60 protein-coding genes (2 of these 60 running past the window's edge) are annotated in these 56,439 nt (G+C 59.4%); 43 read left to right on the top strand and 17 right to left on the bottom strand.

The window, feature by feature from the left end; all coding sequences use genetic code 11:
* From moaA to glmU, 4 genes are all read right to left on the bottom strand, one after another.
* Nucleotides 1-458, bottom strand: partial view of a GTP 3',8-cyclase MoaA gene (gene moaA, locus RD1_RS15195; protein ID WP_011569424.1) — the 5' end (the start) only. 550 nt of this gene lie to the left of the window's left edge; 458 of the gene's 1,008 nt are visible here — the first part of the coding sequence; it begins with the start codon at nt 456-458; its stop codon lies beyond the left edge, outside the window.
* A gap of 93 nt (nt 459-551) precedes the next feature.
* Nucleotides 552-1,106 (bottom strand): pyridoxamine 5'-phosphate oxidase family protein, encoded by a 555-nt coding sequence (locus RD1_RS15190; RefSeq protein ID WP_011569423.1) that lies wholly within the window; start codon nt 1,104-1,106, stop codon nt 552-554.
* Between the two features lie 227 nt (nt 1,107-1,333).
* Entirely contained in the window at nt 1,334-3,154 is a 1,821-nt protein-coding gene (gene glmS / locus RD1_RS15185; protein ID WP_011569422.1) for a glutamine--fructose-6-phosphate transaminase (isomerizing), read from the bottom strand.
* Nucleotides 3,155-3,156: 2 nt separating this feature from the next.
* The gene (gene glmU, locus RD1_RS15180) at nt 3,157-4,509 is read right to left on the bottom strand and encodes a bifunctional UDP-N-acetylglucosamine diphosphorylase/glucosamine-1-phosphate N-acetyltransferase GlmU (RefSeq protein WP_011569421.1); all 1,353 of its coding nucleotides are present in this window, start codon (nt 4,507-4,509) and stop codon (nt 3,157-3,159) included.
* 133 nt (nt 4,510-4,642) lie between these two features.
* On the opposite strand from glmU, the gene RD1_RS15175 reads away from it, so the two are divergent.
* The 3 genes from RD1_RS15175 to RD1_RS15165 all read left to right on the top strand — a co-directional run bounded on the left by RD1_RS15175 (nt 4,643) and on the right by RD1_RS15165 (nt 7,904).
* Complete coding sequence (locus RD1_RS15175) at nt 4,643-5,308, top strand: HAD-IA family hydrolase (protein ID WP_011569420.1); 666 nt, start codon at nt 4,643-4,645, stop codon at nt 5,306-5,308.
* A 47-nt stretch (nt 5,309-5,355) separates the two neighbouring features.
* Nucleotides 5,356-6,552, top strand: a complete 1,197-nt coding sequence (locus RD1_RS15170; protein WP_011569419.1) for a DegT/DnrJ/EryC1/StrS family aminotransferase — start codon at nt 5,356-5,358, stop codon at nt 6,550-6,552.
* Nucleotides 6,553-6,740: 188 nt separating this feature from the next.
* Nucleotides 6,741-7,904 (top strand): isovaleryl-CoA dehydrogenase, encoded by a 1,164-nt coding sequence (locus RD1_RS15165; protein ID WP_011569418.1) that lies wholly within the window; start codon nt 6,741-6,743, stop codon nt 7,902-7,904.
* 46 nt (nt 7,905-7,950) lie between these two features.
* Here RD1_RS15165 and RD1_RS15160 read toward each other — a convergent pair whose 3' ends face one another.
* On the bottom strand, nt 7,951-8,556 hold the full coding sequence (locus RD1_RS15160) for an OmpW/AlkL family protein (protein WP_011569417.1): 606 nt from the start codon (nt 8,554-8,556) through the stop codon (nt 7,951-7,953).
* Between the two features lie 122 nt (nt 8,557-8,678).
* Here RD1_RS15160 and RD1_RS15155 point away from each other — a divergent pair, with 122 nt between their 5' ends.
* The 6 genes from RD1_RS15155 (at nt 8,679) to RD1_RS15130 (ending at nt 15,020) form a co-directional block, all read left to right on the top strand.
* Nucleotides 8,679-8,999 (top strand): hypothetical protein, encoded by a 321-nt coding sequence (locus RD1_RS15155; protein WP_011569416.1) that lies wholly within the window; start codon nt 8,679-8,681, stop codon nt 8,997-8,999.
* Between the two features lie 46 nt (nt 9,000-9,045).
* A complete protein-coding gene (locus RD1_RS15150; protein ID WP_011569415.1) occupies nt 9,046-10,650 on the top strand; it encodes a carboxyl transferase domain-containing protein in 1,605 nt (534 codons plus the stop codon).
* A 77-nt stretch (nt 10,651-10,727) separates the two neighbouring features.
* Nucleotides 10,728-12,665, top strand: coding sequence for an acetyl/propionyl/methylcrotonyl-CoA carboxylase subunit alpha (locus tag RD1_RS15145; protein WP_011569414.1), 1,938 nt, complete (start codon nt 10,728-10,730; stop codon nt 12,663-12,665).
* On the top strand, nt 12,662-13,327 hold the full coding sequence (locus RD1_RS15140; RefSeq protein ID WP_011569413.1) for a glutathione S-transferase family protein: 666 nt from the start codon (nt 12,662-12,664) through the stop codon (nt 13,325-13,327). Before RD1_RS15145 ends, RD1_RS15140 begins: the two co-directional genes overlap by 4 nt.
* Nucleotides 13,328-13,355: 28 nt before the next feature.
* The gene (locus RD1_RS15135; RefSeq protein ID WP_011569412.1) at nt 13,356-14,228 is read left to right on the top strand and encodes a hydroxymethylglutaryl-CoA lyase; all 873 of its coding nucleotides are present in this window, start codon (nt 13,356-13,358) and stop codon (nt 14,226-14,228) included.
* 9 nt (nt 14,229-14,237) lie between these two features.
* The gene (locus RD1_RS15130) at nt 14,238-15,020 is read left to right on the top strand and encodes a crotonase/enoyl-CoA hydratase family protein (protein WP_011569411.1); all 783 of its coding nucleotides are present in this window, start codon (nt 14,238-14,240) and stop codon (nt 15,018-15,020) included.
* Between the two features lie 72 nt (nt 15,021-15,092).
* Here the strand turns inward: RD1_RS15130 and RD1_RS15125 are convergent, their stop codons facing one another.
* Complete coding sequence (locus RD1_RS15125; RefSeq protein WP_044033493.1) at nt 15,093-15,584, bottom strand: fasciclin domain-containing protein; 492 nt, start codon at nt 15,582-15,584, stop codon at nt 15,093-15,095.
* A gap of 268 nt (nt 15,585-15,852) precedes the next feature.
* Between RD1_RS15125 and RD1_RS15120 the strand changes: the two genes are divergently transcribed.
* The 26 genes from RD1_RS15120 to RD1_RS14990 all read left to right on the top strand — a co-directional run bounded on the left by RD1_RS15120 (nt 15,853) and on the right by RD1_RS14990 (nt 39,593).
* Nucleotides 15,853-16,218 carry an NADH-quinone oxidoreductase subunit A gene (locus RD1_RS15120; protein ID WP_011569409.1) on the top strand — a complete coding sequence of 122 codons (366 nt, stop codon included), beginning with the start codon at nt 15,853-15,855 and terminating at the stop codon, nt 16,216-16,218.
* Nucleotides 16,219-16,536: 318 nt separating this feature from the next.
* Complete coding sequence (locus tag RD1_RS15115; RefSeq protein WP_011569408.1) at nt 16,537-17,070, top strand: NuoB/complex I 20 kDa subunit family protein; 534 nt, start codon at nt 16,537-16,539, stop codon at nt 17,068-17,070.
* A gap of 39 nt (nt 17,071-17,109) precedes the next feature.
* Complete coding sequence (locus RD1_RS15110; protein WP_011569407.1) at nt 17,110-17,709, top strand: NADH-quinone oxidoreductase subunit C; 600 nt, start codon at nt 17,110-17,112, stop codon at nt 17,707-17,709.
* The gene (locus RD1_RS15105; protein WP_011569406.1) at nt 17,706-18,683 is read left to right on the top strand and encodes a sulfotransferase; all 978 of its coding nucleotides are present in this window, start codon (nt 17,706-17,708) and stop codon (nt 18,681-18,683) included. Before RD1_RS15110 ends, RD1_RS15105 begins: the two co-directional genes overlap by 4 nt.
* A 62-nt stretch (nt 18,684-18,745) precedes the next feature.
* Complete coding sequence (locus RD1_RS21175) at nt 18,746-18,919, top strand: hypothetical protein (RefSeq protein WP_044033182.1); 174 nt, start codon at nt 18,746-18,748, stop codon at nt 18,917-18,919.
* A 4-nt stretch (nt 18,920-18,923) separates the two neighbouring features.
* The gene (locus RD1_RS15095; protein ID WP_044033492.1) at nt 18,924-20,144 is read left to right on the top strand and encodes an NADH-quinone oxidoreductase subunit D; all 1,221 of its coding nucleotides are present in this window, start codon (nt 18,924-18,926) and stop codon (nt 20,142-20,144) included.
* 101 nt (nt 20,145-20,245) lie between these two features.
* A complete protein-coding gene (nuoE, locus tag RD1_RS15090; protein ID WP_011569402.1) occupies nt 20,246-21,325 on the top strand; it encodes an NADH-quinone oxidoreductase subunit NuoE in 1,080 nt (359 codons plus the stop codon).
* 29 nt (nt 21,326-21,354) lie between these two features.
* Nucleotides 21,355-22,053, top strand: a complete 699-nt coding sequence (locus tag RD1_RS15085) for a hypothetical protein (RefSeq protein WP_011569401.1) — start codon at nt 21,355-21,357, stop codon at nt 22,051-22,053.
* Between the two features lie 27 nt (nt 22,054-22,080).
* Nucleotides 22,081-22,329, top strand: a complete 249-nt coding sequence (locus RD1_RS15080) for a DUF5337 domain-containing protein (protein ID WP_011569400.1) — start codon at nt 22,081-22,083, stop codon at nt 22,327-22,329.
* 12 nt (nt 22,330-22,341) lie between these two features.
* Entirely contained in the window at nt 22,342-23,637 is a 1,296-nt protein-coding gene (gene nuoF, locus RD1_RS15075) for an NADH-quinone oxidoreductase subunit NuoF (RefSeq protein WP_011569399.1), read from the top strand.
* A 211-nt stretch (nt 23,638-23,848) separates the two neighbouring features.
* Nucleotides 23,849-24,349, top strand: a complete 501-nt coding sequence (locus RD1_RS15070) for a DUF3291 domain-containing protein (protein ID WP_011569398.1) — start codon at nt 23,849-23,851, stop codon at nt 24,347-24,349.
* A gap of 5 nt (nt 24,350-24,354) precedes the next feature.
* Nucleotides 24,355-24,684, top strand: a complete 330-nt coding sequence (locus RD1_RS15065; protein WP_044033181.1) for a hypothetical protein — start codon at nt 24,355-24,357, stop codon at nt 24,682-24,684.
* Nucleotides 24,685-24,805: 121 nt separating this feature from the next.
* The gene (locus RD1_RS15060; RefSeq protein WP_044033180.1) at nt 24,806-25,207 is read left to right on the top strand and encodes a DUF5333 domain-containing protein; all 402 of its coding nucleotides are present in this window, start codon (nt 24,806-24,808) and stop codon (nt 25,205-25,207) included.
* A gap of 41 nt (nt 25,208-25,248) precedes the next feature.
* Complete coding sequence (nuoG, locus tag RD1_RS15055; RefSeq protein ID WP_011569395.1) at nt 25,249-27,264, top strand: NADH-quinone oxidoreductase subunit NuoG; 2,016 nt, start codon at nt 25,249-25,251, stop codon at nt 27,262-27,264.
* Nucleotides 27,265-27,608: 344 nt separating this feature from the next.
* Nucleotides 27,609-28,646 (top strand): NADH-quinone oxidoreductase subunit NuoH, encoded by a 1,038-nt coding sequence (nuoH, locus tag RD1_RS15045; RefSeq protein WP_011569393.1) that lies wholly within the window; start codon nt 27,609-27,611, stop codon nt 28,644-28,646.
* A 1-nt stretch (nt 28,647) separates the two neighbouring features.
* Nucleotides 28,648-29,142, top strand: coding sequence for an NADH-quinone oxidoreductase subunit NuoI (nuoI, locus tag RD1_RS15040; protein WP_011569392.1), 495 nt, complete (start codon nt 28,648-28,650; stop codon nt 29,140-29,142).
* Complete coding sequence (locus RD1_RS15035; RefSeq protein ID WP_011569391.1) at nt 29,139-29,555, top strand: carboxymuconolactone decarboxylase family protein; 417 nt, start codon at nt 29,139-29,141, stop codon at nt 29,553-29,555. Before nuoI ends, RD1_RS15035 begins: the two co-directional genes overlap by 4 nt.
* Entirely contained in the window at nt 29,556-30,158 is a 603-nt protein-coding gene (locus RD1_RS15030) for an NADH-quinone oxidoreductase subunit J (protein ID WP_011569390.1), read from the top strand. It begins immediately after the preceding gene.
* Nucleotides 30,159-30,257: 99 nt separating this feature from the next.
* The gene (locus RD1_RS15025; protein ID WP_105880265.1) at nt 30,258-30,749 is read left to right on the top strand and encodes a hypothetical protein; all 492 of its coding nucleotides are present in this window, start codon (nt 30,258-30,260) and stop codon (nt 30,747-30,749) included.
* A 46-nt stretch (nt 30,750-30,795) separates the two neighbouring features.
* Complete coding sequence (nuoK, locus tag RD1_RS15020) at nt 30,796-31,101, top strand: NADH-quinone oxidoreductase subunit NuoK (RefSeq protein WP_011569388.1); 306 nt, start codon at nt 30,796-30,798, stop codon at nt 31,099-31,101.
* A 131-nt stretch (nt 31,102-31,232) separates the two neighbouring features.
* Entirely contained in the window at nt 31,233-33,338 is a 2,106-nt protein-coding gene (gene nuoL, locus RD1_RS15015; protein WP_011569387.1) for an NADH-quinone oxidoreductase subunit L, read from the top strand.
* Nucleotides 33,338-34,879 (top strand): NADH-quinone oxidoreductase subunit M, encoded by a 1,542-nt coding sequence (locus RD1_RS15010; RefSeq protein ID WP_011569386.1) that lies wholly within the window; start codon nt 33,338-33,340, stop codon nt 34,877-34,879. Before nuoL ends, RD1_RS15010 begins: the two co-directional genes overlap by 1 nt.
* 12 nt (nt 34,880-34,891) lie before the next feature.
* The gene (nuoN, locus tag RD1_RS15005; RefSeq protein ID WP_011569385.1) at nt 34,892-36,334 is read left to right on the top strand and encodes an NADH-quinone oxidoreductase subunit NuoN; all 1,443 of its coding nucleotides are present in this window, start codon (nt 34,892-34,894) and stop codon (nt 36,332-36,334) included.
* Between the two features lie 33 nt (nt 36,335-36,367).
* Nucleotides 36,368-37,129, top strand: a complete 762-nt coding sequence (locus tag RD1_RS15000) for a biotin--[acetyl-CoA-carboxylase] ligase (protein WP_011569384.1) — start codon at nt 36,368-36,370, stop codon at nt 37,127-37,129.
* A gap of 18 nt (nt 37,130-37,147) precedes the next feature.
* Nucleotides 37,148-37,921: a type III pantothenate kinase gene (locus RD1_RS14995; RefSeq protein ID WP_011569383.1), complete on the top strand. Its 774-nt coding sequence runs from the start codon at nt 37,148-37,150 to the stop codon at nt 37,919-37,921.
* Between the two features lie 4 nt (nt 37,922-37,925).
* Nucleotides 37,926-39,593: a ribonuclease J gene (locus RD1_RS14990; protein WP_011569382.1), complete on the top strand. Its 1,668-nt coding sequence runs from the start codon at nt 37,926-37,928 to the stop codon at nt 39,591-39,593.
* 162 nt (nt 39,594-39,755) lie between these two features.
* Here the strand turns inward: RD1_RS14990 and RD1_RS14985 are convergent, their stop codons facing one another.
* Entirely contained in the window at nt 39,756-41,213 is a 1,458-nt protein-coding gene (locus tag RD1_RS14985) for a DEAD/DEAH box helicase (protein ID WP_044033179.1), read from the bottom strand.
* Between the two features lie 240 nt (nt 41,214-41,453).
* Entirely contained in the window at nt 41,454-43,061 is a 1,608-nt protein-coding gene (locus RD1_RS14980; protein WP_011569379.1) for a peptide chain release factor 3, read from the bottom strand.
* A gap of 119 nt (nt 43,062-43,180) precedes the next feature.
* On the opposite strand from RD1_RS14980, the gene RD1_RS14975 reads away from it, so the two are divergent.
* The 4 genes from RD1_RS14975 (at nt 43,181) to RD1_RS14960 (ending at nt 45,899) form a co-directional block, all read left to right on the top strand.
* Complete coding sequence (locus RD1_RS14975; RefSeq protein WP_011569378.1) at nt 43,181-43,960, top strand: SDR family oxidoreductase; 780 nt, start codon at nt 43,181-43,183, stop codon at nt 43,958-43,960.
* Nucleotides 43,961-44,060: 100 nt separating this feature from the next.
* A complete protein-coding gene (locus tag RD1_RS14970; RefSeq protein WP_044033178.1) occupies nt 44,061-45,197 on the top strand; it encodes an ABC transporter ATP-binding protein in 1,137 nt (378 codons plus the stop codon).
* On the top strand, nt 45,197-45,547 hold the full coding sequence (locus RD1_RS14965) for a Lin0512 family protein (RefSeq protein WP_011569376.1): 351 nt from the start codon (nt 45,197-45,199) through the stop codon (nt 45,545-45,547). The genes RD1_RS14970 and RD1_RS14965 overlap by 1 nt, the downstream gene beginning before the upstream one ends.
* Nucleotides 45,540-45,899, top strand: a complete 360-nt coding sequence (locus RD1_RS14960) for a Lin0512 family protein (protein WP_011569375.1) — start codon at nt 45,540-45,542, stop codon at nt 45,897-45,899. The genes RD1_RS14965 and RD1_RS14960 overlap by 8 nt, the downstream gene beginning before the upstream one ends.
* A 53-nt stretch (nt 45,900-45,952) precedes the next feature.
* Here the strand turns inward: RD1_RS14960 and RD1_RS14955 are convergent, their stop codons facing one another.
* Complete coding sequence (locus RD1_RS14955) at nt 45,953-46,618, bottom strand: helix-turn-helix transcriptional regulator (RefSeq protein WP_011569374.1); 666 nt, start codon at nt 46,616-46,618, stop codon at nt 45,953-45,955.
* Nucleotides 46,605-46,934: a hypothetical protein gene (locus RD1_RS14950; RefSeq protein WP_011569373.1), complete on the bottom strand. Its 330-nt coding sequence runs from the start codon at nt 46,932-46,934 to the stop codon at nt 46,605-46,607. The genes RD1_RS14955 and RD1_RS14950 overlap by 14 nt, the downstream gene beginning before the upstream one ends.
* Before the next feature lie 218 nt (nt 46,935-47,152).
* Here RD1_RS14950 and tatA point away from each other — a divergent pair, with 218 nt between their 5' ends.
* From tatA to RD1_RS14930, 4 genes are read left to right on the top strand one after another with little or no spacing between them, the layout of a single operon-like run.
* Nucleotides 47,153-47,365 (top strand): twin-arginine translocase TatA/TatE family subunit, encoded by a 213-nt coding sequence (tatA, locus tag RD1_RS14945; protein WP_011569372.1) that lies wholly within the window; start codon nt 47,153-47,155, stop codon nt 47,363-47,365.
* Between the two features lie 3 nt (nt 47,366-47,368).
* Nucleotides 47,369-47,824 (top strand): Sec-independent protein translocase protein TatB, encoded by a 456-nt coding sequence (gene tatB / locus RD1_RS14940; RefSeq protein WP_011569371.1) that lies wholly within the window; start codon nt 47,369-47,371, stop codon nt 47,822-47,824.
* Nucleotides 47,821-48,669, top strand: coding sequence for a twin-arginine translocase subunit TatC (gene tatC, locus RD1_RS14935; protein WP_011569370.1), 849 nt, complete (start codon nt 47,821-47,823; stop codon nt 48,667-48,669). Before tatB ends, tatC begins: the two co-directional genes overlap by 4 nt.
* Nucleotides 48,666-49,511: an ATP-binding protein gene (locus RD1_RS14930; protein WP_011569369.1), complete on the top strand. Its 846-nt coding sequence runs from the start codon at nt 48,666-48,668 to the stop codon at nt 49,509-49,511. Before tatC ends, RD1_RS14930 begins: the two co-directional genes overlap by 4 nt.
* A 77-nt stretch (nt 49,512-49,588) precedes the next feature.
* On the opposite strand, the gene RD1_RS14925 is transcribed toward RD1_RS14930, so the two are convergent.
* From RD1_RS14925 to radA, 7 genes are all read right to left on the bottom strand, one after another.
* The gene (locus RD1_RS14925) at nt 49,589-50,791 is read right to left on the bottom strand and encodes a M23 family metallopeptidase (RefSeq protein WP_011569368.1); all 1,203 of its coding nucleotides are present in this window, start codon (nt 50,789-50,791) and stop codon (nt 49,589-49,591) included.
* A 73-nt stretch (nt 50,792-50,864) separates the two neighbouring features.
* Entirely contained in the window at nt 50,865-51,515 is a 651-nt protein-coding gene (locus RD1_RS14920) for a protein-L-isoaspartate(D-aspartate) O-methyltransferase (RefSeq protein ID WP_044033490.1), read from the bottom strand.
* Nucleotides 51,515-52,300, bottom strand: coding sequence for a 5'/3'-nucleotidase SurE (surE, locus tag RD1_RS14915; RefSeq protein WP_011569366.1), 786 nt, complete (start codon nt 52,298-52,300; stop codon nt 51,515-51,517). The genes RD1_RS14920 and surE overlap by 1 nt, the downstream gene beginning before the upstream one ends.
* An 88-nt stretch (nt 52,301-52,388) precedes the next feature.
* Nucleotides 52,389-53,024, bottom strand: coding sequence for an SDR family NAD(P)-dependent oxidoreductase (locus RD1_RS14910; RefSeq protein WP_011569365.1), 636 nt, complete (start codon nt 53,022-53,024; stop codon nt 52,389-52,391).
* Nucleotides 53,025-53,133: 109 nt separating this feature from the next.
* The gene (gene purF / locus RD1_RS14905; RefSeq protein ID WP_011569364.1) at nt 53,134-54,618 is read right to left on the bottom strand and encodes an amidophosphoribosyltransferase; all 1,485 of its coding nucleotides are present in this window, start codon (nt 54,616-54,618) and stop codon (nt 53,134-53,136) included.
* Between the two features lie 186 nt (nt 54,619-54,804).
* Nucleotides 54,805-55,359, bottom strand: a complete 555-nt coding sequence (locus tag RD1_RS14900) for a CvpA family protein (protein WP_011569363.1) — start codon at nt 55,357-55,359, stop codon at nt 54,805-54,807.
* 27 nt (nt 55,360-55,386) lie between these two features.
* Nucleotides 55,387-56,439, bottom strand: partial view of a DNA repair protein RadA gene (radA, locus tag RD1_RS14895; RefSeq protein ID WP_011569362.1) — the 3' portion only. 309 nt of this gene lie beyond the right edge of the window; the window shows 1,053 of its 1,362 coding nt (coding positions 310-1,362); its start codon lies beyond the right edge, outside the window; the stop codon is at nt 55,387-55,389.

Below are 56,439 nucleotides of genomic sequence, written 5' to 3'. Positions count from 1 at the left end.
AGAGCCGCATCAATGCCCCGCAGTACCTGAGGCAGGCGTCCCCAGCGCGTGATATCTGCAAATTTCTGTTCGTCCAACGTGTCAAGCGATACATTGACCCGCCGCACACCCGCCGCATAGAGGTCTGCGGCAAACCGTTCGAGTTGGCTGCCATTCGTGGTCAGCGTCAACTCTTTCAAGGTGCCCGCATCAAGGTGGCGCGACATGCTTTGGAAAAAAGTCATGATGCCTTTGCGCACCAAAGGTTCCCCGCCGGTGATCCGCAGCTTTTCCACGCCGAGGCCCACAAAGGTCGAACACATGCGGTCAAGCTCTTCGAGCGTCAGCAACTCTTTCTTGGGCAGGAACGTCATGTTTTCCGACATGCAATAGACGCAGCGAAAATCGCAACGATCGGTTACGGAAACACGCAGGTATGTGATCGCGCGGGCGAAGGGATCAATCAACGGAGCATTCATGCATTAACAAGTAATGGTCCGCGCGCGGGGCGGCAAGCATATAACGTCAAAAGTGGCGTGCGATCGTGTCACGCCCGCCGCGTTTGAAACGGCCTACCCTTTGACGGGGGAGAGAATGAAGGTGGGATCGTTGTCAATCGTGGTTTGATTGCGCGTTTCCCAGTATTCCGCGATGCCGTCCGGGCCCTTATCCTCTGCCCAATTGGCCAACACATCGCGCTCGCCTGCGTAGTCCATGAACGGCACCGCGTAGCCGCAACTGGTCTGTACCATGTCAATCGTGACATCGTAGATCTGGCGCGCGGCGATGGATGGTGGAAATTCGCTGTTCAATGCGTCAAAATCCCCATCGCGCGGGTGCAGCGTGCGCGCCGTTCCGTAAACCCTCAGGATCAAGGGTTTTTTCTCGAACCCGCACCACATCAGGGTCATGCGGTTGATCTGGGCAAGATGCCCTGCGGTCTCATTCCCCGACCCGGTGAGGTTGCGCCAGATGATACGGTCTGGTCCCAGAACACGCAGGCTGTCCATCCCTTTCGGGGACACATTCACCCGCCCACCGGGGCCTGCCGTGGCGCAGAAAAAGAGATGCTGAGCCGCGATGAATTTCGTCAGGGTGTCGTTGAGGTTTTCATATTGTGTGGCCACAGGGTTCTCCGTGTCATGATCAGAAAGTGCCGGCCCGGGGTTCGGGTTTGCGTCGATCGCCTGAGTTTCATCGCATGTGGCGCGGTTTTTTGCAAAACCCAAGTACTTGAGGCTGCGCCAGAATTGTTTTTTCAGGTCATCGCTGGGCTTTGCAGGCTGTTGCGGGGCCGCAGCGATTTGAAATCGCACCCTGCGCGGGGCGGCGACACGCCTGCGCGCCGGATTTGCTACTCGACCGTCACCGACTTTGCCAGGTTGCGTGGTTGATCCACATCCGTTCCTTTGGCCACAGCGGTGTGATAGGCCAGCAGTTGGGCGGGTATCGCGTATAGGATGGGTGTCAAAACCGATGAAATCTGCGGCATTTCAATCGTTGCGAAAGCCTCTTGTCCGAACTCTTCAATACCGGTGGCGTCAGATACAAGGATGACCCGCCCTTTGCGCGCCATCACCTCCTGCATGTTGCTGACGGTCTTTTCAAACAGCGCATCGCGGGGTGCCATCACGACCACGGGCACATGTTTGTCAATCAGCGCGATAGGGCCATGTTTGAGTTCACCTGCTGCATAGGCTTCGGCATGTATATAGCTGATTTCCTTTAATTTTAATGCCCCTTCCAATGCGAGCGGGTACATCAGTCCGCGCCCCAGAAACAGTACATCGCGGGCCTCGGACAGCTTGATCGCGGCCTGATGCATTTCGGCATTGGCCCCGAGTGCCGTGCTGACGATATTGGGCAGATCGCGCAGATCGGACAGATGCCGTGCGAGCGTTTTGGCATCCACCTCACCGCGGTCCTGCGCGGCACGCAGCGCCAGAAGCAACAAGACCGTCAGTTGGCATGTGAACGCTTTTGTGGAAGCGACGCCAACCTCGACACCCGCATGGATCGGCAGCACCAGATCGCTTTCCCGCGCGATGGAACTTTCGGGGACGTTGATCACGGACAGGATCGTATCGCTCTTGCCGGCGCAGTAGCGCAGGGCGGCCAGCGTATCGGCAGTTTCACCGGACTGGCTGACGAACAGCGCAGCCGAGCGCGCCGGGATCGGCGGCTCGCGGTAGCGAAATTCGGAGGCCACATCCACTTCGACCGGGATGCGCGCAATCTGCTCGAACCAGTATTTCGCCGTCAGGCAGGCGTAATAGGCCGTGCCACAGGCCACCATTGTCAACCGGTCGATGGCGGTAAAATCAATGTCGGGTTTGGGCAGGATGATTTGCCCGTCGCTGGAAATGTAATGCCCCAGAGCCTGCGCAATCACCCCGGGTTGCTCAGCGATTTCCTTGGCCATGAAGTGTTTGTGACCGGCCTTGTCGATGCGGGTGTTGTCGATCTGGATGGTCTTGACTGCGCGGGTTGCAGGGTTTCCCGCAGCGTCGGTGATCTGCAGGCTGGTGCGTGTGAGCACAGCGCGGTCGCCTTCTTCCAGATAGGTGATTTCGTTGGTCATCGGGGCCAGCGCAATCGCATCGGAGCCGATGAACATCTCACCCGCGCCATGTCCGATTGCCAGCGGTGAGCCCTTGCGCGCGGCGACGATCAGATCGTCCTCACCGTCAAAGAGAAAGGCAAGCGCAAAGGCCCCGCGCAGCTTGTCCAGCGCATGAAAGGCCGCATCGACAGGGCCGAGACCTTGGGCCATGAAGTGCTGCGTCAAAAGGGCGACCGTTTCCGTATCCGTTTCGGTCACGAATTGCATGCCGTTTTCGGCCAGTTCCGCGCGCAATTCGCGGAAATTCTCGATGATGCCGTTGTGCACAACCGCGACTGGTCCCGCCTGATGGGGGTGCGCGTTGCTCACACTCGGCGCGCCATGTGTGGCCCAGCGGGTATGGCCAATGCCTGATTTGCCGACCAGCGGTTCATGGACCAGCAGGTCCGACAGGTTCACCAGTTTGCCGACCGCGCGGCGGCGATCCAGCTTGCCTGCGTTGACGGTAGCGATACCTGCGCTGTCGTAGCCGCGATATTCCAGCCTCTTGAGCGCGTCAACGAGGATGGGGGCTGCTTCATGTTTGCTCAGAACGCCAACAATACCACACATGGTCAGCTGCCTCTCTGTTGCTTGGCCTTTTTGGCCCTCAGCAAGTTAATGATTTTTGTCGCCATGCCGGGTTTTTCGATTTGCGGGGCGCGCGAAAGGGCCAGCGCTTCGGGCTCGACATCGGAGGTGATCACCGACCCGCTGCCCGTCATGGCGTGATCACCGATCTGCACAGGGGCAACCAGCATGGTGTTTGACCCGATAAAGACATGGTTTCCGATCTCGGTATGGTGTTTCAAGACCCCGTCATAGTTACAGGTGATCGTGCCGGCGCCCACGTTTGTATATTCGCCCAAGGTCGCATCACCGATGTAGCTGAGGTGATTGATTTTCGTGCCGGTTCCGATGCGGGCGTTCTTGACCTCCACAAAGTTGCCCACGCGCACGTTCTCGCTCAGTTCCGCGCCGGGGCGCAGGCGCGCGTAAGGGCCAACGACACTGCCGCGCGCCACATGGCACCCTTCGAGGTGCGAGAAGGCGCGGATGGTTGCGCCGCTTTCAATGGTCACACCGGGGCCAAAAACGACGTTTGGTTCAATAAGCGTGTCGCGGCCAACGACCGTGTCGAAGGCGAAATGAACGGTTCCGGGCGCGGGCAGGGTGACGCCGTTTTCAAAGGCGTTTGTGCGGGCGCGCTCTTGAAACGCGGCCTCTGCCGCTGACAGCTCTGTGCGTGAATTGATCCCCAGCGTCTCGCTTTCGTCACACGTCACAACGGCCGCTGTCAGCCCCCGTGCCCGCGCCACGCCCACGATATCGGGCAGGTAGAATTCGCCCGCGGCATTGTCATTGTCCACCGCTTCGAGCAATTCAAACAGACGCGTTCCATTGCAGGCGACAACGCCACTGTTGCACAGGGTGATCGCGCGCTCTGCCTCTGTGGCGTCTTTATACTCCACGATGCGATCAAGCTGCGCGCCATCCATCACCAGTCGCCCATAGCGCGCGGGATCCGCGGCTTCAAACCCGAGAACCACGACGTCGGCCGAGCGTTGGGCGTCGCAAATGGCGGACAGGGTATCGGGGCTGACAAAAGGCGTGTCCCCAAAAAGCACAACCACAGTACCGTCAAACCCTTTGAGCGCGTCCTGCGCCTGTTTCGCGGCATGTCCGGTGCCGAGTTGTTCGGTTTGCTGAACGATGATGGCGGAGGCGTCATGCGACAGCGCCGCTTTTTGCACCAGTTCCGCGCCGTGACCAGCGACGATGACCGTTCGGCTTGGGCCAAGGCTGGCCCCCGATTGCATCGCATGAATAAGCAGGGGGGCACCCGCCAGCGGATGCAGCACCTTGGGCAGGTCGGAATTCATACGCGTGCCTTTGCCCGCCGCAAGGATGACCAATGCTGTTTTCATGCGAATTCTCTTTGTGTTCTGTCGCCGGTCTGTTTATCCGCTAAATCGCGCGGCGCAAGCCACGGTGGATCAAAGAAGGTTGCGGGTTGCAATAATCCTGCGCGCTTTCTCGCGACAAAAGGTAAAGGAATTGATGAAGACAGTCATTTTTGACCTCGATGGCACGCTTGCTGACACCAGTGGTGATCTGATTGCAGCGGCCAATACCTGTTTTCGCGACATGGGCGCGGGTGATTTGCTCAAACCGGATGTGGATCAGGGAACGGCGCTGCGCGGGGGCAGGGCGATGTTGCGCCTTGGCATGGCGCGTTTGGGTCGGCCCGAGGATGAGGCGACGATTGACCGCTATTATCCCGTACTGCTTGAGGCATATGGCGCGCAGATCGACCGGTTCACCACCGTTTATCCCGGGGCGATGGATGCCGTTGAGGTGCTCAAGGGGCGCGGGTACGGTGTTGGCATCTGTACCAACAAGCCGGAAGGGCTGGCGCAGCTATTGCTCCAAAACCTTGGGATTCGCGATGTCTTTGGCTCGCTCGTGGGGGCGGATACGCTGCCTGTGCGCAAACCTGACCCCGAACCGCTGTTTGAAGCGGCGCGGCGCGCCGGGGGCGATCCGCGCCGCTGTGTGCTGATTGGCGATTCCGACACCGACCGCAACACGGCGCGCGCGGCGGGCGTGCCTAGTGTCTTGGTCACATTTGGCCCTGCGGGAGAAGATATGGCCGCGCTGGAGCCTGAGGCGCTGCTGGAACATTACGAGGCGTTGCCCGATATGGTGGACAGGCTTCTGACTTGACGCGCGGGGGCGCAGGGGCCACTGTTTTTGCAAGGGAGACCAAGGCAATGAGCGAAAAATTCACCGGCAGCTTTACTCAGCAGGACCCCATTCCCGAAGCGGGTATCGAGGCCGCCCTGGCGGTGCTGCGGCATGGTCGATTGCACCGCTATAACACAGCCGAGGGCGAAATAAGCGAAACGGCCCTGCTGGAACAGGAATTTGCGGCATATGTCGGGGCGAAGTACTGTTTGGCCGTGGCATCAGGTGGGTATGCCATGGGCACGGCCCTGCGCGCCCTTGGGGTCAAGCCGGGTGACAAGGTACTGTCAAATGCCTTCACGCTGGCGCCCGTGCCCGGTGCGATTGCCTCGGTTGGCGCAGAGCCGGTATTTGTCGGTGTGACCGAGAGCCTGACCATCGACCTTGAGGATCTGCAGGCCAAGATCGGGCAGGCGGATGTTCTCCTGCTCAGCCATATGCGCGGGCATATCTGTGACATGGATCGGTTGATGGCGATCTGTGACCGGGCAGGCGTAAAAGTGATCGAGGATTGCGCCCACACGATGGGCGCGGCGTGGAAAGAGGTGCCATCGGGCCGGTTTGGGGCCGTGGGGTGCTATTCCTGTCAGACCTATAAACATGTGAATTCCGGTGAGGGCGGGTTTCTGGTGACGGATGATTCGGATATTGCGGCCCGCGCCGTGATGATGTCGGGGAGCTATATGCTCTATGAACGCCATCTGGCGGCGCCCCCCAGGGAAGCCTTTGAAACGATCCGCTATGAGACGCCGAATATATCGGGGCGCATGGATAACCTGCGTGCCGCGATCCTGCGCCCGCAGGTGGCCGATCTTGATGCCCAATGCCGACGCTGGAACGAACGGTATTACACGCTGGAAAAGGGCCTGCGCGACACGCCGGGTCTTCAGGTGATCGACCGCCCTGCACAGGAGACGATTGTCGGATCCTCCATCCAGTTCCTGTTGCGCAATTGGCCTGCCGATGCGGTGCGCGACGTGGTGGCGCGCTGCGCCGCGCGCGGGGTTGAGTTGAAGTGGTTTGGCGCACCCGAACCAGTCGCCTTTACCAGCCGCTATGACAGTTGGCGCTATGCGAAACCCGCGGCAATGCCTGCGACGGACCGGATCTTGGCCGGTGTTGTCGACATGCGGGTGCCGCTGACGTTTTCGCTGGAGGATTGTGCGCTTATTTCCGAGATCATTCGCGCTGAGGTCGGGTTGGTCTATCAAAAGGCTGCGTGATCCGGCGGCGCAGGCGGCTGCGCCGCCTGCATTCTTTTTTATTTGGTTTTGGGCGCGGGCCCAAAACGGCCAGACCCGAGGGCAGTGCTTCCATGAGATGCGTCGCTTGACCGAAAATCAGGCCAGGACTAGGCTGCGTCGGGACACTCAAAATTGCCGAGCAGTCGGTTTTTCAGAAGGTTTATGTGATGTTTAACGCAGCGATGCAGTTTGATCTGGGCGAGGATACAAATGCGCTGCGTGATATGGTGCACCGCTGGGCGCAGGAGCGCGTGGCCCCTTTGGCGGCTGAGATTGATGAAAAGAACGATTTTCCCGCTGATTTATGGCGCGAGATGGGTGAGCTGGGCCTTTTAGGGATCACGGTAGATGAGCGGTTCGGCGGCGCGGGAATGACCTATCTGGCGCATACGATTGTGATCGAGGAAATCGCGCGGGCCAGTGCGTCGGTGTCGCTCTCTTATGGCGCGCATTCAAACCTCTGCGTCAATCAGATAAACCTGAACGGGACCGCTGCGCAAAAAGAGAAATACCTGCCAAAACTGATCTCCGGCGCGCATGTGGGCGCTTTGGCCATGTCAGAGGCCGGGGCGGGGTCTGATGTCGTGTCGATGAAATTGCGTGCAGAAAAACGCAACGATCATTATCGCCTAAACGGCAACAAATACTGGATCACCAATGGTCCCGAGGCCGCCACCCTTGTGGTCTATGCCAAAACCGATCCTGATGCCGGGGCGCATGGCATCACGGCCTTTATCGTTGAAAAAGAGATGGCCGGGTTTTCCACATCCCCGCATTTCGACAAGCTTGGCATGCGCGGATCGAACACGGCCGAGTTGATCTTTGACGATGTGGAAGTTCCGTTCGAAAACGTGCTGGGCGAAGAGGGTCGCGGGGTCGCGGTTCTCATGTCGGGGCTGGATTACGAGCGGGTGGTTCTGGCCGGGATCGGGACGGGCATCATGGCGGCGTGTATGGATGTGGTGATGCCCTATCTGGCCGAGCGCAAACAGTTCGGCAAGCCGGTCGGGAGTTTTCAGCTGATGCAGGGCAAGATCGCGGATATGTATACGGCCATGAATTCCGCGCGGGCCTATGTCTACGAGGTCGCGAAAGCCTGTGATCGGGGGGATGTGACGCGGCAGGATGCGGCTGCCTGCTGCCTTTATGCCTCCGAAGAGGCGATGAAACAGGCCCATCAGGCAGTGCAGGCCATGGGCGGTGCGGGGTTTCTGTCCGACAGCCCGGCGGCGCGGTTGTTCCGGGATGCCAAACTGATGGAGATTGGCGCAGGCACCTCTGAAATCCGCCGGATGCTGGTGGGGCGCGAACTGATGGCGGCGATGGCCTGACCCTATGATGGTATCCGGGTCAGGCCGCCCCCTCGCGCAGCGATGTTCAGAACCTGTGCACGTAGGAGACACCGATCAGCACGGGGTCAATCTCGGCGGTGCCGATTTTGCTGCCGTTGAGTTCGGCATCGGCGTCGATGTCAAACCAGCGCACGTTCAGCCGCACGGCACCGGTGTCGCTGATCATGTAGTCGAGACCGGCCTGCAGGGACAAGCCGAAGGAATTATCAAGCTCAAGATCGCCCAGCCCGGAATCCTCTTCGAAAAAGAACGTGTAGTTCAGACCCGCACCCACATAGGGTTTCCATGCGCTGTTGGTGGGGAAGTGATAGTTGAGCGACAATGTGGGCGGCAGGTGTTTGGTGCTGCCCGCGCCACCAATACCGTCAATGGAGATGTCGTGTTCGAACGGTGTTGCGACAAGCAACTCAAGCCCGATGTTGTTTGCGATGAAATACTCGACGGTAAAGATGGGACGGGTGTCATCATCAATGTCGGCCTCGCCGCCAGCGAGGGTGCCGTTGCCGGATTTCGGGTTGACGTTGCCAAAGCCGAACGCGACGGTCCAGTCCCCTTGCGATTGCGCAACGACTGGTCCTGCCACTATGGCAAGCGCGCTGGAAAGAAGGATGGCTTTGAGAGTGTGTTTCATGATTCCAAGTGCCTTTCAGAGTTTAGCGTGGACCCTATGGCATCAGCGAACAGCCCCTTCATTGACATGGGTCAAACCGATATGCCGCCGGCTGATTTTGGCGGAGAGGCGGGCGCGGTATAATGCCGCGCTGGGTGTGGTTTGTGCCTTTTGGGGCTTTGGTGGTGGCGCTGGCTGTTTGGGGGTTTCGTCTCGGCTGGATACGCGCCACACTCACGGAGACGCATGTCATCGAAACCTACACGGCACGCTATCTTGAAATGGGCGGTGAGGGCGCACGGATCACGGATTGTTCGGCGCAGCCGGGCCGGATGGCCCCGGTCTGGATCATCGTAAGTTGCACGGGGCCGGATAGGGTACGTTTTGACTTTCCCGTTGATCGGATGGGGCGTTTGCTGAAACTGGCGCCTGATCCGCAACGTCTGGAAGCGCCGCAGACATGAAAGAGCCGAGGCGGGGGACGAGACATGCGAAAGCAAAGGACTTGAGATGAAATTGGTGTCGCAGGCTGTTTCAGGCTCTGACGTTTTCAAGGCAAACCGGGCTGCGCATCTTGAGGCGTTGGAAACGGTCGCTACTGTTGCACAGGCAGCAGCACGTGGGGGTACGGACGCGGCGCGTGCGCGTCATGTGTCGCGCGGAAAGATGCTGCCGCGTGACCGGGTTGCGGGTCTGCTTGATCCCGGCAGTCCCTTTCTGGAGATCGGCGCAATGGCGGCGCATGGGCTTTACGGCGGTGCTGCGCCTGCGGCGGGGGTGATCGCGGGCATCGGGCAGGTATCCGGGCAGCAGGTCATGATCCTGTGCAACGATGCGACGGTCAAAGGGGGCACCTATTATCCGCTGAGTGTCAAAAAGCACCTGCGCGCTCAGGAAATCGCCGCTGAGAACCATCTGCCCTGCATCTACCTTGTGGACAGCGGCGGGGCCAATCTGCCAAATCAGGACGAGGTATTCCCCGACCGGGATCACTTTGGTCGCATCTTTTACAATCAGGCGCGGATGTCTGCGGCAGGCATCGCACAGATCGCCGTGGTCATGGGGTCCTGCACGGCGGGCGGTGCCTATGTGCCGGCGATGTCGGATGTCACAATCATCGTCAAGGATCAGGGAACTATTTTTCTGGCCGGCCCTCCGCTCGTAAAAGCGGCCACGGGCGAAGTGGTGAGCGCCGAAGACCTTGGCGGTGGCGATGTGCACACGCGGTTGTCGGGCGTTGCCGATTATCTGGCGGAGGATGACGCCCATGCGCTTGCATTGGCGCGCCGCGCTGTGGGCGCGCTGAACCGGACCCGACCGGCGAGCGTTGATTGGGCCACGCCAGAGCCACCCGACTATGATCCCGAAGAGATTCTTGGCGTCGTGCCTGCCGATTTGCGCACGCCCTATGACATACGCGAGGTCATTGCGCGGCTGGTGGATGGCTCACGGTTTGACGAGTTCAAGACGCGCTTTGGTGAAACACTTGTGACCGGCTTTGCACATCTTGACGGGTGCCCGATCGGGATCATTGCCAACAACGGGGTGCTGTTTTCGGAATCGGCCCAAAAGGGCGCGCATTTCATCGAGCTGTGCACACAGCGCGGTATCCCTCTGGTGTTTTTACAAAATATCACCGGCTTCATGGTCGGGCGGCAGTATGAAAACGAAGGGATTGCGCGGCACGGGGCGAAAATGGTCGCGGCTGTGGCCTGTGCCAATGTGCCAAAGATCACCATGCTGGTTGGTGGTTCGTTCGGGGCGGGTAACTATGGCATGGCTGGGCGGGCCTATTCGCCGCGGTTTCTGTGGACCTGGCCCAACAGCCGTATTTCGGTCATGGGCGGGGCGCAGGCTGCCGGGGTGCTTGCCACCGTCAAACGCGACGCCATTGAACGGGCGGGCGGGTCGTGGTCGGCTGAGGAGGAAGCGGCCTTCAAACAGCCCACCATTGATATGTTTGAGGAACAAAGCCATCCGCTATATGCCTCCGCGCGGCTCTGGGATGACGGGATCATTGATCCGCGCAAAAGCCGCGCGGTGCTGAGCCTGTCCTTGTCTGCCGCGCTCAACGCCCCCATTGAGGAGACACGCTTTGGCGTTTTCAGAATGTAGCCGGAGGGGGTGGCGCGCGGCAATGGCGTCAACCTCGGTGGTGCGCGCCCCGGATGCGGCAAATAGAAAGGGACGTTGTGTTTAACTGCATTTTGGTGGCCAATCGGGGCGAAATTGCCTGCCGGGTGATGGGGACGGCGCAGGCCCTTGGGGTGCGCTGCATCGCCGTTTATTCGGACGCGGATGCAGGTGCGAAACACGTGGCAATGGCGGATGCTGCCGTGCGGATCGGCGGTCCCGCACCTGTGGACAGTTACCTGCGCGCCGATGCCATCATCGCAGCCGCACGCGCCACCGGGGCGCAAGCGATCCACCCGGGCTATGGGTTTCTGAGCGAAAACCCCGAGTTTGTCGAAGCGGTCGAAACCGCCGGGTTGGTTTTCATCGGCCCCTCGGCGCAGGCGATCCGGGCGATGGGCCTCAAGGACGCGGCCAAGGCCCTGATGATCGACGCGGGCGTGCCCGTCGTGCCGGGCTATCACGGTGCGGATCAGGCGGACGCACAGTTGCAGCAGCAGGCTGACAGGATCGGCTATCCGGTCTTGATCAAGGCCGTTGCAGGGGGCGGTGGCAAAGGCATGCGTCTGGTCAGCGCCGCGTCAGAATTCAGCGAGGCACTGGCGGCGGCGCGTTCCGAGGCGCAGGCTGCATTCGGCAATTCTGATGTTCTGATCGAAAAGTTCATTCCGCAGCCGCGCCATATCGAGGTGCAGGTTTTCGGCGATGGTACTGATGTCGTGCACTTGTTTGAACGGGACTGTTCGCTGCAGCGCCGCCATCAGAAAGTGATCGAAGAAGCCCCCGCACCCGGTATGACCCCGGAGGTCAGAGAGGCCATGGGCCGCGCCGCCGTGCGTGCTGCCAAGGCAATCGGCTACAAAGGGGCCGGAACGGTGGAGTTCATCGTTGATGGCACGGGCGATCTGCGCCCCGATGGGTTTTATTTCATGGAGATGAACACCCGCCTTCAGGTCGAACACCCCGTCACCGAGGCCATCACGGGCGTTGATCTGGTCGAATGGCAATTGCGCGTGGCGGCGGGCGAACCTTTGCCGTGCGGTCAGGATGATCTGGCGATCACCGGACATGCCTTTGAAGCGCGTCTTTATGCCGAAGATGTGCGCGCGGGATTCCTGCCTGCCACCGGAACGCTGCATCATCTGGTTTTTCCGTCGATTGCGCGGGCAGACAGCGGGGTGCGCGCAGGCGATGCGATCAGCCCCTATTACGACCCGATGATTGCCAAGCTGATCGTCGCTGGCCCCACCCGCGCCATTGCGCTGGCGCGGTTGCGTCGGGCATTAAAAGACACTCAGGTGGCGGGCAGCGTGACCAATCTGGAATTTCTGGGCGCCTTGGCGGCCCATGAGGGGTTCGCCGCAGGGGCATTCGACACGGGCCTGATTGAGCGTGATTTTGCGACACTCACACCTGCTGCCGACCCGCAGATCGCTCATATGGTGGCGGCGGCGATGCAGGTTGCGGGGTTGGACAAACCGGCGGCGATGGCAGGCTTTGCCCTCTGGGTGCCATTTGCGCATCAGGTGCGGCTGGGCTGGCAGGATCAGGAACATCTGCTGTCCGTTGAGGTGCTGGATCAGCACAGCCAGCGCTGGACCCACGGCGCGCAAAGCGTCACCGCGACGCGACATGCGGGCCAGTGGTCGATTGATGGCGCACCCCTGCCGTTCTGTTACATGGCGGCAGGGCAGGTCACGGTTTTTGATCACTACGGTCTGGTTTTTGACATCCATGATCCGTTGCTGGCGGGCGCGACCGAAGGCCGCAGTGGCAATCTGATCGAAGCGCCAATGCCGGGTCTGGTAAAGATGTTGGCGGCGGTGCCCGGACAGACCGTTTTACGGGGGGATCGGCTGGCCGTGTTGGAAGCGATGAAGATGGAGCACGCGCTGCTGGCTGCGCGCGACGGCAAGATCGCCGAAGTGCTGGCGCAGGAAGGTGATCAGGTCAGCGCGGGTGCTGCCCTCATCCGACTTGAGGAGGAACAGGCATGATCACGCTGCATCACTGCCCCCAGACGCGGTCCATGCGCACGCTGTGGCTGCTGAACGAACTTGAGATTCCATTTCAGCTGCGCAGCTATCCGTTCGATCGCAGTCTGCGCAGCCCTGAGTTTTTGACCCTGTCGCCCGCAGGACGCGTGCCCGCCCTTGAGGTGGATGGCGAACGCATGTTCGAAACCGGGGCGATTACGGAATACCTGTGCGAACGCTACAGCCCGGACCGGCTGGGGCGCAGCACCGCCAGCCCGGACCGGATGACATGGCTTGTCTGGCTGCATTTTGCCGAAACGCTCAGCCAGCATGTGGCGGCGCTGACCCAGCAGCATGTGATGCTGTATGAGGATCACATGCGCAGCCCGATCGTGATGAAGCTGGAGGCCGCGCGCGTCGGTAAATGCTTTGATGCCATCGAGGCGCGCCTGTCGACGCCCATCGAAAGCCGCGACTATCTGTTGACCTCCGGTTTTTCCGCCGCAGACATTTCAGTGGGGCAGGCGGTCTACATGGCGTCGCATTTTGTGCGTTTGGGAGGCTACCCCGCGCTTGAGGCGTGGTACGAACGGATCACGGCGCGCGAAGGGTTCAAAGCGGCGTTGCCAAATGGCGGTGGAATTTATTCGCAAGACTTTTACGCGCCTTGGCCGCTAGAGTGAGGCGAAACCCACAACAGGAGCGTCAGGGATGAGTTTGGGAAACTGTGAGATATACGAAGTGGGCCCGCGCGACGGGTTGCAGAATGAAGAGCGCGAGATACCGGTACGCGATAAAATCGCGCTCATCGACTGCCTGAGCCGCGCCGGGTTCAACCGGATCGAGGCTGCGAGTTTCGTCTCTCCCAAGCGGGTGCCGCAGATGGCAGGGTCCGGCGAGGTGCTGGCCGGTATCTCAAGGGCGGCGGGGGTGCGTTACGCGGCACTTGCGCCAAACATGCAGGGATACAGGGACGCCTGCCGTGCCGGCGCCGATGAGATCGCGATTTTTGCCTCCGCTTCGGAGGGGTTTTCCAAAGCCAACATCAACGCCAGCATTGCCGAAAGCCTTGAGCGTTTTGCGCCCATTCTAGAAGAGGCGCGTCACATTGATCTGCCCGTGCGCGGCTATGTGTCCTGCGTGGTGGCATGCCCTTATGACGGGGCCGTGGCTCCGGCGCAGGTGGCCGAGGTGGCAGACAAGCTGTTTGCGATGGGCTGTTATGAGGTCAGCCTCGGCGACACAATCGGCGCAGGCACGCCGGACAGTGTTGCGCGCATGTTGCTTGCGGTGCGCGATGTGGTGCCGGTCGGTCGGCTGGCCGGGCATTTTCATGACACAAATGGCCGCGCGATCGAAAACATCGACGCTGCGCTCAGCCTTGGGGTGCGAGTCTTTGATGCCGCTGTGGGCGGTTTGGGCGGATGCCCTTTCGCACCCGGAGCCTCCGGGAATGTGGCCACCGAAACACTGGCACGCCATCTCGCGGCGCTGGGGTATGAAACCGGTCTTGATCCCGAAGTGATCGCGGAGGCTGCGGCTTTGGCCCGGTCCATGCGCACGCAGCCTGAACCCGCGCAGTAGGACGTTCGAATGTTTGATACCCTCACGGTTGATACAGATGCGCGCGGCGTCGCCACCCTGAGCCTCAACCGTCCGGAAAAGCACAACGCGATGTCCGGGCGGATGCTGGAAGAACTGACAACCGCTGCAAAACGGCTCGGCTCCGATGCGGATGTGCGCGTCGTTGTGCTGACCGGAGCAGGCAAGAGTTTCTGCGCGGGCGGTGATCTGGGGTGGATGCGCGACCAGATGACGATGGACCGCGCCACCCGCAATGAAGAGGCGCGCAAGCTGGCGATGATGCTGGATGCGCTCAACAGCCTGCCCAAACCACTGATCGGGGCGTTGCAGGGCAATGCCTTTGGCGGTGGCGTCGGTCTGGCTTGCGTGTGTGATGTCGCGGTCGGGGTCGACACGATCAATCTGGGGCTGACGGAAACGCGCCTTGGCCTGATCCCTGCCACCATCGGGCCTTACGTGATCGGACGGATGGGCGAGGGCTGTGCGCGGCGTGTCTTTATGTCGGGCCGTATCTTTGACGCAGCGCAGGCCGTGTCCTTGGGCATTCTGGCGCGTGTGGTGCCACAAACAGACTTTGCCCAAGCGGTTGAAGAGGAAGTCACGCCCTATCTGTCTTGCGCGCCCGGTGCGGTGGCGGCGGCCAAAAAGCTGGCACGGGAATTGGGCGCGACGGTTTCTCCGGAACAGATTGAATATTCAATTGAAGCCTTGGCCGACCAGTGGGACGGGGCGGAAGCCGCCGAAGGTATCGCAGCCTTCTTTGACAAGCGCAAAGCGGCTTGGGTCCAGTGACAGACCCACACGCTGTTTGAAAACAAGATCAAGACCGCAGGGGTAAACCTGCGGTCTGTCTCGATGCCTCGATCAGGGCAGCAGCACTTTGTCGATCACATGGATCACACCGTTTGACGCTTTGATGTCCGCCGCGGTCACATTTGCGCCGCCGACGACAACACCATCGCCGGTTCCGTCGACGGTCAACATTGCGCCGTTAACGGTTGCCACGTCCGTGCTTGCGCCACTCACGTCGGCAGCCATCACAGCGCCGGGGATCACGTGATAGGTCAGAATTCCGACCAGTTTGTCCTTGTTTTCCGGCAGCAGCAGGTCCTCAATGGTCCCAGCGGGCAGGGCGGCAAAGGCGTCATCGGTGGGTGCGAACACAGTGAACGGACCTTCGCTGCGCAACGTGTCCTCAAGCCCAGCCGCCTGAACCGCAGCAACCAGCGTGTTGAAGTTGCCGTTGGATGCCGCAACATCGACGATGTCATCGCCCCCTGTCAGTGTCGCGCAGGCAGAAATGGTGGTCAGGGCAGTGACGGCAAGGGCCGCTTTGAGGGTAGAACGTCTGTTCATGGTGTTTTCCTTGTCTTGGCGTGCGCGATGCATGCGGCACTGATGTGTTTCCGGGCCGTGCGCGCGGTGTGCCGCACCGGCCTATACAAATAGTTGGATCACTCGTTTGTGATTTCAAATCGAACGGCGGATACATGCTCATCTCGGAGCGATGCGGCAAATGGGTGCAGCCTGTTCCAAAAGTGGCGCGGAGCGTTTCGTGCGTGTTGACCAAGCCATATACTGCGCGTACACAGGCACCGCAAAAGGCCAAGAAAGGATCATTACCTTGGACGACATGTTACGCGAATATTTGCCGATTCTCGTGTTTCTGGCGGTCGCCATCGGTCTTGGTCTGGTCCTGATCCTCGCGGCTGTCGTGCTGGCGGTGCGCAACCCGGACCCCGAAAAAGTGTCCGCCTACGAATGCGGCTTCAACGCTTTTGATGATGCGCGCATGAAGTTCGATGTGCGGTTCTACCTCGTTTCGATCCTGTTCATCATCTTTGACCTCGAAATCGCCTTCCTGTTTCCATGGGCCGTTGCGTTCCAGGACATCAGCATGGTGGGTTTCTGGTCCATGATGGTCTTCCTGGGCGTTTTGACCATCGGCTTTGCCTATGAATGGAAAAAGGGCGCGCTTGAGTGGCAATAGCCGTTCAGGCAGGGACGTAGCGACCTGAAAAACAACCTTTTGCGGAATCAGGCGGGACAAAGACAGCCCCGTTCAGGTGACGTTTCCAAGCTGATCCAGCGGGTTATCGGGCATGGCGGGGGAATCAGGGCGCGTGGTTCTCTGCGGCTGTCGCCTGATTGGCGGTATGCGTGAAAAAACATCGTATTTTTGAGAGGTTATTCACGACTGAGCCATGCTGTCGCGTTGATCTTGCAGCCGTGCTGGGGTATGGCATTTCTAACTGCGGATATTCCCCGTCGTGCGAAACTTTATGAAAGAGTTCGGAGGTCTATCAGGATGACTGTGGCAACGAATGTAAACGCAGCCGGCGTCGACCGTGAGGTCGCAACGCAAGAGCTGAACCGTGAGTTGCAGGACAAGGGTTTCCTGCTGACATCCACGGAGGATATCATCAACTGGGCGCGCACCGGCTCGCTGCACTGGATGACCTTTGGTCTGGCCTGCTGCGCGGTTGAAATGATGCACACGGCCATGCCGCGCTATGACATGGAACGCTTCGGGACGGCGCCGCGTGCCAGCCCGCGTCAGTCCGACCTGATGATCGTGGCGGGAACCCTGACCAACAAGATGGCACCCGCGCTGCGCAAGGTATACGATCAGATGCCCGAACCAAGGTATGTGATTTCGATGGGGTCCTGCGCGAATGGTGGCGGTTATTACCATTATTCCTACAGTGTCGTGCGGGGCTGTGACCGGATCGTGCCGGTCGATGTCTATGTGCCGGGCTGCCCGCCCACTGCCGAGGCGCTGCTTTATGGCATCATGCAACTTCAACGTAAGATACGACGGACCGGGACCATCGTGCGGTAACAACCGGGACGGTTTGGCCCGGGGAAAAAGAGGATACCGATGTCAGAGCCTTTGCAGGAATTGGGAAACTACATCGCCACAAAACGCGCAGACTGCGTCTTGGCATGGGATGTGACCAATAAAGAGCTTAACCTTGATGTAACACCGTCCAATATCGTGGGGCTGGTCGAGTTCCTCAAGACGGACGCCACATGTCGCTTCTCGACCCTCATTGACATCACGGCGGTGGATTACACCGGGCGCGCAAAGCGGTATGACGTCGTTTATCACCTTCTTTCGATGTATCAGAACCACCGGGTTCGGCTGCGCGTCAGCATCCGCGAGGATCAGATGATGCCGTCGGTGATTTCCGTACATCCTTCTGCAAACTGGTTTGAACGCGAAGTGTTCGACATGTTTGGGATCTTGTTTTCCGGCCACCCGGATTTGCGCCGCATCCTGACCGATTACGGATTTCGCGGCCATCCGCTGCGCAAGGATTTCCCGACCACCGGCTATACCGAGGTGCGCTATGATGAAGCGCAAAAACGCGTCGTATACGAACCGGTCAGCCTTGTGCAGGAGTACCGCCAGTTTGATTTCATGTCGCCGTGGGAGGGCGCGGAATACATCCTGCCCGGTGATGAGAAGAAAGAGTGAGCCACGTGTTGGATCATCCCAAGTCAGGCAGTTTTACGGGCTTTGACGCGCGTTTCAAGTCTGTGGGCTGTCTGTTCTTTGTTGTTGGTGCTCAAAAATCCGGGACGACGTGGCTGAACAAATATCTGCGTGAACATGCAAACGCTGCGGTCCCGCAGTGGAAAGAAAACAACTTCTGGAACATGGTCGAAGGCTATCCTGATCCCGGCGCCATGCTGATGGAACAAAAGAAGCTGCGCGAGGAGAAGGGCTTTTTCCAACGGTTCAAGGAAAAAGCGACGATGTCCCGGGCGGATACGCGCAAGCAGCAGGGCATAACCTTGGCGCTGGCGGCGGCTGATGATCCGAACCCACCTTATAGCGCCTATGCTGATCTGCTTTTGGAAAACTGTACGGCGGACACCAAAGCTATGGGAGAGGTTTGCCCCGCCTATGCGTTTCTGAAGCCCGCGACATATGCCGAGATGGCGCGTTTGTCTGATAACGTCCGCTTCATTTATCTGATGCGAGACCCGGTATCGCGGTTCATTTCGTCCGTCCGGCATTCCCTGCGGAATTCCGTCGGCGCCACGGGAATTGACAGCGACAGCCTGTCGGCAGCAATCCATGCGCATCTGGGCATGAGTGCAAACGGTCGCCGTCCAATTGGCCATTCGCAGTATCACCGCACGCTCGCAAACCTTGATGCGGCTGTCGCGCCGGAAAATACGTCTCTGATTTTCTTTGAGGAGATGTTTGCGCAGGATAAAATCGAAGAGTTATGCGCGTTCCTGAACATCCCCTACAAACCGGGCAAGGTCGACCGTGTGGTTCATCGTGGCGCGGGCGGCGAAGTGGAAGTCAGTGAAGACGACCGCCGCATGATCGCGAATGCACTGGCCCCGGTCTATGATTTTATGCTTGCGCGTTTTGATGGAAACCTGCCTGACAAATGGCTGAAAAGCGCGGCACTACGAAATTCGGTATCGGGGTAGATCGCAATGGCACGAAATGAAAAGCGCCGAGGGCAACAAGAGATCAGAGTTGAGATCGCGTGATGGAAGGGATAATTTGGCTTGCATTCACGATCCTGACGGTCATCCCGTTGCTGAAGCTGCTGCCGCATTTCGGCATCAATAAATATTGGGCTTTGGCCTGCATTGTTCCTTTCGGTGTGTTGGCACTGATCTGGTGGATGAGCCTCAAGCTGCAAGAGTTGGAGAGACGTTGACATGATGGATGGAACCAAAGGGTTTGAGGACGCGCTGACGGGCGAACAGAAAATCCGTAACTTCAACATCAACTTTGGCCCGCAGCACCCGGCGGCACATGGCGTGTTGCGGCTTGTGCTGGAGTTGGACGGCGAAATTGTCGAACGGTGTGACCCGCATATCGGCCTGCTGCACCGGGGCACCGAAAAGCTGATGGAAAGCCGCACCTATCTGCAGAACCTGCCGTATTTCGACAGGCTGGACTATGTGGCACCGATGAATCAGGAGCATGCATGGTGTCTTGCCATCGAAAAGCTTACCGGTGTCGAGGTGCCGCGCCGTGCCTCTTTGATCCGCGTGTTGTTTTGCGAAATCGGCCGTATTCTCAACCACATCCTGAACATCACGACGCAGGCGATGGATGTGGGCGCGCTGACCCCGCCGCTTTGGGGCTTTGAAGAGCGCGAAAAGCTGATGGTATTTTACGAGCGGGCCAGTGGCGCGCGCCTGCACGCCGCCTATTTCCGTCCCGGCGGGGTGCACCAGGATCTTCCGCCAGCGTTGATCGACGACATTGAAACATGGGCGCATGAGTTCCCGCGTGTCATCGACGACATCGATGGTCTGCTGACGGAAAACCGGATTTTCAAACAGCGTAATGCCGATATCGGTGTGGTGACCGAGGAAGACATTCTCGAATACGGTTTCTCGGGCGTCATGGTGCGCGGGTCCGGTCTGGCGTGGGATTTGCGCCGTGCGCAGCCCTACGAACGCTATGACGAGTTCGATTTCCAGATACCCATTGGCAAGAACGGTGATTGTTATGACCGCTATCTGGTGCGGATGGAAGAGATGCGCCAGTCTCTGTCAATCATCCTTCAGGCGATTGCCAAGCTGCGCGCACCCGAGGGGCAGGGCGATGTTCTGGCCCGTGGCAAGATCACGCCGCCTTCGCGTTCGGACATGAAGACGTCGATGGAAAGCCTGATCCACCACTTCAAGCTTTATACCGAAGGGTTCCACGTGCCTGCCGGTGAGGTCTATGCCTGTGTCGAGGCGCCCAAGGGCGAGTTCGGCGTCTACCTCGTGGCCGATGGCACCAACAAACCTTACCGCGCCAAGATCCGCGCGCCCGGGTTCCTGCACCTGCAGGCGATGGACCACATGTCACGCGGGCACCAACTGGCGGACGTGGCGGCAATCATCGGCACCATGGATGTGGTGTTCGGGGAGATCGACCGGTGAGCCCTTTCGTACAATGTGAAGCCTTTGGTTTCAAAGGCGCCGCATGCGTTTTTGCATTCGCATCGCTGGCGCGATCAAATCTGAGTTAACGGATATTTCCAATGCTGCGTAGACTACATCCCGATCAACCCGACAGTTTCGCCTTCACGCCAGAGAATCAGGCCTGGGCCGAAGGGCAGATCACGAAATACCCCGAAGGGCGTCAGGCCTCGGCGATTATTCCGCTTTTGTGGCGCGCGCAGGAGCAGGAAGGCTGGCTGTCCAAGCCGGCGATTGAGCATGTGTCTGACATGCTGGGCCTCAGCTATATCCGGGGCCTTGAGGTTGCGACGTTCTATTTCATGTTCCAACTGCAGCCCGTCGGGGCGATTGCGCATATTCAGGTCTGCGGCACCACATCCTGCATGATCTGCGGGGCCGAAGATCTGGTGGCAGTCTGTCAGGAAAAGATCGCACGCGAGCCGCATCAACTCTCGGAGGATGGCAATTTCTCGTGGGAAGAAGTCGAATGCCTTGGCTCCTGTTCCAATGCGCCGATGGCGCAGATCGGCAAGGATTACTACGAAGACCTGACCGCCGCACGCATGGGCGAAATCATTGACGAATTGGCCGCAGGCAAGGTGCCGGTGCCCGGTCCACAAAACGGACGCTACGCAGCAGAACCTCTTAAGGGTCTGACGTCATTGACAGAATACGACAGTGGCAGAACGCAATATAACGCGTCAGTGCAATTGGCCGTTGATCTGGGTGACACGATCAAACGTATTGACGGGACCGAGGTGCCGCTAACAACGCCATGGCAGGGCGCGAATGAAAACGCCGCGCCAAAACCAAGAGCAAAGCCGCAAGGCGCGCCCGCGCAGGCAGAGCCGGATGCCCCCGTCAAGGGTGTGCAGCCGGGCCTTCTGAAGGCCGCGCGCAGCGGTGGTGGGGATGACCTCAAACGGATCAAGGGCGTGGGCCCCAAGCTTGAGTCGATGCTGAATGACATCGGGATTTTCCATTTTGACCAGATCGCCAGCTGGACGAAAGAAGAGGTCGCATGGGCGGATGAGAGCTTTGTCGGCTTCAAGGGGCGCGTCAGCCGGGACGATTGGGTCGCACAGGCGAAGCTGTTGGCAGAGGGTAAAGAAACAGAATTTTCCCAACGCGCCGAAAAAGACGGTATTTATAAAAAGTGATTGCGTAAATAACCGAAAGAGAGGCCTTCATGGAAAGCAATAAAGGAATGGTTGGAATGGCGTTGGGGAGCTGGCTTGTGGCTTTCGCAGGCGGTACGCTTGCGGGGACACTTGCATGGGTGCTCTTTGGCTGGAGCTTTTTGCAGGGCGTTTTCCTTGGGGCTGTTGTGTTCATCGTGGCGGGCATCCTGGTCAGTTGGGTGATGACCCGACCTTTGCCAAAACCCGGTGAGGTCAAGATCAACCCCCCGACACCTTCCGCCAATGTCGCCGCGACCAAAGCCGCGCCGATCAATGTGGCACCTGCACCGACCGTGGCGAAGGTAAAGCCGACGGCACGGCTGGCCGGTGAAGAGGAACTGGCCGCCCGCAAGGGCGAGTGGAAGTACGAAAAAGAGGCGGCCCCCGCGCCGAAGGCCGAAAAGAAAGCCGCTCCGAAGAAAGCCAAGGCTGAAAAGGCTGCGCCAAAGGCGGCAGATTCGGAGGGCCGGCCCGCGTATCTGACGGATGCGCCGAATGGCACGGCGGATGATTTGAAAAAGATTTCCGGCGTCGGGCCCAAGCTGGAGCAGACGCTGAATGAGTTGGGTGTCTGGCATTTTGAACAGGTTGCCCAGTTCAAGAAGAAAGACATCGCGTGGGTGGATGAACGCCTGCGGTTTAAAGGACGTATCGAAAGAGACGATTGGGTTGGTCAGGCCAAGGCATTGGCCAAAGGCAAGGGCTGACCCTGAACGACGGAGCTAGGAGGCTTCATGAGTGCGCAAGACCAGACAGCCGAGGCGCGCGAGCGTGCCTTGGCCAAAAAGGGGCGAATGGTAAGCCTCGTCATCGTGGGCACCATGGTGGCGTGGGTCTTGTCGCTGTGGCTCGCCCCCAAGTTCGGGTTGACCGCGCGGCACGCGATTTTAATCGATTTCCTCGCGCTGGCTGCCTTGGCATGGTCGTTCATTGTTTCGTTGCAAATCAAACGTGCGCGCAAGGCTGCGCAGAACGACAGGTAAAAGGGGAAGCGGATGCTTAACGATCAGGATCGCATCTTTACCAATATCTACGGCATGCATGACCGCACGCTGAAGGGCGCGCAGGCGCGCGGCCATTGGGATGGGACGGATGCCATCATCAAAAAGGGCCGCGACTGGATCGTGGATCAGATGAAGGCGTCGGGTCTGCGCGGTCGCGGCGGGGCCGGTTTCCCGACGGGGCTCAAATGGTCCTTCATGCCCAAGGAAAGTGACGGGCGACCTGCCTATCTGGTGGTCAACGCGGATGAATCCGAGCCGGGCACCTGCAAGGACCGCGAAATCATGCGTCACGACCCGCATACGCTGGTTGAAGGGTGCCTGATCGCCAGTTTCGCGATGAATGCGCATGCCTGTTACATCTACATTCGCGGCGAATATATCCGCGAGAAAGAGGCGCTTCAGGCCGCGATTGACGAGGCCTACGATGCGGGGCTGGTGGGCAAGAACGCCGCAGGCTCCGGCTGGGATTTTGACATCTACCTGCACCACGGGGCGGGGGCCTACATCTGTGGTGAGGAAACCGCGCTGCTGGAAAGCCTTGAGGGCAAGAAGGGGATGCCCCGGATGAAGCCGCCGTTCCCAGCCGGTGCGGGGCTTTACGGCTGCCCGACGACGGTGAACAACGTGGAATCCATCGCCGTTGTGCCGACCATCCTGCGGCGGGGCCCGGAGTGGTTTTCCTCCTTTGGCCGCCCGAACAACGCGGGCACCAAGCTGTTCGCGATTTCGGGTCACGTGAACAACCCCTGTGTGGTCGAAGAGGCCATGTCGATCAGTTTTGAAGAGTTGATCGAGACCCATTGCGGCGGCATCCGGGGCGGTTGGGACAACCTCAAGGCGGTGATCCCGGGTGGATCCTCCGTGCCGCTGATCCCCGGGAAGGACATGAAAGACGCGATCATGGATTTCGACTATCTGCGCGAACAACGCTCCGGCCTCGGCACGGCGGCGGTGATCGTGATGGACAACTCCACCGATGTGATCAAGGCGATCTGGCGGCTGTCGAAGTTCTACAAGCACGAAAGCTGCGGGCAATGCACGCCGTGTCGCGAAGGCACCGGCTGGATGATGCGCGTGATGGACCGTTTGGTGACAGGCGAAGCGGAACCCGAAGAGATCGACATGCTCCTTGATGTGACCAAACAGGTCGAAGGCCATACGATCTGTGCGTTGGGTGACGCGGCGGCGTGGCCGATCCAGGGGCTGATCCGGCATTTCCGGGATGAGATCGAAGATCGGATCAAGCACAAGCGGACAGGGCGTGTGAGCGCAGTGGCGGCGGAGTAAAATGGCAGTATGAATAGTAGTCCACTTGTTCAATTGATTGTTCTATTTCTGCTCCTGGTGTTTGTGCCATTCGTCTTGTGGCGAATATTTTCAAAGGCTGGTTACAGCGGGGCTTGGGGGATGTTGGCGATTGTTCCTGGCATGCCGCTTGTTCTGGTGATTTTCCTGGCGTTTGCAGATTGGCCAGTTGGTCGCCTAAAGGCTGTGTCTCATGGCTGACGCGAAAATGCACCTCGCCGAACTCAACGTCGGTCGCCTTGCGGCCCCCACGGATGATCCGCGCGTGGCGGAGTTCATGGAGAACCTTGACCGCATCAATGGTTTGGGTAAGCGCATGCCGGGGTTCGTGTGGATGATGGAAGGGTCGGGGGAGCCGGGCACAGGCAATACCGAGGCCAAGATCGACGGCGATCCGCTTTATGTCTCCAACCTGACCGTCTGGGAAAGCGTTGAGACGCTGGAACAATTCGTCTGGGGCACCGTGCACAAACAGTTTTATGCCCGCCGTCAGGAATGGTTCGAAGTGCTGGGCGAGATGCATTTTGTGATGTGGTGGGTGCCGGTCGGACATAAGCCGACGTTGGATGAGGCGCTGGAGCGGTTGGAGTATCTCAAGGCCCACGGCGATAGCGATCATGCTTTTGGCTGGGCGCATTTGACCAATGCCAGCAAATGGAAAGACAACCGGTGTGCGCCGGTTGCAGCAGAGTAGGGCCTATGCGCGTTTTCATACTCCTGATGGGTGTCGCACTCGCTGTCACGGCCTGCGGGCCGGGCGATGATGCCATCAGTTTTGATGGTCAGTTTTTCAGCGCACGCCTGAAGTCCGAGCGCAGCGATCGCGCGCAGTTTGCGGTGACCACCAGGCCGGTCTCCGCCTCCCTCGCGGGGGCCCGCGAGGCCGCGCGCTATGAGGCGACGGTCTATTGCGTCAACAGCTTTGGCCGCTCGGATGTGGATTGGGTCGTGGGGCCTGACGATGAAGATGAAGCGCTCACCATCGAAAATGACACATTGATGTTGCAGGGGAGGTGTCGCGAGATATGACCCGTGCCCTGATCCCGTCCCGAAACCTGTGTGGTTATTGCTTATCAACGCAGGTCGCGCGCATCTATCCCGGCAAAGGCGGTCTGCCTTTGGCCATGGTAAAAACAGGTGGAGAACCGGGATGCGTGCAACGATGATGATGGCGGTACTGATGATGGGGCTTGCGGCTCCGGTGGCGGCGAACCCGCCGCTGCGTGAGGTCAAGCAGATTGACGATGCGCTGTACACGGTGGGGCTGGCCAATGAAATCCGGCGCAAATGCCCCGATATCTCCGCGCGGTTTTTCAAGGCGGTACGTTTTTTGCGGGCGCTCGAAGACAAAGCCCGCGGGCTTGGATATTCCGAAGCCGAGATCAGGGCGCATCTTGAGTCGGACGCAGAGAAGAAGCGCCTGCGTGCAAGGGCAGCGGATGAGATGAAAGCGGCTGGCTACAAACAGGACACAGACGGGTATTGTGCGCTCGGTCGGGCCGAAATCGCACAGAAAACGGAAATTGGGGCGCTGCTGCGCGTCTCTCGGTAAAAGGGGCGCCCGGTGCGGCGCGATGAACAAAGGCGAATGATATGAGCGATCTGCGCAAAGTCATCATCGACGATAAAGAGGTTGAAGTGGACGGGGCGATGACCCTGATTCAGGCCTGTGAAGAGGCCGGGATCGAAATTCCACGTTTCTGCTATCACGAGCGGCTGACCATTGCGGGCAACTGCCGCATGTGTCTGGTCGAAGTGGTCGGCGGGCCGCCGAAACCTGCCGCGTCCTGCGCGATGCAGGTCAAGGATCTGCGCCCCGGACCCGAAGGCCAGCCGCCGGTCGTCAAGACCAATTCGCCCATGGTCAAGAAGGCCCGCGAGGGGGTGATGGAGTTTTTGCTGATCAACCACCCGCTGGATTGCCCGATCTGCGATCAGGGCGGTGAATGCGATCTGCAGGATCAGGCGATGGCGTATGGCGTGGATTTCTCCCGCTACCGTGAACCCAAGCGCGCGACCGAAGACCTCGATCTCGGCCCACTGGTTGAGACGCATATGACGCGCTGCATCTCCTGCACGCGCTGCGTGCGGTTCACCACGGAGGTTGCGGGCATTCACCAGATGGGCCAGACGGGACGCGGCGAAGACGCAGAAATAACGTCTTACCTAGGCCAGACGCTGGACAGTAACATGCAGGGCAACATCATTGACCTCTGCCCGGTTGGGGCTTTGGTTTCAAAGCCTTACGCGTTTACCGCGCGCCCGTGGGAGCTGACCAAGACCGAATCCGTGGACGTTATGGATGCGCTTGGCTCCAACATCCGCGTGGACACAAAGGGCCGTGAGGTGATGCGGTTTTTGCCGCGCAACCATGATGGCGTGAATGAGGAATGGATTTCAGACAAGACGCGGTTCGTGTGGGACGGGTTGCGCCGCCAGCGGCTGGATCGCCCCTACATCCGCGAGAACGGCAAGTTGCGCCCCGCAAGCTGGCCCGAAGCCCTGACAGCGGCTGCAACAGCGATGCAAGGCAAGAAACTGGCCGGGTTGGTCGGGGATCTTGCGCCGGTAGAGGCCGCCTATGCGCTGAAAGCGCTGATCGAGGGTCTGGGCGGCGTTGTGGAGTGCCGCACGGATGGGGCGAAATTGCCTGCGGGCAACCGGTTCGCCTATGTGGGCAACGCCACCATCGAAGAGATCGACGATGCCTCCCACGTCATACTGCTCGGATCCAACCCGCGCATCGAGGCGCCGGTGCTGGATGCGCGCATCCGCAAGGCGTGGCTGAAGGGGGCCAAGGTCGGCGTTGTCGGCCCGGCGATTGATCTGACGTATGACTATCATCACTACGGCGATGGTTGCGACGGTCTGGCGACGCTGGATCAGGAAAACACCGCTGACATGACGGATGACCCGACCATCGTGATCATCGGGCAGGGCGCGTTGCGCGGCGCGGATGGCGAAGCGGTGCTGGCGAGGGCCCACGCTTTCGCAGAGCGTAGCAAGTCCAAGGTATTGGTCCTTCATACCGCCGCTGGACGTGTGGGCGCGATGGACATTGGCGCATGTGCCGATGGCGGCGTCGATACGGTGATGGATGCGGAGGTGATCTATAACCTCGGTGCCGATGAGATCGACATCAAACCGGGTCCTTTCGTGATCTATCAGGGCTCGCATGGGGATAGGGGCGCGCATCGCGCCGATGTCATCCTGCCCGGCGCCGCCTATACCGAAGAGCCGGGGTTGTTTGTAAACACCGAAGGGCGGCCTCAACTGGCGCTCCGGGCCGGGTTTGCGCCGGGGCAAGCCAAGGAAAACTGGGCGATCCTGAGGGCGCTGTCGGCGGAAACCGGATCACAGCTGCCGTTTGACAGCATTGCGCAGCTGCGGCAGGCGCTGGTCAAAGAGGTGCCACATCTGGCGAATATCGACACGGTGCCGGAAAATGACTGGCAGGCGGTAACAGGCGGCGAGGTGAGCCGTGGCGCATTTGAGCCGGCCATAACCGATTTCTACCTGACAAACCCCATTGCGCGCGCATCCGAGCTGATGGCGGAACTTTCCGCCAATGCAAAGGCACGTCAACAAGAGACCTTGGCCGCCGAATGACGCAGAGCCCGCGCATATCTCAGTTGTCGCGCGACGCGGCGCGTGCTCCCGAAACCCGCCGCTGCGAGTCGGTGTTTCGCGGGGCAGGCACGGTAGTGACGTTAACGCATGGCACCGCAAGCGCGCAAAAAACCTTGCGCGTCTGGGTGGCCGGGCAATCAAGACCGCAACTGCGCGATTTTGCGCGGCATTTGCGCACAAAAGTACACGAAGAGGGTGGCGCGTGGTCGGCAGATGCTGTTTACACCAAATCGCCAACCCTGCCTGACAGGCGAGCCAAGAGTGACGCCGGTGTCGTGCAGGCTGACTGTGAGCAAAGCGGAATACCGATGGTGTGAGGACATATGGCTGATTTCTTTACCACTCCCGGCGGCATAGCTGTCCTGATCCTGGCGCAGGTGCTGGCCGTCATCGGTTTCGTGATGGTCTCCCTGCTGTTTCTGGTCTACGGCGACCGCAAGATCTGGGCGGCTGTGCAGATGCGGCGCGGGCCAAACGTTGTTGGCACCTTCGGGTTGCTGCAAACGGTGGCGGATGCGCTGAAATACGTCGTCAAGGAAGTCGTGGTGCCTGCCGGTGCCGACAAGACCGTCTTCATGCTCGCGCCGATGACGTCCTTCGTTCTGGCCCTGCTGGCATGGGCGGTGATCCCGTTCAATGACGGCTGGGTCCTCAGTGACATCAATGTGGCGATCCTGTTCGTCTTTGCGATCTCATCGCTGGAAGTCTACGGTGTCATCATGGGGGGCTGGGCGTCCAACTCGAAATACCCTTTCCTCGGCTCCCTGCGGTCTGCGGCGCAGATGATCTCTTACGAGGTGTCGCTCGGTCTGATCATCATCGGGGTGATTATTTCCACCGGGTCGATGAATTTCGGCGGCATTGTCGCTGCGCAGGACGGGCCTTACGGCTTCTTCAGCTGGTATTGGCTGCCGCACTTCCCGATGGTTTTCCTGTTCTTCATCAGCTGTCTGGCTGAAACGAACCGTCCACCGTTTGATTTGCCCGAAGCGGAATCCGAACTGGTCGCGGGCTATCAGGTCGAATATTCATCGACACCCTTCCTGCTCTTTATGGCCGGGGAATATATCGCCATTTTCCTGATGTGCGCGCTCACCTCGCTGCTGTTCTTTGGCGGCTGGCTGTCGCCGATCCCGGGCCTGCCGGATGGTGTGTTCTGGATGATTGCCAAGATGGCGTTCTTCTTCTTCCTCTTCGCGATGGTCAAGGCAATCACGCCGCGTTATCGCTATGACCAATTGATGCGACTGGGGTGGAAAGTATTCCTGCCGTTCAGCCTCGTCTGGGTGGTTTTCGTGGCATTCGCGGCAAAATTCGAATGGTTCTGGGGCGCATATGCGCGCTGGGGTATGGGAGGGTGATATGACACAAGTCGACTATACACGCGCTGCGAAATACTTCCTGCTGCAGGACTTCTGGGTGGGCATGAAACTGGGGATGAAATACTTTTTCGCCCCCAAGGCCACGCTGAACTACCCGCATGAAAAAGGGCCGCTTTCCCCGCGTTTTCGCGGTGAGCACGCGCTGCGCCGTTACCCCAACGGTGAAGAACGCTGTATCGCCTGTAAGCTCTGCGAGGCGGTTTGCCCGGCGCAGGCCATTACAATCGACGCGGAACCGCGCGATGACGGCAGTCGGCGCACCACGCGCTACGACATCGACATGACAAAATGCATCTACTGCGGTTTCTGCGAAGAGGCCTGCCCGGTGGATGCCATTGTCGAAGGGCCCAATTTCGAGTTTTCCACCGAAACGCGCGAAGAGCTGTATTACGACAAGGACCGCCTGCTGGCCAATGGCGAGCGCTGGGAAGCGGAGATCGCGCGCAACCTTGAGATGGATGCACCTTACCGATGAGTGACAAAAACAACCCGTTTGAGGGCGCAAACCCTTTTGCCGCGATGATGGCGCAGGCGCAGGAGATGGCGAAATCCTATCCGGCGATGGAGGCGTTTTCGCCCAAAGGGTTTGAAAAGATGATGGGCACGATGCCCAAGGACATGATGGAAATGATGTTCGGCAATACGCTGAACGAGGGCGGGCTTGATGCGCGCACGCGGATGCTGCTGACCCTCGCGGGGCTGACCATGCAGGGCGCGCAGAACGACGTCGCCTTTCGTCAGGCGGTGCGCCACGCGGTCGAGGCGGGTGCCACGAAACAACATATCGTGGAATCCATTGGGCAGATGTCGATGTTTGCCGGATTGCCCGCGATGACCCGCGCGTTGGAACTGGCGCAGCAGGTTCTGGATGAAGAGAAGGACGCCTAAATGACGGTTTTTGCCTTTTATCTCTTTGCGATCAGCGTGATCGCGGGCGGTTTGTTCACCGTCATCAGCCGCAACCCGGTGCATTCGGTCCTGTGGCTCATTCTTGCGTTTCTTTCCGCTGCCGGCCTGTTTGTGCTTCTGGGCGCTGAATTCGTCGCGATGCTGTTGATCATCGTTTACGTCGGGGCCGTCGCGGTGCTGTTCCTTTTTGTCGTGATGATGCTCGACGTGGATTTTGCGGAACTCAAGGCGGAGATGTCGAAATACCTGCCGCTGGCGTTGCTGATCGGCGTGGTGCTGCTGATGCAATTCGCCATCGCTTTTGGCGCATGGGAAAGCAATGCCGCCGCCGAAGGCATGCGCGCGCAGGTGACACCCGTGGACCGGCATAACACCGAAGCCTTGGGGATGATCCTTTACGATCAGTATTTCCTGCTGTTCCAACTCAGCGGCCTGATCCTTCTGGTCGCGATGATCGGGGCGATTGTGTTGACGCTACGCCACCGCTCCGATGTGAAACGCCAGGATGTCGTGGCGCAAATGATGCGTGACCCGGCCAAGGCGATGGAACTCAAGGACGTCAAATCAGGGCAGGGCTTGTGATGGACGGCGATCAGATTGCAATTCTGGTGGCCATCGCTGTCGCGGTTTTCGCGGCATTTGGATATTTCAACCGGTCCTGAGACCAGCAAGGACGACACGATGGGGCTTAACGGCGGAACACTGCAGGCGGTACGGATCGCGGCGACCGGGCTCGCCCTGTTGGCGTCCGGTGCCGCTCAGGCGCTGTCGATCGAGGCCTGCACGCGTGTCACCCACATCAGCCATGGCGGCGAGGCGGATCACGTCGATCTGGGCGAGGGGCGTGTGATGTGGCGCGACTGGTGGTCTCAGGAAGGCTCGGCCACGGATATCACCGTGATGGATTGCGCACCCGGCACAGCGCTGCGGGCGCGTGCGGCAGAAGAGAACATGAATGCGCGCTTTCCCTTCGACCGGGTTGAGGACGCACTGAAGGTTATCGCCACGCATGAAAGCGGCGCGCGGGTCTTTGCGACGCTGGAGCGGATGGCGGATGAGTTGGAAGAATTCGCCCGCGATGTGCGGATAGAGACGCTGAATACAGAAACATGTGCCTGCGCGGCCTTCTACCCGGAGGCGCGTGGCGACAAGACGGAATTCGTGCTGGGCTGAGGCGCGGCAGGGTAAAGACAAACGGGATACATCCCGGAGGGACAACATGATCGGACTTGAACACTACCTGACAGTGGCGGCGACGCTCTTTGTCATTGGCATCTTCGGGCTCTTTTTGAACCGTAAGAACATCATCATCCTTCTGATGAGCATCGAATTGATGTTGCTGGCGGTGAACATCAACCTCGTGGCGTTCTCCAGCTTTCTGGATGATCTGGTGGGGCAGGTTTTCACGCTCTTCGTTTTGACGGTCGCTGCCGCCGAGGCGGCGATTGGCCTCGCGATCCTTGTTTGTTTCTTCCGCAACCGGGGTACGATTGCCGTGGAAGACGTCAACGTGATGAAGGGCTGAGACATGCACCGTCCAACGACGCACGCGCAGCATACGGCTGACAGCTTATTGGCCAGCGGGGCGCCATGCCCTTGGGTTGGCCGCAACGATTATGACCCAGATTGCCGTCCTGGCACCAAGGAAACAGACTGATGGAAACAATACTCCTCTTTGCCCCGCTCGTTGGTGCGCTCCTGTGTGGTTTTGGCTGGAAATTCATCGGAGAAGCCGCAGCCTGTTGGATCGCCACCGGGCTGCTGTTCCTGTCGGCGCTGTTGTCATGGGTCGTGTTCCTCTCCTTTGATGGCACGACGGAACAAATTCAGATTTTGCGCTTTATCGAAAGCGGTAGCCTCAGTACGGATTGGGCGATCCGACTGGACCGGCTGACCGCGATCATGCTGGTCGTCATCACCACCGTGTCGAGCCTCGTTCATCTTTATTCCTTTGGCTACATGGATAAAGACCCGCAGTGGAAAGACGACGAGAGCTACAAGCCGCGCTTCTTTGCCTATCTGTCGTTCTTTACCTTTGCGATGTTGATGCTGGTCACGGCGGACAACCTTGTGCAGATGTTTTTTGGCTGGGAAGGGGTGGGCGTCGCGTCCTACCTTCTGATCGGCTTTTACTATCGCAAACCCTCGGCAAATGCGGCGGCGATCAAGGCGTTCGTTGTCAACCGTGTCGGGGACTTCGGCTTTGCGCTGGCGATCTTTGCGCTGTTTTTCCTGACGGACAGCATCAATTTCGATGACATCTTTGCCGCCGCACCGGAACTGGCCGAAACGCAACTGACCTTCCTGTGGACCGAATGGAACGCGGCGAACCTTGTGGCCTTCCTGCTGTTTATCGGGGCGATGGGGAAATCGGCGCAATTGCTGCTGCACACATGGCTGCCGGACGCGATGGAGGGGCCGACGCCCGTATCCGCGCTGATCCATGCGGCCACGATGGTCACGGCGGGTGTGTTCCTTGTGTGCCGGATGTCACCGATCATGGAATTCGCACCCGAAGCCATGGCCTTTGTCACCGTGCTGGGCGCAACAACGGCGTTCTTCGCCGCCACGGTGGGCCTCGTCCAGACCGACATCAAACGGGTCATCGCCTATTCGACCTGTTCGCAGCTGGGATATATGTTCGTCGCCGCCGGTGTCGGCATGTATTCGGCGGCCATGTTCCACCTGTTCACGCATGCCTTCTTCAAGGCGATGCTGTTCCTTGGCGCAGGCTCGGTGATCCACGCGATGCACCATGAGCAAGACATGATGAACTATGGCGGCTTGCGCAAGAAAATCCCCTATACCTTCTGGGCCATGATGATCGGCACGCTGGCCATCACGGGGGTCGGTATCCCGGTCTGGATCCTGACACTGGGCGAAATACCGATCGGTTTAGCGGGCTTCCATTCCAAGGACGCGATCGTGGAAAGCGCCTTTGCCGCCGGGTCCATGTATGGGTTCTGGGCGCTAGTGATCGCCGCACTGTTCACCAGTTTCTATAGCTGGCGTTTGATGTTCCTGACGTTTTACGGCACGCCACGGGGCGACAAGCACACCCATGACCACGCCCATGAAAGCCCGATGGTCATGATTGTTCCGCTGGGTGTACTGGCGCTTGGGGCGGTTTTTGCCGGTATGGTCTGGTACGGGTCGTTCTTTGGCCACACCGACAAAGTGGCGAAGTTCTACGGCATTCCCTACGCCGAAGCCTCTGAACATGGCGCTGAGGATCATGGCGCGGATAAGGCCGGGGACAGCCATGGCGCCAAAGAGGGCAAGCATCACTACGTCTTTGCCGGGGAGCCGGGGCAGGGCGCATTGTATATTGCACCCGATAACACGCTGCTCGATGACGCCCATAAGGTGCCCTATTGGGTCAAGACGTCGCCTTTCGCGGCCATGCTGATCGGCTTTCTGATGGCCTATTGGTTCTACATCGTGAACCCCGAACTGCCAAAGCGGCTGGCCGAAAACCAACGCCCCTTGTACCTTTTCCTCAAGAACAAATGGTACTTCGACGAGCTTTACAACATCGTATTCGTGACCCCGGCCAAATGGATCGGCTCGGTGCTGTGGAAGCGCGGTGACGGGGATGTCATCGACGGAGGGCTGAACGGCATCGCCATGGGCATCATCCCGTTCTTTACCCGCCTCGCCGGGCGTGCGCAGTCCGGCTATATCTTTACCTATGCCTTCGCCATGGTCATCGGCATCGCCGTGCTGGTGACCTGGATGACACTGTCAGGAGGGGCCAACTGATGGGCAATCTTCTTTCCATCGTAACCTTCATTCCGGCCATGGCCGCGTTGATCCTCGCGGTCTTTTTGCGCGGCGATGATGAGGCGGCCAACCTCAACGCCAAGCGCGTGGCGATGTTTGCCACGGTTGCGACCTTCCTCGTCTCGCTGTTCATTCTGGCCGGGTTTGACCCGCAGGACACCGGGTTTCAATTCGTGGAAGAACGCGACTGGCTGCTGGGGCTCGAATACAAGATGGGCGTTGATGGCATCTCCGTGCTCTTCGTGATGCTCACAACTTTCATGATGCCGCTGGTGATTGCCGCGTCGTGGAATGTCACGCTGCGGGTAAAGGAATATATGATCGCCTTCCTGCTGCTTGAGACGCTGATGCTTGGTGTGTTCATGGCGCTGGATCTGGTGCTGTTCTATCTCTTCTTTGAGGCCGGGTTGATCCCCATGTTCCTGATCATCGGCATCTGGGGCGGGGCGAACCGCATCTATGCGAGCTTCAAGTTCTTTCTTTATACCTTCCTTGGCTCGGTGCTGATGCTGGTGGCGATGGTGGGTATGTTCGCCGATGCGGGCACCACGGATATCGAAATGCTGCTGCGCCATGAATTCGCCTTTGCCAATTTCGAACTGCTGGGCGTTCAGATTGTCGGCGGGATGCAGACGCTGCTGTTCCTTGCCTTCTTTGCGAGCTTCGCCGTCAAGATGCCCATGTGGCCGGTGCATACATGGCTGCCGGATGCCCACGTGCAGGCCCCGACGGCCGGGTCTGTGGTGCTGGCGGCGATCCTGTTGAAACTCGGCGGTTATGGCTTCATCCGGTTCTCGCTGCCGATGTTTCCGGTCGCGGCTGATATCTGGGCGCCGATGATCCTGTGGCTGTCGGCCATCGCGATTGTCTATACCTCGCTGGTGGCGCTCGTGCAGGAAGACATGAAGAAGCTGATCGCCTATTCATCCGTCGCCCATATGGGCTTTGTCACGATGGGTATCTTTGCGGCCAACCAACAGGGCGTCGATGGCGCGATCTTTCAGATGATCAGCCACGGGTTCATTTCTGGCGCGCTGTTTCTGTGTGTTGGCGTGATCTATGACCGGATGCACACCCGGGACATCGACGCCTATGGCGGGCTGGTCAACCGGATGCCGGCCTATGCGCTGATTTTCATGCTCTTTACCATGGCCAATGTGGGTCTGCCGGGCACGTCCGGGTTCGTCGGTGAATTCCTGACGCTGATGGCCGTGTTCCAGGTGAATACCTGGGTCGCTGCGGTGGCCACAACGGGGGTGATCTTTTCGGCGGCCTATGCGCTTTGGCTTTATCGCCGGGTGGTGATGGGGGACCTGATCAAGGAAAGCCTGAAATCCATTACCGATATGACATCGCGCGAGCGTTGGATTTTCGCACCGCTTGTGGCGATGACGCTGCTTTTGGGGGTTTACCCCGCATTGGTGCTGGATATTACCGGCCCGTCTGTTGCGGCACTGGTTGCAGGCTATGATACGGCGTTGAGTGCTGCAGAAGCTGCCAGCCAGCTGGCGTCGAACTAAAGGATGGATACCATGATAACTGCTGATCTGACCCTCATCCTGCCGGAAATTATCCTGTCGGTCTATGCCATGGTGATGCTGCTGGTGGCTGTCTACACCACCAAGGACGGCATGGCCTCGCTGCTGGTCTGGCTCACCGCGGGTCTGATGGTAACGCTGGGCGCATGGATCACTGTGCACGGGGAGGGGACAAATGTCGCCTTTGGCGGCATGCTGATCGAGGACGGGTTCGCCCGTTTTGCCAAGGTGACGATCCTGTTTGCCGCCGCTGCCGTATTGATCATGTCCGAAGGCTACATGAAGGCGCGCGACTTGCTGCGCTTTGAATATCCGCTTTTGCTGGCTCTTTCCGTGGTCGGCATGATGGTCATGGTGTCCGCCGGTGATCTGATGGCGCTTTACATGGGGCTCGAGCTTCAGTCGCTGGCGCTCTATGTGATCGCGTCCTTGCGCCGCGACAGCGTGAAATCCACCGAAGCCGGGCTGAAGTACTTTGTGCTTGGCGCGTTGTCCTCTGGTCTGCTGCTCTATGGGGCATCGCTGATCTACGGCTATGCCGGAACAACGCTCTTTTCAGGGATCATCGAGACGGCGCAGCATGGGGATGTCTCCCTTGGCCTGCTGTTTGGCTTGGTGTTCCTGATCGCCGGGATGGCGTTCAAAGTCTCTGCCGTGCCGTTCCACATGTGGACACCGGACGTCTACGAGGGCGCGCCAACACCGATCACCGCCTTTTTCGCCACGGCTCCCAAAGTGGCGGCCATGGGCTTGTTTGCCCGCGTGCTGCATGACGCCTTCGGCAATGCCATCAGCGACTGGAGCCAGATCGTCGCGCTCTTGTCGCTGTGTTCCATGTTCCTCGGCGCGGTCGCGGCGATCGGGCAGACAAACATCAAGCGTCTGATGGCCTTTTCGTCGATTGCGCATATGGGCTACGCGCTGATGGGTCTGGCCGCTGGTACGGTGCTGGGTGTGCAGGCGATGCTGATCTACATGGCGATCTATGTGACAATGAATGTCGGCACCTTTGCCTTCATCCTGATGATGGAAAAGGATGGCCAGCCGGTTACCGACATTTCATCGCTCAACATGTATTCCAAGAAGGAACCGGGCAAGGCGCTGGCCATGCTGGTCTTGCTGTTCTCGCTGGCGGGCGTGCCGCCGATGCTTGGGTTCTTTGGCAAATTCTACGTCTTGCGCGCCGCCTATGAAGCGGGGTTCGCATGGCTGGCCATCGCGGGGGTCATCGCATCGGTCATCGGGGCCTATTACTATCTGCGCATCGTCTTCTTCATGTATTTCGGCGACGAAAAGGAAGACGGGCTGGACAAGGGTGGCTCCCCGGTACTGTCGGGCTTCCTGCTGGCCTCTGCCGCGATTATGGTGCTGGGCATTGCCAATATGTTCGGCGTTGAAACGGCAGCTGCATCCGCAGCGGCGACACTTGTCAACTAGGGCACAAGGCGGCGCGCCCTTGGGCGCGGGCATATGGCAGTGACACCGGACCGCTGGCCCGAAGGCTATGGCCGCCTGCAGTTGGCACAGGTCGACAGCACCCTTGACGAGGCCGCGCGGCAAGCCCCGCATGCCGCAACCCCGCTGTGGGTTTTTGCGCAGCGTCAGACCGCTGCCCGCGGGCGACGCGGGCGGCCTTGGTCGATGCCGGCGGGCAACTTTGCAGCCACGCTGCTCATGCGCTCCGAAGGGCCCCCGGCGCAGGCTGCGTTGCGGTCATTCACTATGTCTCTGGCGCTCTATCGCAGCTTTGTTGAGGTCACGGGGCGGGAAAATGACTTCACCCTGAAATGGCCAAACGACGTGTTGTTGAAGGGGGGCAAAGTGGCCGGTATCCTGCTTGAGAGCGTGGGCGCAGGCCAGCAGACGGGATGTCTTTCCATTGGCGTCGGGGTCAATCTTGTGGCTGCGCCCTCACCGGGCGATGTCGAGGCACGCGCGCTCAAGCCTGTGTCGATCCTCAGAGAAACATCGGTGCGGGTGTCACCTGAAACCTTTCTGGAGGTGCTTGCCGGTCATTTCGCCGTTTTGGAGCAGCAGTTTCAACGCTACGGCTTTGACCCCATTCGCACCGGCTGGCTGGCCCAGGCCGCTCGCCTAGGCGAGGTGATCACGGCGCGCACGAGTCGCGATGAATACACGGGCACCTTCGAAGATGTGGACGCCGAGGGGCATCTCGTGTTACGCGGCCCGCGCGGTGTCATGTCCATCGCAGCGGCGGATGTGTATTTCTGAGAGAAGGGCGCGCAGGCTATGTTACTGGCAATTGATTGCGGCAACACGAATACCGTCTTTTCCCTCTGGGACGGGACCCGCTTTGTCGCCACGTGGCGCACATCGACGGAATGGCAGCGCACCGCAGATCAGTATTACGTCTGGCTCAGAACGCTGATGCAGTTTCAGAAGCTCGAAGTCGAAATTACCGATGTGATCATCTCTTCGACCGTGCCGCGTGTGGTGTTCAACCTGCGGGTCTTTGCCGACAGGTATTTCAACACGCGCCCGCTTGTGGTCGGTAAACCCGACTGCTTGCTGCCCGTCGATGTGCGCGTGGACGAAGGAACACAAGTCGGCCCGGACCGGCTGGTCAACACAGTCGCCGGCTTTGACCTTTTCGGCGGTGATCTGATCATGGTGGATTTTGGCACCGCGACGACCTTTGACGTGGTCGACACCGATGGTGCCTATGTGGGTGGGGTGATCGCGCCCGGCGTGAACCTGAGCCTTGAGGCGTTGCATCAGGCCGCCGCAGCCTTGCCGCATGTCGATATCACCAAACCGCAGAGTGTCGTGGGCACAAATACGGTTGCCTGCATGCAATCTGGCGTCTTTTGGGGTTATGTCGGCCTCGTGCGTGAGATATGCGAACGAATAAAGGCGGAACGCGCCCGCGATATGCGCGTGATCTCAACGGGTGGGCTGGCACCCCTTTTCCAGCAGACTGAAGCGCTTTTCGATGCGTATCAGGAAGATCTGACAATGCACGGCCTGACCGTGATTTATAAGTACAACAAGGAAACAGAATAATTCTATGAGCAGTGAAAGACTGATCTATCTGCCCCTCGGCGGGGCGGGCGAAATTGGCATGAATGCCTATGTTTACGGATACGGCAAACCGGATGCCGAACGGCTGATCGTGGTGGATATGGGCGTGGCCTTTCCGGATATGGATGGCAGTCCCGGCGTTGATCTGATCCTGCCGGATATCACCTGGTTGCAGGAACGGCGCGACCGGATTGAGGCCGTGTTCGTCACCCACGCGCATGAAGATCACGTGGGCGCCGTGGCCCATACCTATGAAAAGCTGGGCGCGCCGGTTTACGCGCGTGCGTTCACGGCGAATATTGCGCGGCGTAAAATGGCCGAACATGGCCACCCCGAAGACGCGGTGCACACCGTCTCGCCCTGGCCCGAAACGGTTTCGGCGGGGCCGTTCAAAGTGAGCTTTTTGCCGATATCCCATTCAATCCCCGAAAGCTCCGCCATGGTGATTGATACGCCCGAAGGGCGCGTGATCCATTCGGGGGACTTCAAACTGGATGAAACGCCGCTGGTGGGCGAAGCCTTTGATCCCGAACTCTGGGCCGAGGTCAGCAAGGAGGGGGTCAAGGCGCTGATCTGTGACAGCACAAACGTGTTTTCGCAACACCCCGGTCGCTCTGAAGCGTCGGTTGGGCCAGAGATTACGAATCTGGTGCAAAGCGCTGAAGGCATGGTTGTCGCGACGACATTTGCCTCCAATGTGGCGCGGGTCAAAACGCTGGCGGATGCCGGGGTGCGGGCAGGGCGCTCGATTGTTCTGATGGGGCGCGCAATGCGCCGCATGATCGAAGCGGCCGCCGAAACCGGCGTCTTGCAGGATTTTCCATCCGTCGTCAGCCCCGAAGATGCACGCTCCATCCCGCGCGAAAACCTGATGCTTCTCGTTACCGGGTCGCAAGGGGAGCGGCGCGCGGCCTCGGCGCAGCTTGCGCGCGGTAAATATCAGGGGATGGAGATGAAGGAGGGAGACCTCTTCCCGTTTTCGTCCAAAACCATTCCCGGCAATGAAAAAGGGGTGATCCGGATCATCAACGCCTTTTCCGAACTGGGGGTTGATGTGGTCGATGACAGCTCGGGTCTGTACCATGTTTCGGGCCACGCGAACCGGCCAGATCTGGAACGCCTCAGCGAGATCGTGAACCCGCAGGTCGTGATCCCGATGCACGGTGAACACCGTCACCTGCGCGAGCACGTGAAAATCGCTGAACAAAATGGCAGAACCGGCGTTCTGGCCGTGAATGGCATGATGGTTGATCTGTCCGGCAACCAGCCCAAGATCGCGGAATATGTTGAAACGGGGCGTACTTATCTCGATGGCACCGTGCAGATTGGCGCGCTCGATGGTGTTGTGCGCGATCGTATCCGCATGGCGCTGAACGGGCATGTGGTGGTGACGCTGATCGTGGATGAAGATGACGAGCCGCTTGGCGATCCATGGTGCGAACTGAAAGGCTTGCCGGAAACCGGGCGCAGCAAGGCGTCGCTGGTGGATGTGCTGGAAGCGGACCTTGGTCAGTGGCTCGGACGGGCGGACCCCAAGACGATGCGCGATGATGACAAGCTGAACGAAGGGTTGCGCCGCGTGGTGCGTCAGACGTCACAAGACGAGATCGGCAAGAAACCAGAAGTCAGCGTGATCGTCAGCCGGTTAAGCTGACAAAAAAACCGGACCGCCCGTTGATAGGGCGGCCCGGCAATTTTCTGGTTGCATGGCTTTTAGAGCGTCTGACGAAATACCTGAACCATCAAACATCACGTAACGCGTTGAAATCTATGATTTCAGGCAGCGTTGCGTGATTCAGGTTTTTCGCATGACGCTTCAGCCGCCGATCCGATCTTTGAAGCTGAGCCCGATGAACTCCGGCGTGTGATCGCCCAGTCCGATGACACCCGGCCCGCGATCCTTGCCCGTGTTGGCGTTGCGGTTGCGACCGCCCCGGGAGCGGGCAGGTTTTTGTGCGGGCTCCTGCGCAGGTGTGGCGTCCACCGTGGGTTCTTCGGGCGTTTTTTCGGCCTCTGTTTCCTGCGGTTTGTCGCTTTTGCGCGGTGCACGTGTCCGGGTCCGTTTCGGCTTTTCCGACGCGGCGGCCTCACCGTCCGGCGCTTTCTCCTTCGGCGCTTCCTTGGTGCCCAGTGGATTGTCCAGCCGCGGAATTTCGCGCTGCACAAGGCGCTCGATATCTTCAAGGTTGCGCTCGTCGCGCGGCACGCAGATCATGATCGCCTTGCCGTCCCGCCCCGCACGACCCGTCCGGCCAATGCGGTGGACATAGTCCTCGGCATGGCCGGGCACATCAAAATTGAAGACATGGCTCACCGCAGGCACGTCAAGGCCGCGCGCCGCCACATCAGAAGCGATCAGGAATTTCAACGAGCCATCGCGAAACCCGTCAAGCGTGCGTGTCCGCTGGCTCTGATCCAGATCACCGTGAATAGGGGCTGCGTCATAGTTGTATTTTTTCAGTGACTTGGCAACGATGTCCACGTCAGTCTTGCGGTTGCAAAAGACGATGGCATTGGTGCATTTTTCACCTTCGGCATCAATCAGGGCACGCAGCACCTTGCGCTTTTCCGTGCCTTCCCGGTCCTTGCGCGAGGCCTTGAACATCAGCACACCCTGCTCGATGGTCTCGCTGGTCGTTGCCTGACGCGCGACCTCGATGCGTTCGGGTGCGGACAGGAAGGTGTTCGTGATCCGCTCAATTTCCGGAGCCATGGTGGCCGAAAAGAACAGCGTCTGGCGGGTAAAGGGCGTCAGGCTGAAGATGCGTTCGATGTCAGGAATGAATCCCATATCGAGCATTCTGTCCGCTTCGTCCACCACCATGATCTGCACGCCGGTCAGCAGCAGTTTGCCGCGTTCGAAATGGTCCAGCAACCGTCCCGGTGTCGCAATCAGAACATCGACACCCTTGTCGATCAGCTTGTCCTGTTCCTTGAACGACACGCCGCCAATCAGCAGCGCCTTGGTCAGTTTCAGGTGTTTCGTGTACGTGTCGAAGTTCTCGGCAACTTGTGCTGCGAGTTCACGCGTCGGGCACAGCACAAGACTGCGCGGCATCCGGGCCCGGGCGCGTCCACGCGCCAAAAGGGTAATCATCGGCAGCGTGAAACTGGCGGTTTTCCCGGTCCCGGTTTGCGCAATGCCCAGAACGTCCCGCCCTGCGAGGGCGGGAGGGATGGCACCAGCTTGGATCGGGGTGGGGGTCTCGTACCCGGCTTCGTCAATTGCCTTCAATACTTTAGGATTGAGGTTCAACTCAGAGAATTTTATCATATGTATCCGTAATTTGCGGACACATTCTTGGCCCGCGGCAGCTCTCACATCGGCCCGCATGGCCCAAAACGGCGGCTCTGCCGCGACATGCTGTGCGTGCTTACCAACTCATCGGCAATTGGTCAAACAGTTGACGCAGAACAGGTCGGCTTTGCGCGCTTGGCGATGCGCTTTGGCTTCACATCTTGCGAAAGTTCCCGCGTGGGTAGATGTTTGCCCGCCAGATTGGCGCGAAATCGCCTAAACCATCATTTCCTTGGTCGCGGTTAGCTTCACCTGTGGATGGTCCCGCTCCACCCGGTCGATGTCCCACTGCAGTCTGGTGAGGTATACCGTATCGCCGTCGTGATCTGTCGCGATATGCTGCTTGTTGCTTTCGGTGAATTTGTCCACCGCCTGTTTGTCGCCACTGACCCAGCGCGCCGAGGTGAATTGCGACGCCTCGAACCGCACAGGCAGGCCGTATTCCAGTTCAATGCGGCTGGCCAACACTTCAAATTGCAACTGTCCGACGACGCCCACCACAAATCCCGATCCGATGGCGGGTTTGAAGACCTTGGCAGCACCCTCTTCGGCGAATTGCATCAGCGCTTTTTCCAGATGTTTCGCCTTGAGTGGATCACCGGCGCGTGCGGTTTGCAAAAGTTCCGGCGCAAAGGAGGGGATGCCCGTGACCCGGATCGCTTCGCCTTCGGTCAACGTATCGCCGATGCGCAACTGGCCATGGTTCGGGATGCCGATGATATCGCCTGCCCATGCCTCTTCGGCCAACTCGCGGTCAGACGCGAGAAACATGACGGGGTTGGAAATCGCCATCGGCTTTTTCAGACGCACGTGGGTCAGTTTCATGCCCCGATTGAAATGGCCTGATGCGATGCGCACGAATGCAACGCGGTCGCGGTGCTTTGGATCCATGTTGGCCTGCACCTTGAATACAAAGCCGGATACTTTCTTTTCCTCGGGCAGAATCTGGCGTGGCTCGGCGGATTGGATCTGTGGTTGCGGGCCATATTGGGCGATGCCATCCATCAATTCCTTGACGCCAAATGAATTGATGGCCGAGCCGAACCAGATCGGTGTCAGGGACCCTTCGTGCATCGCGGCAATGTCGAGGGGCGGCAAAAGTTCGCGCGCCATCTCAAGATCTTCGCGCAGTTTTTCAAGCAGTTCACCCGGGACCAGTTCGATCAGTTTGGGGTCATCCAAGCCATTGATCTCGACACTTTCGGCCACGCGGTTCCGGTCGGCGCGGTCCATCAATTCAAGGCGGTCGCGCAGAATATCGTAACATCCGATGAAGTCACGCCCCACCCCGATGGGCCAACTGGCGGGGGTCACGTCAATGGCGAGGTTTTCTTGAATTTCGTCAATAATCTCGAAAACATCCCGGCTTTCGCGGTCCATTTTGTTGCAAAATGTCAAGATGGGCAGGTCGCGCATACGGCAGACTTCAAAGAGTTTCTGCGTCTGGCTCTCCACGCCTTTCGCCCCGTCAATCACCATCACCGCTGCATCCACGGCCGTCAGTGTACGGTAGGTATCCTCGGAAAAATCGCTGTGGCCGGGCGTATCGACGAGGTTGAACCGGAACTCCTTGAAGTCGAATGACATGGCGGAGGCGGAGACAGAGATGCCGCGGTCCTTTTCCATCGCCATGAAGTCGGAGCGCGTGCGGCGTGCTTCGCCTTTGGCGCGCACCTGACCGGCCATCTGGATGGCCCCGCCAAAGAGCAGGAATTTTTCGGTCAATGTGGTCTTGCCGGCATCAGGGTGGCTTATGATCGCAAAGGTGCGCCGCCGGGCGATTTCGGGCGGTAAATCCGCGCGGTTTTTTGGTGTATCGAGCATGCCTGCGGCTATAGGCGCTGCAATGAGGCAAAGCAAGAGAGCAGCGGTATATGTCGCTTGTCTGCTGGTGCAGCATGCGTTTTTGATGCTACGCAAAGGCTAGCAAAAGGGAACAGATCATGGATTTGGGAATCAAAGGCAAGCGCGCCGTCATTTGCGCGTCATCGAAGGGGTTGGGGCTGGGCTGTGCGCGCGCGCTTGCCGGCGCTGGCGTGGATGTGGTCATGAACGCCCGTGGCGCAGACGCGCTGGAGGCGGCGGCAACAGCCATCAGAGCGGAATTCGACGTCAGCGTCACGACCGTGGCGGCGGACATCACTAGTGATGCGGGGCGCGCCAGGGTCATTGCGGCAGCCGGCGCAGTCGACATTCTGGTCAACAACGCCGGTGGCCCACCGCCGGGCCTCTGGCAGGATTGGGACCGCGATGATTTCATCAAGGCGCTGGATGCCAACATGCTGGCCCCGATTGCGATGATCAAGCAGCTGGTGCCGGCCATGATGGCGCGTGGCTGGGGCCGGGTGGTGAACATCACGTCGCAATCCGTCAAGGCACCCATTCCCCAGTTGGGCCTGAGCAATGCAGCGCGCACCGGTCTGACCGGCTATGTGGCGGGCACAAGCCGTCAGGTCGCTGAAAAAGGGGTGATCATGAATAATCTATTGCCGGGCATCCACGACACGGACCGCGCCACCGCCCTTGATGGCGGCGTGATGGAGCGCGAGGGCATCACGATGGAAGAGGCCCGCGCAAGACGGACCGCGACCATTCCCGCCCGCCGCTACGGGACAGCCGAGGAGTTTGGCGCGACCTGTGCGTTTTTATGTTCGCAGCACGCGGGGTTCATTGTCGGGCAGAACATTCTGCTGGATGGCGGTGCCACGAACGCAACGATTTAAGAAGCGGCAGCGGCCCTGACCGGATCGACGTGCTGCGTATTCAAGACCGGGCGCTGTCGGTGCTTGCGGGCGCGCGGCAGGGCTGATAGCTGCTATTCCGATGAATTCTATCAGATATCCGGAGAAATGTGTGACGACTGATGCGCCCCGGCTGGAAATAAAGAACATTTGCTGTGCGTTTGATGGTCGCCGGGTTGTAGACAACGTGTCACTGCGCATCAACCGGGGCCAGGTGACCTGTCTTTTGGGGCCGTCGGGCTGCGGAAAGTCCACAACCCTGCGTGTGATCGCGGGTGTCGAGATGCAGGATAGCGGCGAAATCTATGTGGATGGCAAACTGATTTGCGACACCGTGCATCGTATCCCGCCGGAGCGGCGCGAAATCGGATTGATGTTTCAGGATTTTGCCCTGTTCCCACATCTGAGTGTCGCCGACAACGTGGGATTTGGTCTGAAGTCCGCAAGCAAAGCCGAAAAGCGTGCCCGGATCGAGGAACTGCTGGAGCGTGTGGACCTGAAGCGTTTCATCGATGGTTTTCCGCATCAGCTGTCGGGCGGGGAACAGCAACGGGTCGCGCTCGCGCGCGCGCTGGCGCCGAAACCGAAAATCATGCTGATGGATGAGCCGTTTTCCGGTCTTGATAACCGGTTGCGCGACGGCATCCGCGATGAAACGCTGACGATCCTCAAGGAACAGGATACCGCTGTTTTGCTGGTCACGCATGAACCCGAAGAGGCCATGCGCATGGCTGATGAAATCGCCCTCATGCGCGATGGGCGGATCGTCCAGCAGGGCGCACCCTATAACGTCTATACGCGCCCCATGGACCGGGCTGCCGTGTCGTTCTTTTCTGATGCGAATGTCATTTCGGCTGAGGTCAACGGCGCTTTGGCGCATACCCCTTTTGGCAGCTTTCTGGCTCCCGGTGTGCCCGATGGCACGCCCGTTGACATCGTGTTTCGCCCGCAGCATCTGCGCATTGATTTTGATCGCGCGGGACAAGGGCCCAAACCGACGGCCAGTGATGGCACCGCCGTGCGCGCGCTGGTTGAAAGAGCGCGCTTCATGGGCAACGAAAGCCTTGTTGAGTTCCGGCTGGATCATGACGGGTCGGTTCTGAAATCCACCGTCCCGAACGTGTTTCTGCCCAAACCCGATACGGTGATGTGGCTGACAATACGGCGGGACCGGTGTTTCATCTTTCCGGTCTCGGAACGGACAGACAAGGGGATATGATGCAAAAACTGTTGGTTGAATTTGGCATGGGCACCTCGCTGCGGCGCGGAGACTACACACAAGCGGCTGTGCGGGGCGTCAAGGATGCGCTTTGGCACAACTCCATCAATCTGGCCGAACTGTTCGGGTTTGAAAAAACCGATATGCGCATTCTCGTTGATGTGGGGGTTCAGGCCCCCGAGAAAGTCGATGTTGCCGAAGTGCTCAAGGTATTTCCCTATGGTCAGGCGGAGGTGCGCGTGCAACAGGGCGGCCTCGATATTCCGCGCCCGGATGGCGATGGGCATCCGACGATCATGGCGAATGTGGCGTTGACCGTTGGTTTTGACATGGAGCGGATCAATGACTGAACAACGCATGATCATCGAAATGGGCATGGGAAACGATCTGCACGGTCAGGACTATACCAAGGCCGCCAAACGCGCGATTGAAGACGCGTTTCGGCATTCCTCGATCCCTCTTTTCGGCGTGCTGGGGCTGAGCCATGAGGTCATGCGCGTTCAGGTGACGGTTGGGGTTCAGGACCCGGATGCGGTGGATGCGCAGGCGCTTGCAGAGACACTGCCGCGCGGGCGGGCATCGGTGCGCGTGGTGAAGGGCGGGTTGAACGTCGAAACCGTGAACGGTGACCCCATCGTGGTGGCACAGGCCAGTGTTGAGGCATTCCTGCCGCCCCAAACCGGATGGACGCTTAAAAGCTGAGCAAACAACCGGCGGCGACAGGGCGCACGGGTTCCTGAACAAACCCGCGGCGGTTAAGGCGTGTAATCCGCCAGTGTCTTGCCGGGCTCATCGACAAATAGTTCGGGCAAGGCCTGCGCGGTCTCGATCAGATCGACGCGAAAGACGCGAAATGCTTGCTTGAGTTCGCACCACGCGGTCAACGTCCAGATGCGCCCCCAATATTCCATATGCAGCGGGCGTACGATCCGACAGGTGCGCTCATTTCGCTTTGATTGGTAATTCAATTCGACCTTTTGGCGGGCCTTGATCGCGGCGCGCAAGGTCGGCATATGCGCAAATGCGCGGGTCGCATCGGCAAATGGGTAGACGGCAAATTTCCATTCATCGGCCTGTGCGATAACGCGGCTTGGGGATACTGCGTCAATTTTTGCCCCAAGGCTCAATGCGGCCGCCTTAAGGTCCGGATCAGCCGCTTCGCCGACGATGGCGATGCCGAGGTTCAGCGCTTCCATCTCAGCAACGGAGAGCGTCAACGGGGGCAGGGTGATCGCCTCGGTGATCATGTACCCTACGCCCCGCTCCCCCTGCACCGGGACGCCGGAGGCGACCAGCGTGTCCATGTCGCGGTAAATCGTGCGCGTGGACACTTCCAGCTGCGCGGCCATGTCCTGCGCGCGGTGCAATTTGCCGTCGCGCAGGATCTGTATGATGTCAAAAAGACGGTCAGTGCGGCGCATGATCCTCCGGTGCCCATGAAAAATATATGTCGGCGTGGCGCAGGTTGACGCTTTGCACATCAATCATTTTCATGAAGGGTGCCGCTTCGGGGGCGGTCATGATTGCGCGCGCGGCGTCTTTGGCCGCCGTCATCGACGTCCATGTGATGTGATCCACCCAACCGCCGGTTTCGTCACGGCTGAGGGTGCGCGATATGACCGCGCCAGTCCGATATAAAAACGGCGTCATTTGCGCGGCAGCCTTGGCAAATTGGTCCGGGTCCGTGCCCGCGTTCAGGCGAAAAGTCACGATTTCAGCGACAGTGGTGTCAGTCATGCACGTATTCCTTGTATGTGTTCTGCAATGCGATGCTTCTGACAGGATGCAACTGACATAAACCTGTCAGTTGGATTTTGCGAGAGCAAAAATTGACGCAATAGGTCACCGCAACTCCCCATTTCATGCAGATAGCGGTTTAGCCTTCGCCCCGCTTTTTCTACAGTTGAGCGCGACAGCGCCTGTTTTGCGGGCACATTTCTTTTGGGAGCATGAAAATGTTAAACAATATTGGTCTGCCGGGACTTTTGCTGATCGCCGTCGTGGTGCTCGTCCTCTTTGGACGCGGTAAGATTTCCAGCCTGATGGGCGAGGTCGGCAAAGGCATCACGTCGTTCAAAAAGGGTGTGAGCGAAGGACAGGACGAGATCACGACTGCCTCGGAGCAGGCAAAGGACGTGACACCTGAGACTGAAAAAGACAAGGTCTGATCCATGTTCGACCTTGGCTGGACGGAGATGCTGGTCATCGGCATCGTTGCGCTTATTGTGATTGGTCCCAAGGACTTACCTGTGATGTTCCGCACGATCGGGCAGTTCGTGGGCAAGGCCAAAGGCATGGCGCGTGAGTTCAGCAGAGCGATGAATGACGCCGCCGCCGATTCCGGTGTCAACGACGTCACCAAGAGCCTGAAAGCCGCCGTGAACCCGGTGAACACAGCCATGGATAGCGTTAAATCCGCCGCCTCGGATCTGGGTAAGTTCGACCCCGAGAGCGAGACGGGCAAGTTGGCAGCCGACAAGGCGGAACGCGCACAGAACGCCAAGAAGATACAGGCTGCCACAGCCCGCGCCGCAGCGGATCGCAAGCTGAAGGAAGCGCAAGAGGCACAGGCCCGCGCCTCCGAACTCGAGGCCGCCGTAACGCCCCCTGAAAAGAACGAGACATGAGCGCATCCGAAGACATGGACGAAAGCGCCGCGCCGCTGATCGAGCATCTGGCAGAACTGCGCACCCGGCTGATCCGGTCGGTCATCGCATTTCTGGTCGGCATGATCATCTGCTTTACCGTGGCAACGCCGATTTTCAATTTCCTGACGGACCCGCTTTGTGCGGTTCTGGCGGACCGCGGTCAGCACTGTGACCTGATCTTTATCAGCCCGCAGGAAGGCTTCTTCGTTGCGATCAAAGTGTCACTGCTGGGTGGTTTCATGCTGTCTTTTCCGGTGATCGCGCATCAGATGTGGCGCTTTGTGGCCCCGGGTCTGTATAAAAACGAAAAGGGCGCGTTCCTTCCGTTCTTGATCGCCTCGCCGGTTATGTTCATGCTGGGCGCGTCTTTTGCATTCTATGTGGTGACGCCGCTGGCCTATGACTTCTTTCTGGGCTTCCAGCAATTCGGTGCCGAGGGCGAAGCGGTTGTGGGTGACCCTGCGTCCAGCCCCGGACTGAGCGTGGTTTTTCAGGGCTCTGCGCAGGAATATCTGAACCTGACGATCAAATTCATTGTCGCCTTTGGCATGTGTTTTCAATTGCCCGTGCTGCTGACCCTGATGGGCAAGGCCGGTCTGGTCAGTTCCGAAGGGCTTGGCAACGTGCGCAAATACGCGGTTGTGGCCATTCTGGTTCTCGCAGCCCTCGTCACACCGCCTGATGTGATTACGCAAGCGATCCTGTTCGTGGTGGTCTATGGGCTTTATGAGGTGTCGATTTTCCTCGTCAAACGCGTGGAGACCAAGCGCGAAGCCAAGCTGCGCGCCGAAGGCTATTATGACGATGAGGACGATCCTGCGTGAGCAAAGACCCCATGGAAAGGATCGCCGCAGCACTTGAGCGTATGGCACCGGCGCCGCTTGAAGCGCCTGATTTCTCGCAGGCTTCCGCCTTTGTCTGGCATACGGAACCGGACCGGCTCGAACCGGTGGAAAAGGTATCGCGGATTGACTTGCCCTTGCTGGTTGGCGTGGATCGCTCGCGGGATACGTTGCTGGCCAATACCGAGCAGTTTGCCAAGGGGTTGCCCGCAAATAACGCGCTTTTGTGGGGTGCGCGTGGCATGGGAAAATCCAGTCTTGTCAAATCAATACATGACGCAGTTCACGCATCACATGAAGAATTGCGCATTGTCGAATTGCAGCGTGAGGATTTGCCGTCAGTCGGTCGCTTGCTGAACGTCCTTCGGGAAAGCCGTTATCGCTTTATCCTGTTTTGTGACGATCTGTCGTTTGGCCATGATGACGCGCATTACAAAAGCCTGAAGGCGGTGCTTGATGGCGGCATTGAGGGGCGTCCCGACAATGTTGTGTTATACGCCACATCCAACAGACGCCATCTGATGCCGCGCGACATGATCGAGAATGAGCGGGGTTCAGCCATCAACCCTTCCGAAGCAGTGGAAGAAAAGGTTTCTCTGTCGGATCGGTTTGGCCTCTGGCTGGGTTTTCACCCCTGTGATCAGGATCAGTACCTGCAAATGATCCGCGGATATTGTGACGCATACGGTGTGGACATGGATGACGAGAGCCTGCGCGCCGAAGCCATCGAGTGGCAGGCCACGCGCGGGTCACGCTCCGGGCGAGTGGCCTGGCAGTATTTCACTGATTTGGCAGGGCGCAAAGGCATCAAGCTCAACCCATAGCGACGACATGCTGTGGTTTGCAAAGTCGACACACCGATTTTGCAAAGTCGCTCGTGCTGCGCCCCGCCGACGGAGCGCTATTGCAGAAACGGCATTGGGTCCACGCTGTCAAACCCGCGGCGCACTTCAAAATGCACAAAGGCATCGTCGCCATCGCGCAGCTTGGCGATGCTTTGGCCACGCGCAACCCTCGTGCCCTTTTCGACACTCACATCCGTCACATTGGCATAAACCGTCAGCAGTTCAGGCTCGTGTCGGATCACGATGATCGGCACGCCCTCGGCGCTTTTGGTGACAGCGGCCACGGTGCCGACATCCGCTGATTTCACATCAGTACCGGGCGCGGCTTTTATGTTGATTCCCTCATTTCGGCCCTTGGAATACTCGCGAATGATCGACCCGTTCACCGGAAACAACATGCGCGCCACATCAGAGGCGGCCGTGCGTTCGCCAACGTCGATTGGCGCGGGCGTCTCGGACAAGAGCGGTTCGGGCGGGGGCAGCGGTCTGGTTGCGCTCGGAGGTGTCGGCGTGGGAGAGCCGGTGCCCGGCAGGGGCGTGGCGTCTTCGGTTTGCGCGGCAGGCGGGGCTTGCATCGCCACAGGGATCAGCAAGAACTGTCCTTCGCGGATGGCAAAATCCGACCCGAGGCCATTCCACTCGGCCAGTGATTTTACCGGAACCTGATAGAGGCGCGAAATGGTATAGGCGGTTTCACCACGTTCAACCTTGTGGCGCACGGGTTCCTTTCCGGTGCTTGCAGGTTCCGCCGTGCCCGAGGCGGGGGGCAGGGCTGCGACACGCACGTCACCGCTGTTGGTTTCGGGCGCACGGTCAATGGCGTTCCCGGCCAACGCGCCAATATCAACGCTTCCGGGCCGGATGGGGCCATCGCTTTGGGCGCCTGTCAAAGGGCTGGGTTCGGCCACGCGGTTTGGCAGGGCGATGATTTCACCACTGCGCAGGGGCGCGGTCTCATCAATGCCATTGAAGCTGGCGAGGGCAGGTGCGTCCACGCCCAAACGCGTCGCGACGCTTTGGATCGTATCGCCCTGTTCGGCCACGGCAACTTGATAGTTGGGGTATGAGATCACCCCCCGGTCATCCGGTTGCGGGCGCGGTTCCGTGCCGACCCGACTTGCGGCATCCGCTGTGGAAAACCCGCCGCCAATGCCGCGCAAATCGTAATCGAAACCTTGCGTGCATGCGCCCAGCAGCGCCACGGTGCTTGCACTCAAAAACAATAGGCGAACCCGCGTGCGGGAAAAATGTCTGACCATCTGCATGTCCTCAACGTAGCTCTTTGAGCGTGAGCCGGTTTTCCGGCCGCTTATTCGTTAACACTATAACAGCTTATCCGTCCTTTCCCAAGCCTTCCAGCAAAGGAACAAAGCGGACTTGCCGCAGCTCGTCATACTCAAGCCCGTCTTCGGTCTTGTGAACGACGATCAGATGCTGAACGGCGTCAGACTGTCCGACGGGAATGACCATGATACCGCCGACCTTGAGCTGCTCCATCAGCGTGCTGGGGGGGTCCTCGGCGGCGGCAGTGACGAGGATGCGATCAAACGGGGCCTGATCCGCAAGGCCATAGCTGCCATCTGCGGTGATCGCGGTGATATTTGTGAGGTTCATCTCTTCGAAAAGGGTGCGCGCCTCGCGCACCAATCGGCTGTGGCGGTCCAGCGTATAGACCCGGCGCGCCAACCGGCTGAGGATCGCGGCCTGATACCCGGAGCCCGTGCCCACCTCCAGCACCTTGTCGCGCGGGCTGATCTTGAGCGCCTGTGTCATCAGCCCGACAACCGATGGCTGGCTGATGGTCTGACCGCAGGCAATCGGCAGCGGCATGTCCTCATAGGCGCGCTCGGCAAAAATCCCCCGGATGAAGGGGCCACGGTCGATGTTTTCCATGGCCGAGAGCACGCGTTTATCTGTGACACCCTTGGAGCGCAGGGCATAGAGGAACTGCATCTTGCGTTCTGCCTCAGACATTTCTGTCATCATGTATTGATGCCCGCCAGCGGGGCCATCATGTCATGCGCGGTCAAATCCGCCCGCATCGGCGTGACCGAGATGTACCCCTCAAGGTTCAACTGTGCGTCAGATCCGGGTGCGGTCGGGCGATGCTGATCGCCGCCCTTGATCCACAAGAACCGCCGACCCGATGGGGCATTATGCGGCTCGGTCGAAAAGCCCAGCCCCTCGCGGAAGCCCTGCGTTGCCAAGCGGATGCCGAGGACTTCGTCGCCCGGAACAGGAGGGAAGTTCACATTGTAAAACAGACGATAGCCACCCGTTTCCTGCGGTGTGTGCGCAAGGATGCGCTGCACCACATCGACACCATGCTGTGCTGAGGCCTCGAAAGGGTTCTCGATCGCGTTGTTGCGCGGCCCGTAGTATTGCGACAGGGCAATCGCGGGTAACCCTTGCAGGGCTGCTTCCATCGCGCCGCCGATGGTGCCCGAGTAAAGCGTGTTTTCAGCGGAGTTATTGCCCCGGTTCACGCCCGAAAGCACCAGATCGGGTGGGCTGTCTTTCATCACATCGTGCAGGCCGGCCAGCACGCAATCTGCCGGTGAGCCTTCGGCGGCGAAGCGGCGCGGGCCCATTTGCGCAACCATCATGGGGCGGGTGTAGCTGATGCAATGGCCGACGCCGGATTGTTCGAACGCAGGTGCGACGGTCCAGACCTCGCCATCCTGCCCGGCCAGTCTGGTCGCGATCTCATGCAAAACCATCAGTCCCGGTGCGTTTATCCCATCGTCGTTTGTAATCAAAATGCGCATATCAAGGCCCCTTTTGGCTTTGATAGGCGAGCGATAGGAGCGCAGCAAGAGAAGCCGCCCCTTGTCAGCTGTTTTGCAGCTCGAAAGCTCAGAGTTGTGACAGAACTGCTTCGGCTGCGTCCCTCGTGGGCGTCAAGGCATCGCGGTTTTCGCCGGGATAGAACCGCCCACGGGTCGCGGTTGGCATGGGCGGCGGTGTCACAATATCCACGCGCGGCCCTGTTGTGGCGCTTTCGGCCTGCCACGACCGGGCCAGCGCGACCTGCGCGGCCTTGCTTGCGCCGTAGCTGCCAAAGAACTTCTCCCCCGCGCGCGCATCGTCAAAAAACACCGCCTGTCCGGTCGTGCCGAGCAAGGGCGCGACAAAGGTGATCAGGGTCGCCGTCGCGGTAACATTGGTTGCGATGGATTTGGCCAGATCCTTGCTGTCGATGTGACTGGTCGGTGTCAGGGGGGCTGCATGAATGGCCGCGTGCAACCAGAGATCAAGGCTGCCCCAACGGTCAAAGATCCCGCGGCAGAGCGTCGCCATGGCGTCAGTATTGGTGATGTCCATCGGCGCAAGCGTAGTTGTCCCGCCGTGGGATTGGATGCGGTCGTCCAACTCCTCCAAAGCGCCGGTTGTTTTCGCAACCGCGATGATGTGATGCGTGGGCGCCAGCGCTTCGGCCAGTGCGTAACCCAGGCCGCGCGATGCGCCGGTGATGAGAGCAGTTTTTGTCATGTCCTGCTGGTGCCGTGTAATCGCGCGGGCGTCAAGCCGTCTTGCGACGATAGGTCAGTGTCAGAACAGCGTAACGGCCAAAGCGCGCCGCAGTGTTTGTACAGGGTGGCTATTCGGCGGCGGGCTTCATTTCAAAGCCGTCTTCGATCTGGTCCGAGGGCACAACCGGGTATTCGCCGGAAAAACAGGCATCGCAATATTGCGGCTGTTTCGGGTTGCGGCCCTTCGCCTCGCCCACGGCACGATAAAGCCCATCCAGCGAGATGAATTTCAGGCTATCGACCTGTAGGTGGGCGCGCATCTCCTCTTCGGACATGGTCGCGGCCAGCAGTTTTTCGCGTTGCGGCGTATCGACGCCATAAAAACAGGGCCAGGCGGTAGGCGGCGAGGCAATGCGGAAGTGCACTTCCTTGGCGCCGGCATCAAGGATCATTTCCTTGATCTTGCGGCTCGTCGTCCCGCGCACCACGGAGTCGTCCACCAGAATAACCCGTTTGCCCTGGATCAGCGCGCGGTTCACGTTCAGTTTCAGGCGCACGCCCATGTTGCGGATCTGTTCAGTCGGCTCGATAAAAGTGCGGCCCATATATTGGTTACGGATGATCCCCATCGCATAGGGAATGCCCGATTCCAGCGAATAGCCAATCGCCGCCGGGGTGCCGGAATCCGGTACCGGGCAGACAAGATCGGCCTCCACCGGGTTTTCCTTGGCCAATTCACGCCCGATCGCTTCGCGCGTTTCATAGACCGACCGCCCGCCCAGAATACTGTCGGGGCGCGAGAAATACACATGTTCGAAGATGCAGAAGCGTGGTTTTTGCGGGCGGAACGGGAACTGGCTGTCGACCCCTTTTTCGGTGATGACGACCATTTCACCGGGTTCGATTTCGCGGATGAATTCGGCCCCGATGATATCCAGCGCACAGGTTTCCGAAGACAACGCCCAGCCATCCCCGATCCTGCCCAGAACAAGCGGGCGTACCCCAAGCGGATCGCGCACGCCGATCAATTTGGTGCGCGTCATCGCGACAACCGAAAACGCGCCTTCCACCCGGCGCAGGGCGTCTTCCATACGTTCGGGGATGTTGCGTTGCAGGGATCGCGCCATCAGGTGAATGATGCACTCACTGTCGGACGAGCTTTGAAAAATCGAACCGCGTTCGATCAGCTCGCGGCGCAGGGCGTTTGCGTTTGTAATGTTGCCGTTGTGCGCAATCGCCGCCCCACCCATGGCGAATTCGCCAAAGAACGGCTGTACGTCGCGGATGGCCGTCTGGCCTTTTGATCCGGCGGTGGAATAGCGCACATGCCCGATGGCCAGCGGACCCGGCAGGGTTTCCATCACGGATTTACTCGTGAAATTATCGCGCACATAGCCAAAGCGGCGCGCGGATTGAAAGCCCTGTACCGCGTCATAGCTCACGATGCCGCCCGCCTCTTGTCCGCGATGTTGCAGGGCATGCAGCCCAAGGGCCACGAAATTGGACGCATCGGCGACACCGATGACCCCAAAGATCCCACATTCTTCCTTCAGTTTGTCGTCGTCATTGCTGTCGCGCAGATAACTTGTATCAAACGGATGAGCGGGAGGCATGATCTTGGACAACGGGGCAGCTCCGAATCCGGTTTGCAGGTGAGCACTGTTTAGGCCCTGCGCGGGCTTATGTCACGAACCTATGACGGTCTTGGTGCTGATTGTCGCGGTCTGTGCGGATGTCGTGCACCTCTTGAGCAGCAATCCCTCGCGCCCAGCGGGAAACCCGAAGCGGATCAGCGGCTGTTACTGTCCGCAATTGCTGACCAGGGCTTCGTATTGGCCGGTGATCCACCCCAAAGCCTGCTCGGGTTCGGCGCCTTCGATGTCGTCGGACAGCTGCGAAAACACCGCGGCGGAGCGGCTGTTGTCCACGACTGTATAGCTTTCACCCGTCACAACGGTGTTGTAGACGAAAAACCCCACCGCAACGAGCAGCACGCCGCGCGCGACCCCAAAAAGGAATCCAAGCCCCTGATCCACACCACTGAGTGCGGAGCGTTGAATGACCGAGGAAAACAGCGGGGTAAAGAGCGACACAACGATCAAAGCGACCGCAAAAACGGCGGCAAAGGCCCCGATGATCGACAATTCGCAACTATCGGCCAGAAATTCGCCAACAACCGGTACTTCGCGGATCAGCGGTTCAACCTGCGGGGCAAACATGAAACCGAGGATCGCCGCTGCCACCCAGCCGACAATGGCCATGATCTCACGCACGACGCCGCGACTATAGGCAAGCAGTGCCGAAATGACGATCACAAGGGCCACGACCCCGTCGATCATTGTGAAGTTTTCCATAGCCTCAACTGCCTCTTTACGCGACGCTTAGCCTGCGCCAAAAATCTCGCCTACAAAGCCCGTCAGGTCCGGCATCGTGTTCAAAGTAATGCCGCTGACCCCGACCGCTTTACCGCCCTTGGCAGCAATGGCGCTGGTAAAACCAAGTTTTTGCGCTTCTTTCAACCTGTTTTCGGTCTGGGTGGCCGGGCGCAGGGCGCCAGACAGGCTGATTTCGCCAAAAACCACCGTATCCGCAGGCAATGCGGCGTCCTCTCGCGCGCTGAGCAGGGCCGCCGCCACCGCGAGGTCCGCTGCCGGTTCTGACACTTTCATGCCGCCCGCCACGTTCAGATAGACGTCAAGCCCCGCAAAGGGGATGCCGCAACGCGCCTCCAGCACGGCAAGGATCATCGCCAGGCGTCCCCCGTCCCAGCCGACCACAGTGCGGCGCGCCTGCGCATGGGGCGAGGGGGACACCAGCGCCTGAAACTCGACAAGGACGGGGCGCGTGCCCTCAACCCCGGCAAACACCACCGAACCGGGTGAGGGCGTCCCCCGTTCACTCAGGAACAGCGCCGAAGGGTTGGCCACTTCGTCCAGCCCGCTGCCCGTCATCTCGAACACGCCTATCTCGTCTGCCGGACCGAAGCGGTTTTTGACGGCGCGCAGGATGCGGAACTGATGCCCGCGCTCGCCCTCGAAATAGAGCACTGTGTCGACCATATGTTCAACGACGCGGGGGCCTGCGATCTGGCCCTCCTTGGTGACATGGCCCACGAGGATCACGCTGATCCCCTTGCGCTTGGCAAAACTGGTCAACTCATGGGCTGCGGCGCGCACCTGACTGACCGAGCCCGGGGCGCTGTCCACATTGTCAGCCCACATGGTCTGGATGGAATCGATGATGGCAAGCTGGGGCTTTTCCGCCTCAAGCGTGGTGAGAATGTCGCGCAGGTTGGTTTCTGCGGCGAGTTGCACCGGCGCGTCGGTCAATCCCAGACGCTGCGCGCGCATCCGCACCTGTGCAGAGGCCTCTTCGCCAGAAACATATATTGTTTTCAAGCCACTGCGCGCGAACTGGGCTGCGGCTTGCAGCAG

It is taken from the genome of Roseobacter denitrificans OCh 114 (assembly GCF_000014045.1).
GTDB lineage: Bacteria > Pseudomonadota > Alphaproteobacteria > Rhodobacterales > Rhodobacteraceae > Roseobacter > Roseobacter denitrificans.
This window is presented reverse-complemented; position numbering and strand designations above follow the sequence as displayed.

Coding starts and splice junctions, on each gene's coding strand:
- RD1_RS15165 (WP_011569418.1), top strand. CDS start 6,741: ATGTTTAACGCAGCGATGCAGTTTGATCTGGGCGAGGATACAAATGCG.
- RD1_RS14920 (WP_044033490.1), bottom strand. CDS start 51,515: ATGACAGAAATGTCTGAGGCAGAACGCAAGATGCAGTTCCTCTATGCC.
- nuoI (WP_011569392.1), top strand. CDS start 28,648: ATGACACAAGTCGACTATACACGCGCTGCGAAATACTTCCTGCTGCAG.
- nuoK (WP_011569388.1), top strand. CDS start 30,796: ATGATCGGACTTGAACACTACCTGACAGTGGCGGCGACGCTCTTTGTC.
- RD1_RS15000 (WP_011569384.1), top strand. CDS start 36,368: ATGGCAGTGACACCGGACCGCTGGCCCGAAGGCTATGGCCGCCTGCAG.
- RD1_RS15135 (WP_011569412.1), top strand. CDS start 13,356: ATGAGTTTGGGAAACTGTGAGATATACGAAGTGGGCCCGCGCGACGGG.
- glmU (WP_011569421.1), bottom strand. CDS start 4,509: ATGAAAACAGCATTGGTCATCCTTGCGGCGGGCAAAGGCACGCGTATG.
- RD1_RS15115 (WP_011569408.1), top strand. CDS start 16,537: ATGACTGTGGCAACGAATGTAAACGCAGCCGGCGTCGACCGTGAGGTC.
- RD1_RS14925 (WP_011569368.1), bottom strand. CDS start 50,791: ATGGTCAGACATTTTTCCCGCACGCGGGTTCGCCTATTGTTTTTGAGT.
- nuoH (WP_011569393.1), top strand. CDS start 27,609: ATGGCTGATTTCTTTACCACTCCCGGCGGCATAGCTGTCCTGATCCTG.
- purF (WP_011569364.1), bottom strand. CDS start 54,618: ATGCCTCCCGCTCATCCGTTTGATACAAGTTATCTGCGCGACAGCAAT.
- RD1_RS15095 (WP_044033492.1), top strand. CDS start 18,924: ATGGATGGAACCAAAGGGTTTGAGGACGCGCTGACGGGCGAACAGAAA.
- nuoF (WP_011569399.1), top strand. CDS start 22,342: ATGCTTAACGATCAGGATCGCATCTTTACCAATATCTACGGCATGCAT.
- RD1_RS15025 (WP_105880265.1), top strand. CDS start 30,258: ATGGGGCTTAACGGCGGAACACTGCAGGCGGTACGGATCGCGGCGACC.
- RD1_RS14965 (WP_011569376.1), top strand. CDS start 45,197: ATGCAAAAACTGTTGGTTGAATTTGGCATGGGCACCTCGCTGCGGCGC.
- RD1_RS14975 (WP_011569378.1), top strand. CDS start 43,181: ATGGATTTGGGAATCAAAGGCAAGCGCGCCGTCATTTGCGCGTCATCG.
- RD1_RS15175 (WP_011569420.1), top strand. CDS start 4,643: ATGAAGACAGTCATTTTTGACCTCGATGGCACGCTTGCTGACACCAGT.
- RD1_RS15160 (WP_011569417.1), bottom strand. CDS start 8,556: ATGAAACACACTCTCAAAGCCATCCTTCTTTCCAGCGCGCTTGCCATA.
- RD1_RS14980 (WP_011569379.1), bottom strand. CDS start 43,061: ATGCTCGATACACCAAAAAACCGCGCGGATTTACCGCCCGAAATCGCC.
- tatA (WP_011569372.1), top strand. CDS start 47,153: ATGTTAAACAATATTGGTCTGCCGGGACTTTTGCTGATCGCCGTCGTG.
- RD1_RS15060 (WP_044033180.1), top strand. CDS start 24,806: ATGCGTGCAACGATGATGATGGCGGTACTGATGATGGGGCTTGCGGCT.
- RD1_RS14900 (WP_011569363.1), bottom strand. CDS start 55,359: ATGGAAAACTTCACAATGATCGACGGGGTCGTGGCCCTTGTGATCGTC.
- nuoN (WP_011569385.1), top strand. CDS start 34,892: ATGATAACTGCTGATCTGACCCTCATCCTGCCGGAAATTATCCTGTCG.
- tatB (WP_011569371.1), top strand. CDS start 47,369: ATGTTCGACCTTGGCTGGACGGAGATGCTGGTCATCGGCATCGTTGCG.
- RD1_RS14995 (WP_011569383.1), top strand. CDS start 37,148: ATGTTACTGGCAATTGATTGCGGCAACACGAATACCGTCTTTTCCCTC.
- glmS (WP_011569422.1), bottom strand. CDS start 3,154: ATGTGTGGTATTGTTGGCGTTCTGAGCAAACATGAAGCAGCCCCCATC.
- RD1_RS14990 (WP_011569382.1), top strand. CDS start 37,926: ATGAGCAGTGAAAGACTGATCTATCTGCCCCTCGGCGGGGCGGGCGAA.
- RD1_RS14955 (WP_011569374.1), bottom strand. CDS start 46,618: ATGCGCCGCACTGACCGTCTTTTTGACATCATACAGATCCTGCGCGAC.
- RD1_RS15030 (WP_011569390.1), top strand. CDS start 29,556: ATGACGGTTTTTGCCTTTTATCTCTTTGCGATCAGCGTGATCGCGGGC.
- RD1_RS15125 (WP_044033493.1), bottom strand. CDS start 15,584: ATGAACAGACGTTCTACCCTCAAAGCGGCCCTTGCCGTCACTGCCCTG.
- RD1_RS15155 (WP_011569416.1), top strand. CDS start 8,679: ATGCCGCGCTGGGTGTGGTTTGTGCCTTTTGGGGCTTTGGTGGTGGCG.
- RD1_RS15065 (WP_044033181.1), top strand. CDS start 24,355: ATGCGCGTTTTCATACTCCTGATGGGTGTCGCACTCGCTGTCACGGCC.
- RD1_RS14910 (WP_011569365.1), bottom strand. CDS start 53,024: ATGACAAAAACTGCTCTCATCACCGGCGCATCGCGCGGCCTGGGTTAC.
- nuoL (WP_011569387.1), top strand. CDS start 31,233: ATGGAAACAATACTCCTCTTTGCCCCGCTCGTTGGTGCGCTCCTGTGT.
- RD1_RS15150 (WP_011569415.1), top strand. CDS start 9,046: ATGAAATTGGTGTCGCAGGCTGTTTCAGGCTCTGACGTTTTCAAGGCA.
- RD1_RS14970 (WP_044033178.1), top strand. CDS start 44,061: ATGAATTCTATCAGATATCCGGAGAAATGTGTGACGACTGATGCGCCC.
- RD1_RS15035 (WP_011569391.1), top strand. CDS start 29,139: ATGAGTGACAAAAACAACCCGTTTGAGGGCGCAAACCCTTTTGCCGCG.
- RD1_RS15170 (WP_011569419.1), top strand. CDS start 5,356: ATGAGCGAAAAATTCACCGGCAGCTTTACTCAGCAGGACCCCATTCCC.
- RD1_RS14985 (WP_044033179.1), bottom strand. CDS start 41,213: ATGATAAAATTCTCTGAGTTGAACCTCAATCCTAAAGTATTGAAGGCA.
- surE (WP_011569366.1), bottom strand. CDS start 52,300: ATGCGCATTTTGATTACAAACGACGATGGGATAAACGCACCGGGACTG.
- nuoG (WP_011569395.1), top strand. CDS start 25,249: ATGAGCGATCTGCGCAAAGTCATCATCGACGATAAAGAGGTTGAAGTG.
- nuoE (WP_011569402.1), top strand. CDS start 20,246: ATGCTGCGTAGACTACATCCCGATCAACCCGACAGTTTCGCCTTCACG.
- RD1_RS15080 (WP_011569400.1), top strand. CDS start 22,081: ATGAGTGCGCAAGACCAGACAGCCGAGGCGCGCGAGCGTGCCTTGGCC.
- RD1_RS14960 (WP_011569375.1), top strand. CDS start 45,540: ATGACTGAACAACGCATGATCATCGAAATGGGCATGGGAAACGATCTG.
- RD1_RS21175 (WP_044033182.1), top strand. CDS start 18,746: ATGGAAGGGATAATTTGGCTTGCATTCACGATCCTGACGGTCATCCCG.
- tatC (WP_011569370.1), top strand. CDS start 47,821: ATGAGCGCATCCGAAGACATGGACGAAAGCGCCGCGCCGCTGATCGAG.
- RD1_RS15085 (WP_011569401.1), top strand. CDS start 21,355: ATGGAAAGCAATAAAGGAATGGTTGGAATGGCGTTGGGGAGCTGGCTT.
- RD1_RS15110 (WP_011569407.1), top strand. CDS start 17,110: ATGTCAGAGCCTTTGCAGGAATTGGGAAACTACATCGCCACAAAACGC.
- RD1_RS15010 (WP_011569386.1), top strand. CDS start 33,338: ATGGGCAATCTTCTTTCCATCGTAACCTTCATTCCGGCCATGGCCGCG.
- RD1_RS14950 (WP_011569373.1), bottom strand. CDS start 46,934: ATGACTGACACCACTGTCGCTGAAATCGTGACTTTTCGCCTGAACGCG.
- RD1_RS15070 (WP_011569398.1), top strand. CDS start 23,849: ATGGCTGACGCGAAAATGCACCTCGCCGAACTCAACGTCGGTCGCCTT.
- RD1_RS15140 (WP_011569413.1), top strand. CDS start 12,662: ATGATCACGCTGCATCACTGCCCCCAGACGCGGTCCATGCGCACGCTG.
- RD1_RS15130 (WP_011569411.1), top strand. CDS start 14,238: ATGTTTGATACCCTCACGGTTGATACAGATGCGCGCGGCGTCGCCACC.